The organism is Nocardioides flavescens (assembly GCF_009823805.1).
Taxonomy (GTDB): domain Bacteria; phylum Actinomycetota; class Actinomycetes; order Propionibacteriales; family Nocardioidaceae; genus Nocardioides; species Nocardioides flavescens.
Genome location: NZ_WUEK01000012.1, coordinates 57,672 through 115,342 on the forward strand (window position 1 = coordinate 57,672; position 57,671 = coordinate 115,342).

At 72.4% G+C, this 57,671-nt stretch carries 51 protein-coding genes and 3 tRNA genes (2 of these 54 cut by a window edge); 32 read left to right on the plus strand and 22 right to left on the minus strand.

Going from position 1 to position 57,671, the window contains the following annotated elements; translation table 11 throughout:
* Positions 1–124, minus strand: the beginning of a protein-coding gene (locus GRQ65_RS17575) for a CCA tRNA nucleotidyltransferase (protein WP_160879305.1). It extends 1,331 nt beyond the left edge of the window; the window shows 124 of its 1,455 coding nt (coding positions 1–124); its start codon is at positions 122–124; its stop codon lies off the left edge, out of view.
* Between the two features lie 238 nt (positions 125–362).
* On the opposite strand from GRQ65_RS17575, the gene GRQ65_RS17580 reads away from it, so the two are divergent.
* The 6 genes from GRQ65_RS17580 (at position 363) to trxB (ending at position 8,937) form a co-directional block, all read left to right on the plus strand.
* Positions 363–2,798: a DUF6049 family protein gene (locus tag GRQ65_RS17580; RefSeq protein WP_160879306.1), complete on the plus strand. Its 2,436-nt coding sequence runs from the start codon at positions 363–365 to the stop codon at positions 2,796–2,798.
* Positions 2,795–4,450, plus strand: coding sequence for a murein biosynthesis integral membrane protein MurJ (murJ, locus tag GRQ65_RS17585; RefSeq protein WP_337191833.1), 1,656 nt, complete (start codon positions 2,795–2,797; stop codon positions 4,448–4,450). The genes GRQ65_RS17580 and murJ overlap by 4 nt, the downstream gene beginning before the upstream one ends.
* Positions 4,451–4,510: 60 nt before the next feature.
* Positions 4,511–6,358: a protein kinase family protein gene (locus tag GRQ65_RS17590; protein WP_160879307.1), complete on the plus strand. Its 1,848-nt coding sequence runs from the start codon at positions 4,511–4,513 to the stop codon at positions 6,356–6,358.
* Positions 6,359–6,368: 10 nt separating this feature from the next.
* The gene (gene sigM, locus GRQ65_RS17595) at positions 6,369–7,049 is read left to right on the plus strand and encodes an RNA polymerase sigma factor SigM (RefSeq protein WP_160879308.1); all 681 of its coding nucleotides are present in this window, start codon (positions 6,369–6,371) and stop codon (positions 7,047–7,049) included.
* A 66-nt stretch (positions 7,050–7,115) separates the two neighbouring features.
* Complete coding sequence (locus tag GRQ65_RS17600) at positions 7,116–7,835, plus strand: hypothetical protein (protein WP_160879309.1); 720 nt, start codon at positions 7,116–7,118, stop codon at positions 7,833–7,835.
* A gap of 100 nt (positions 7,836–7,935) precedes the next feature.
* Complete coding sequence (gene trxB / locus GRQ65_RS17605) at positions 7,936–8,937, plus strand: thioredoxin-disulfide reductase (protein ID WP_160879310.1); 1,002 nt, start codon at positions 7,936–7,938, stop codon at positions 8,935–8,937.
* Here trxB and GRQ65_RS17610 read toward each other — a convergent pair.
* A complete protein-coding gene (locus tag GRQ65_RS17610) occupies positions 8,930–9,328 on the minus strand; it encodes a hypothetical protein (RefSeq protein ID WP_160879311.1) in 399 nt (132 codons plus the stop codon). The two genes, trxB and GRQ65_RS17610, sit on opposite strands and share 8 nt — an antisense overlap.
* A gap of 152 nt (positions 9,329–9,480) precedes the next feature.
* Here GRQ65_RS17610 and trxA point away from each other — a divergent pair, with 152 nt between their 5' ends.
* Positions 9,481–9,807, plus strand: a complete 327-nt coding sequence (gene trxA, locus GRQ65_RS17615; RefSeq protein WP_337191834.1) for a thioredoxin — start codon at positions 9,481–9,483, stop codon at positions 9,805–9,807.
* Between the two features lie 97 nt (positions 9,808–9,904).
* Here trxA and GRQ65_RS17620 read toward each other — a convergent pair whose 3' ends face one another.
* A complete protein-coding gene (locus GRQ65_RS17620) occupies positions 9,905–10,549 on the minus strand; it encodes a GNAT family N-acetyltransferase (protein WP_160879312.1) in 645 nt (214 codons plus the stop codon).
* A 59-nt stretch (positions 10,550–10,608) separates the two neighbouring features.
* Here GRQ65_RS17620 and GRQ65_RS17625 point away from each other — a divergent pair, with 59 nt between their 5' ends.
* Both GRQ65_RS17625 and GRQ65_RS17630 read left to right on the plus strand, forming a co-directional pair.
* Positions 10,609–11,925 carry an aminotransferase-like domain-containing protein gene (locus GRQ65_RS17625; protein WP_160879313.1) on the plus strand — a complete coding sequence of 439 codons (1,317 nt, stop codon included), beginning with the start codon at positions 10,609–10,611 and terminating at the stop codon, positions 11,923–11,925.
* 28 nt (positions 11,926–11,953) lie between these two features.
* Positions 11,954–12,712 (plus strand): 1-acyl-sn-glycerol-3-phosphate acyltransferase, encoded by a 759-nt coding sequence (locus GRQ65_RS17630; protein ID WP_160879314.1) that lies wholly within the window; start codon positions 11,954–11,956, stop codon positions 12,710–12,712.
* 81 nt (positions 12,713–12,793) lie between these two features.
* Here the strand turns inward: GRQ65_RS17630 and GRQ65_RS17635 are convergent, their stop codons facing one another.
* From GRQ65_RS17635 to rpmH, 8 genes are all read right to left on the minus strand, one after another.
* The gene (locus GRQ65_RS17635) at positions 12,794–13,774 is read right to left on the minus strand and encodes a ParB/RepB/Spo0J family partition protein (protein WP_160879315.1); all 981 of its coding nucleotides are present in this window, start codon (positions 13,772–13,774) and stop codon (positions 12,794–12,796) included.
* Positions 13,771–14,751, minus strand: a complete 981-nt coding sequence (locus GRQ65_RS17640) for a ParA family protein (RefSeq protein ID WP_202388296.1) — start codon at positions 14,749–14,751, stop codon at positions 13,771–13,773. The genes GRQ65_RS17635 and GRQ65_RS17640 overlap by 4 nt, the downstream gene beginning before the upstream one ends.
* A 207-nt stretch (positions 14,752–14,958) precedes the next feature.
* Complete coding sequence (gene rsmG / locus GRQ65_RS17645) at positions 14,959–15,615, minus strand: 16S rRNA (guanine(527)-N(7))-methyltransferase RsmG (protein WP_160879316.1); 657 nt, start codon at positions 15,613–15,615, stop codon at positions 14,959–14,961.
* 16 nt (positions 15,616–15,631) lie between these two features.
* Complete coding sequence (locus GRQ65_RS17650; protein ID WP_439331869.1) at positions 15,632–16,225, minus strand: Jag family protein; 594 nt, start codon at positions 16,223–16,225, stop codon at positions 15,632–15,634.
* Positions 16,222–17,277, minus strand: a complete 1,056-nt coding sequence (yidC, locus tag GRQ65_RS17655; protein ID WP_337191835.1) for a membrane protein insertase YidC — start codon at positions 17,275–17,277, stop codon at positions 16,222–16,224. Before yidC ends, GRQ65_RS17650 begins: the two co-directional genes overlap by 4 nt.
* 5 nt (positions 17,278–17,282) lie before the next feature.
* Positions 17,283–17,612 (minus strand): membrane protein insertion efficiency factor YidD, encoded by a 330-nt coding sequence (yidD, locus tag GRQ65_RS17660; protein ID WP_160879317.1) that lies wholly within the window; start codon positions 17,610–17,612, stop codon positions 17,283–17,285.
* Positions 17,609–17,962: a ribonuclease P protein component gene (rnpA, locus tag GRQ65_RS17665; RefSeq protein ID WP_160879318.1), complete on the minus strand. Its 354-nt coding sequence runs from the start codon at positions 17,960–17,962 to the stop codon at positions 17,609–17,611. Before rnpA ends, yidD begins: the two co-directional genes overlap by 4 nt.
* Positions 17,963–17,983: 21 nt before the next feature.
* Positions 17,984–18,121: a 50S ribosomal protein L34 gene (rpmH, locus tag GRQ65_RS17670; RefSeq protein WP_114780495.1), complete on the minus strand. Its 138-nt coding sequence runs from the start codon at positions 18,119–18,121 to the stop codon at positions 17,984–17,986.
* A 537-nt stretch (positions 18,122–18,658) separates the two neighbouring features.
* Between rpmH and dnaA the strand changes: the two genes are divergently transcribed.
* The 11 genes from dnaA to GRQ65_RS17720 all read left to right on the plus strand — a co-directional run bounded on the left by dnaA (position 18,659) and on the right by GRQ65_RS17720 (position 30,609).
* Entirely contained in the window at positions 18,659–20,203 is a 1,545-nt protein-coding gene (gene dnaA, locus GRQ65_RS17675; protein WP_439331870.1) for a chromosomal replication initiator protein DnaA, read from the plus strand.
* A gap of 372 nt (positions 20,204–20,575) precedes the next feature.
* Positions 20,576–21,736, plus strand: coding sequence for a DNA polymerase III subunit beta (gene dnaN / locus GRQ65_RS17680; protein ID WP_160879320.1), 1,161 nt, complete (start codon positions 20,576–20,578; stop codon positions 21,734–21,736).
* 74 nt (positions 21,737–21,810) lie between these two features.
* The gene (gnd, locus tag GRQ65_RS17685; RefSeq protein WP_160879321.1) at positions 21,811–22,740 is read left to right on the plus strand and encodes a phosphogluconate dehydrogenase (NAD(+)-dependent, decarboxylating); all 930 of its coding nucleotides are present in this window, start codon (positions 21,811–21,813) and stop codon (positions 22,738–22,740) included.
* 31 nt (positions 22,741–22,771) lie between these two features.
* On the plus strand, positions 22,772–23,947 hold the full coding sequence (recF, locus tag GRQ65_RS17690; RefSeq protein ID WP_160879322.1) for a DNA replication/repair protein RecF: 1,176 nt from the start codon (positions 22,772–22,774) through the stop codon (positions 23,945–23,947).
* On the plus strand, positions 23,940–24,491 hold the full coding sequence (locus GRQ65_RS17695) for a DciA family protein (protein WP_337191836.1): 552 nt from the start codon (positions 23,940–23,942) through the stop codon (positions 24,489–24,491). The genes recF and GRQ65_RS17695 overlap by 8 nt, the downstream gene beginning before the upstream one ends.
* A gap of 260 nt (positions 24,492–24,751) precedes the next feature.
* Positions 24,752–26,824 (plus strand): DNA gyrase subunit B, encoded by a 2,073-nt coding sequence (locus GRQ65_RS17700; protein ID WP_160879323.1) that lies wholly within the window; start codon positions 24,752–24,754, stop codon positions 26,822–26,824.
* Positions 26,825–26,889: 65 nt separating this feature from the next.
* Entirely contained in the window at positions 26,890–29,535 is a 2,646-nt protein-coding gene (gene gyrA, locus GRQ65_RS17705; protein WP_160879324.1) for a DNA gyrase subunit A, read from the plus strand.
* Positions 29,536–29,598: 63 nt separating this feature from the next.
* On the plus strand, positions 29,599–30,234 hold the full coding sequence (locus GRQ65_RS24140) for a DUF3566 domain-containing protein (RefSeq protein WP_337191837.1): 636 nt from the start codon (positions 29,599–29,601) through the stop codon (positions 30,232–30,234).
* A 74-nt stretch (positions 30,235–30,308) separates the two neighbouring features.
* Positions 30,309–30,382, plus strand: a tRNA-Ile gene (locus GRQ65_RS17715).
* 1 nt (position 30,383) lies between these two features.
* On the plus strand, positions 30,384–30,509 hold the full coding sequence (locus GRQ65_RS22955) for a DLW-39 family protein (RefSeq protein ID WP_337191838.1): 126 nt from the start codon (positions 30,384–30,386) through the stop codon (positions 30,507–30,509).
* Positions 30,510–30,533: 24 nt separating this feature from the next.
* A tRNA-Ala gene (locus GRQ65_RS17720) sits at positions 30,534–30,609 on the plus strand.
* 10 nt (positions 30,610–30,619) lie between these two features.
* On the opposite strand, the gene GRQ65_RS17725 is transcribed toward GRQ65_RS17720, so the two are convergent.
* A complete protein-coding gene (locus GRQ65_RS17725; RefSeq protein ID WP_160879325.1) occupies positions 30,620–31,618 on the minus strand; it encodes an aldo/keto reductase in 999 nt (332 codons plus the stop codon).
* A 130-nt stretch (positions 31,619–31,748) separates the two neighbouring features.
* Here GRQ65_RS17725 and GRQ65_RS17730 point away from each other — a divergent pair, with 130 nt between their 5' ends.
* From GRQ65_RS17730 to GRQ65_RS22225, 5 genes are all read left to right on the plus strand, one after another.
* A complete protein-coding gene (locus GRQ65_RS17730; protein WP_160879326.1) occupies positions 31,749–32,579 on the plus strand; it encodes a hypothetical protein in 831 nt (276 codons plus the stop codon).
* 22 nt (positions 32,580–32,601) lie between these two features.
* Entirely contained in the window at positions 32,602–33,381 is a 780-nt protein-coding gene (locus GRQ65_RS17735; RefSeq protein WP_160879327.1) for an SURF1 family cytochrome oxidase biogenesis protein, read from the plus strand.
* A complete protein-coding gene (locus GRQ65_RS17740; protein ID WP_160879328.1) occupies positions 33,378–33,719 on the plus strand; it encodes a DUF3817 domain-containing protein in 342 nt (113 codons plus the stop codon). The genes GRQ65_RS17735 and GRQ65_RS17740 overlap by 4 nt, the downstream gene beginning before the upstream one ends.
* Before the next feature lie 24 nt (positions 33,720–33,743).
* Positions 33,744–34,568: a patatin-like phospholipase family protein gene (locus tag GRQ65_RS17745; RefSeq protein ID WP_160879329.1), complete on the plus strand. Its 825-nt coding sequence runs from the start codon at positions 33,744–33,746 to the stop codon at positions 34,566–34,568.
* Positions 34,569–35,039: 471 nt separating this feature from the next.
* A complete protein-coding gene (locus GRQ65_RS22225; protein WP_202388298.1) occupies positions 35,040–35,573 on the plus strand; it encodes a lysophospholipid acyltransferase family protein in 534 nt (177 codons plus the stop codon).
* 84 nt (positions 35,574–35,657) lie between these two features.
* Here GRQ65_RS22225 and GRQ65_RS17755 read toward each other — a convergent pair whose 3' ends face one another.
* Entirely contained in the window at positions 35,658–36,521 is an 864-nt protein-coding gene (locus GRQ65_RS17755) for a YtxH domain-containing protein (protein WP_160879330.1), read from the minus strand.
* A gap of 211 nt (positions 36,522–36,732) precedes the next feature.
* On the opposite strand from GRQ65_RS17755, the gene GRQ65_RS17760 reads away from it, so the two are divergent.
* The gene (locus tag GRQ65_RS17760; protein ID WP_160879331.1) at positions 36,733–37,245 is read left to right on the plus strand and encodes a peptidylprolyl isomerase; all 513 of its coding nucleotides are present in this window, start codon (positions 36,733–36,735) and stop codon (positions 37,243–37,245) included.
* A 24-nt stretch (positions 37,246–37,269) separates the two neighbouring features.
* Positions 37,270–38,178 (plus strand): rhomboid family intramembrane serine protease, encoded by a 909-nt coding sequence (locus GRQ65_RS17765; RefSeq protein ID WP_337191839.1) that lies wholly within the window; start codon positions 37,270–37,272, stop codon positions 38,176–38,178.
* Positions 38,179–38,597: 419 nt separating this feature from the next.
* On the opposite strand, the gene GRQ65_RS17770 is transcribed toward GRQ65_RS17765, so the two are convergent.
* Entirely contained in the window at positions 38,598–39,077 is a 480-nt protein-coding gene (locus tag GRQ65_RS17770; protein WP_337191840.1) for a cell division protein CrgA, read from the minus strand.
* Positions 39,078–39,096: 19 nt separating this feature from the next.
* Between GRQ65_RS17770 and GRQ65_RS17775 the strand changes: the two genes are divergently transcribed.
* The gene (locus GRQ65_RS17775; RefSeq protein ID WP_160879333.1) at positions 39,097–39,933 is read left to right on the plus strand and encodes a DUF881 domain-containing protein; all 837 of its coding nucleotides are present in this window, start codon (positions 39,097–39,099) and stop codon (positions 39,931–39,933) included.
* Positions 39,934–39,942: 9 nt separating this feature from the next.
* Here the strand turns inward: GRQ65_RS17775 and pknB are convergent, their stop codons facing one another.
* The 7 genes from pknB to GRQ65_RS17810 are packed head-to-tail and all read right to left on the minus strand — an operon-like array spanning position 39,943 to position 48,900.
* Positions 39,943–41,775: a Stk1 family PASTA domain-containing Ser/Thr kinase gene (gene pknB, locus GRQ65_RS17780; protein ID WP_160879334.1), complete on the minus strand. Its 1,833-nt coding sequence runs from the start codon at positions 41,773–41,775 to the stop codon at positions 39,943–39,945.
* On the minus strand, positions 41,772–43,436 hold the full coding sequence (locus GRQ65_RS17785) for a serine/threonine protein kinase (RefSeq protein ID WP_160879335.1): 1,665 nt from the start codon (positions 43,434–43,436) through the stop codon (positions 41,772–41,774). Before GRQ65_RS17785 ends, pknB begins: the two co-directional genes overlap by 4 nt.
* On the minus strand, positions 43,433–44,914 hold the full coding sequence (locus GRQ65_RS17790) for a peptidoglycan D,D-transpeptidase FtsI family protein (protein WP_160879336.1): 1,482 nt from the start codon (positions 44,912–44,914) through the stop codon (positions 43,433–43,435). Before GRQ65_RS17790 ends, GRQ65_RS17785 begins: the two co-directional genes overlap by 4 nt.
* On the minus strand, positions 44,911–46,311 hold the full coding sequence (locus tag GRQ65_RS17795) for an FtsW/RodA/SpoVE family cell cycle protein (protein ID WP_237448457.1): 1,401 nt from the start codon (positions 46,309–46,311) through the stop codon (positions 44,911–44,913). The genes GRQ65_RS17790 and GRQ65_RS17795 overlap by 4 nt, the downstream gene beginning before the upstream one ends.
* Before the next feature lie 20 nt (positions 46,312–46,331).
* Positions 46,332–47,639, minus strand: a complete 1,308-nt coding sequence (locus tag GRQ65_RS17800; RefSeq protein WP_160879338.1) for a protein phosphatase 2C domain-containing protein — start codon at positions 47,637–47,639, stop codon at positions 46,332–46,334.
* Between the two features lie 7 nt (positions 47,640–47,646).
* Positions 47,647–48,132: an FHA domain-containing protein FhaB/FipA gene (locus GRQ65_RS17805; RefSeq protein WP_160879339.1), complete on the minus strand. Its 486-nt coding sequence runs from the start codon at positions 48,130–48,132 to the stop codon at positions 47,647–47,649.
* A 12-nt stretch (positions 48,133–48,144) separates the two neighbouring features.
* The gene (locus GRQ65_RS17810) at positions 48,145–48,900 is read right to left on the minus strand and encodes an FhaA domain-containing protein (RefSeq protein WP_160879340.1); all 756 of its coding nucleotides are present in this window, start codon (positions 48,898–48,900) and stop codon (positions 48,145–48,147) included.
* Positions 48,901–49,087: 187 nt separating this feature from the next.
* Here GRQ65_RS17810 and GRQ65_RS17815 point away from each other — a divergent pair.
* From GRQ65_RS17815 to GRQ65_RS24145, 4 genes are all read left to right on the plus strand, one after another.
* Positions 49,088–49,171 (plus strand) — tRNA-Leu (locus tag GRQ65_RS17815).
* A gap of 153 nt (positions 49,172–49,324) precedes the next feature.
* Positions 49,325–52,969 carry an alpha-L-arabinofuranosidase family protein gene (locus GRQ65_RS17820; RefSeq protein WP_160879341.1) on the plus strand — a complete coding sequence of 1,215 codons (3,645 nt, stop codon included), beginning with the start codon at positions 49,325–49,327 and terminating at the stop codon, positions 52,967–52,969.
* The gene (locus GRQ65_RS17825) at positions 52,966–55,533 is read left to right on the plus strand and encodes an immunoglobulin-like domain-containing protein (protein WP_160879342.1); all 2,568 of its coding nucleotides are present in this window, start codon (positions 52,966–52,968) and stop codon (positions 55,531–55,533) included. The genes GRQ65_RS17820 and GRQ65_RS17825 overlap by 4 nt, the downstream gene beginning before the upstream one ends.
* A 68-nt stretch (positions 55,534–55,601) precedes the next feature.
* On the plus strand, positions 55,602–56,510 hold the full coding sequence (locus GRQ65_RS24145) for an AEC family transporter (protein WP_337191841.1): 909 nt from the start codon (positions 55,602–55,604) through the stop codon (positions 56,508–56,510).
* 284 nt (positions 56,511–56,794) lie between these two features.
* On the opposite strand, the gene GRQ65_RS17835 is transcribed toward GRQ65_RS24145, so the two are convergent.
* On the minus strand, positions 56,795–57,671 hold the 3' portion of the coding sequence (locus GRQ65_RS17835) for an MATE family efflux transporter (protein ID WP_202388328.1). Its footprint extends 461 nt past the window's final position; 877 of the gene's 1,338 nt are visible here — the last part of the coding sequence; the start codon falls outside the window, past its right edge; the stop codon is at positions 56,795–56,797.

The window sequence follows — 57,671 nt, forward strand, 5'->3', positions numbered from 1 at the left end:
CGTGCCCGGCCGCGGCGAAGACCTCACCGAGCGCGTCGACGACCGGCGCGAGCCGGGCCAGCTCGGCCTCGACCGCCTGCTGCAGCTCGACGACGGTGCGGGCACGCGGCTCGGGGGCAGACACGACGGGTCAGTCTAGGAGAGGGCTGATCGACAGGGGTGAACGGCAGCGTCGTCCCGGTGCGTGCCCGGGTGGTGCCGACGAGGGAGCCGTGCCGGAGGCACGGCGACTGAGGAGAAGCCGCTCGGGTGCGTGCTGGGGCGGGGCTGACCCCGCCCCTGTCGATCAGCCCTCTCCTCGGAGAGGGTCGGCGGAGATCGAGAGATCAGGGGACCGGGCCTGCGGCGACTAGCCTGAGCCCATGCCCCGCCGGTCGAGACTCAGCGCCGCGCTCGCGGCCCTGGCCCTCCCGGTGCTCCTGACGACGGGGCTCGCGCCCGCCGCCCAGGCCGCTGAGGGACCCGGTCCAGCGGCTGTCGAGGGCCAGCAGCCACGGGCCCGCACGACCGGTCCGGCCGCTCGCCGGCCGCAGGTCAGCCGGCACGCCGCCCGCCAGGCCGCCGTCCGGGCCCGGGCCCGCGCCGAGCAGATGCCCCTCACCGTCACCCTCGACGACCTCTCGCCCGCGGTGATCCCCGCCCGCGGGCCGATCACGGTCACCGGCGAGATCACCAACGACGACACGGTCGCGCGCACGACGATCAACGTCTACTCCTTCATCTCCTCGACGCCGCTCACGACCGAGGCCGAGCTCGAGGAGGCGGCCGCCACCGACCCCTCACTCGACGTGGGCCAACGGATCACCGAGGAGTCGGCCAAGGACACGATCGCGGTGCTCGAGCCGGGCGAGTCGCAGCGGTTCAGCCTCACGGTCACCCGCGGCCAGCTGGGCGTGAGCGAGCCGGGCGTCTACTGGTTCGGCATCCACGCGCTGAGCGACGACCCCGAGGGCGGGCGCGACGAGCTCGCCGACGGCAAGGCCCGCACCTTCGTCCCGCTCGTCCCCTCCGGTGCGACCGGCCAGGTCGAGACCTCGGTGGTCGTGCCGCTGCGCCGACAGGTGTCCTACGCCGAGGACGGCTCGCTCGACGACGTCGCCGAGTGGACCCGCGCGCTCTCCGACGGCGGACGGCTGCACTCGCTGGTGTCCTTCGGCGCCGCCTCGGGCGACGCGCCCGTCACCTGGGTGGTCGACCCCGCCCTCGTCGACGCCGTACGCCGCCTCGCGGAGGGCAACCCGCCCCGCTCGCTCGCCGCCAACCTCGAGCCCGGTCAGGACGGGAGCGGCGGCGAGGACGCCGGCACCCCCACGGCCGAGCCCGGCGACGACACCGGCGACGGCGCCGCCGGTCGCACCGCGGCCAGCGAGTCGCCCGCGCCCTCCGACGTCGTGCCGACCGACGACAACGATTCCCCGCTGGACCTCGACGAGCTCGACCCGGTCGTGCAGGCCGCGACCCGCGCCGCCCAGGCCTGGCTCAACCAGCTCGCGGCGGCGATGACCTCCGACGACGAGGTCCTGACGCTGCCCTACGGCGACGTCGACGTCCCCGCCGCCGCGGCCCTCGACCCGGCGCTGCTGGAGCGTGCGTGGGCGCGCGCGGCGGCCGGGCTGTCCGGCTTCGACGTGCCGACGGCGCCGGTGGTGAGCTCGCCGAGCGGGTTCCTCTCGGCCGCAGGGCTGGCCGTGACACCCCCCGGGACGGTGGTGATCGTCAGCGACGCGATGTTCGAGGCCGGTCAGCGCGACCTCGAGGAGGGCGTGCAGCCGCCGCAGGACCCGGCCCCGGCCGCGGCGGTCGTCGAGGGCCACCGGCTGCTCGTCGCCTCCTCGGGCGCCGCGGACGGCGGGCCCGGCCCGGGCGACCGCACCGGCGTCACCGCCATGCGGCAGCGCCTGCTGGCCGAGGCCGCCCTGCGCTTCCTCGACACCGACCGCCCGCCGCTGACCGTCGTGCTCCCCCACGACTGGAACCCCACCTCCGCCTCGGCCTACTTCCGCGGCCTGCGCTCGGATGCGCCGTGGCTCGACCTCACCACCGCCTCCGCCGCGTCGTCGGTGGCCCAGGCGACGTCGGTCGACCCGAGCGAGCTGCGCTACCCGGCGTGGCAGGCCGAGAGCGAGCTCGACGCGCCCAGCTTCATCGCCGCGACCGACCTCATCCGTGCCGGCGCGGCCCTCCAGAGCACGCTGACGCTCAACAACGTCGTCGGCGGCACGGTCGCCGACCAGGCCCTCGGCACGACGTCGTACTCCGCGCGCACCCGGCCGCTGTCCAACCGGTCGTCGGCCGCCCGCTCGGAGGAGTGGATCGACGCCCGCCTCGCCGAGGTGCAGGTGAGCTCCCCGCAGGCCGTGACGCTGTCGAGCTCGAGCGGGCGGTTCAACGCCACCATCGCCAACTTCCTCGACCAGCCCGTCACCGTGACCCTGCAGGCGCAGAGCGACGCCGAGCTCGCGATCTCGGGGCCCCGCTCGGTGCAGGTGCCGGCGCGTGGGCGCACGACGGTGCCGCTGACCGCGACCACCGACGAGAACGGCGTGCACCGCGTGCGGCTCGCCGTCGTCGACCAGCGCGGGGTGGCCCTCGGCTCGGCCACCGTCCTGTCGGTGCGCTCGGCCCAGGTCAGCAAGATCATCTGGCTGTTCATGGCCGTGGGCAGCGTGCTGCTGTTCGGCACCATCGGCGTGCGGCTGTTCCGCCGCATCCGCGCGGCCCGTCGTACGCCGCCCGCAGGGTCCGGCGAGCCCGCCGGGTCTCCCGCGCGCGAGCCCGAGGGGGCCGGGCAGCGGTGAGCAGCACCACCGAGGACTCCCGGGAGAGCTCAGAGCAGTCCGCCCTGCTCTCCCGCAGCGCGGTCATGGCCGCGGGCACCGCGGTCAGCCGGCTGAGCGGCTTCGTGCGGGCGGCGCTGCTGTCCTTCGCGCTCGGCGCCGGCGTCCACGCCGACGTCTTCAACGTCGCCAACTCGCTGCCCAACGCGCTCTACATCCTGCTGGCCGGTGGCGTCATCAACGCCGTGCTCGTGCCGCAGCTCATCCGCGCGCAGCGCAACGACCCCGACGGCGGCGAGGCCTACACCCAGCGCATCGTCACGCTCGCCGGCACGTTCCTCGTCGTGGTCACGGTGGTCCTGGTGGCCGCGGCGCCCCTCCTGGTGAGCCTGGTCGCGCCCGACTACGACGGCGCCGTGCGCGAGTCGGCCATCGCCTTCACCCGCTACTGCCTGCCGCAGGTCCTCTTCTACGGCATGTTCGTGCTGGTCGGGCAGATCCTCAACGCCCGCGGCGTCTTCGGGCCGATGATGTGGGCGCCGATCGCCAACAACGTGCTCTCGGTCGCGGTGGTGCTCGCCTACGTCGTGGCGTTCGGCCACGCGGAGGGTGCCGAGCTGGCCGGTGGCTACAGCTCGGCCCAGGAGCTGGTGCTCGGCGTCGGGTCCACGCTCGGGATCGCGGCGCAGCTGGCGATCCTGGTGCCCTACCTCCGCCGCGCCGGCTTCGTCTACCGCCCCCGCTTCGACCTGCGCGGCACCGGGCTCGGCCACACCCTGCGCCTCGGCGTCTGGACGGTGCTGTTCGTCGTCGTCAACCAGATCGCCTACGTCGTGGTGCAGCGGCTCGCGACGAGCGGCGCCGCCGAGGGCGGCACGGGCGCGACCGTCTACGCGTTCAGCTTCCTCATCGTGATGGTGCCGCACTCGATCGTCACCGTCTCGCTGGCGACCGCGGTGCTGCCGCGGCTCTCGGCCCACGCCGCCGCCGGCGACCGGACCGCGCTCGCCGGCGCGCTCGCCGCGACCCTGCGCAGCGCGCTCGTGGTCATCGTGCCGTTCGCCGCCCTGCTGCCGGTGATCGCGCCCGACCTGGCCCGCGTCGTGTTCGCCTACGGCGCCGCCGCCGGCTCGGTCGACGCCTACGCCCCCACGCTGTCGCTCTTCGGCCTCGGCGTCGTGTTCTTCACCTTCCACTACCTCGTGCTGCGCGGCTTCTACGCCCTCGAGGAGAACCGCACCGCCTTCTGGGTGCAGTGCGCCGTCGCCGGCACCAACGTCGTGACCGCCGTGACGTACGTCGGCCTGGTGGGTCCGGAGCGCACCTCGCCCGCCCTGGTGCTCGCCTACGCCTCGGCGTACGCCGTGGGCTCCGCGATCTCCTACGCGCTCCTGCGCCGCCGGCTCGGCGGCCTGCGCACCCGGGAGCTGCTCGCCTTCGGCGGACGGCTCGCGATCGCCGCGGGTCTCGCGACCGCCCTGACGATTCCCGTCGCGCAGGTGCTCGACGGCCTCGCCGACGACCCCGGCAAGGTCGTCGCGGCGGTCCGGCTCGTGGCCGTCGGCGCCGTGGACGTGCTGCTCTACCTCGTCCTCGCCCGGCTCGTGCGCCTGCGCGAGGTCGGGCAGGTCCTCGCGACGCTGACCGGTCGGGCCGGTCGCGCCCGGGGCTGACGGCGCCCCACCGGGCGTCACTACGATGGCCCCGAGCGTCGGAGGGAGGCTCGTCACCACATGCCGCAGGCCACGCGGGCGGGCGACGTCCTCGCCGAGCGCTACCGGCTCGTCGACCTCCTGAGCGAGAGCGGCGGCGGACGGTTCTGGCGAGCGCACGACCGGGTGCTCGAGCGCCACGTCGCGCTGCACGTCATCGCGGCCGACGACCCCCGCGCCGACGGCCTGCTCGCGGCGGCGCGGCGCTCGGCCACCGTGCTCGACCAGCGGATCCTGCGGGTGCTGGACGCCGAGCGGGTCGGCGACTACTGCTTCGTGGTCAACGAGTGGGGCCAGGGCACCTCGCTCGACATCATGCTGGCCAGCAACGGCCCGCTCTCGCCGCGCCGGGGCGCCTGGCTCGTCGGGGAGGTCGCCGACTCGGTCGCCACGGCCCACGCCCACGGCATCGCCCACGGTCTGCTCTCGCCCGAGAACGTCCTGCTCGACCAGGCCGGCTCGGTGCGCATCATCGGCTTCTGCGTCGACGCCGCGCTGCACGGTCTCCCGCAGGGCGACCCCCACGCCGACGTCGTCGACCTCGCCGGCCTGCTCCACGCCACGCTGACCGGCCGGTGGGCCGGGGTCTCGCCGTCCGACGTACCCCGGGCACCGGAGAGCAGCGGCCGGGTCCTGCGACCCCGCCAGGTGCGCGCCGGGGTGCCGCGCGCCCTCGACGACCTGTGCGACGAGCTGCTCAACCCGCGCGGCCAGCGCCAGCGCGAGCCGCGCGACCCCGGCAGCGCCCGCGGCGTCGCGACGGTGCTGGCGCAGTTCGTCGGCGACCCGACCGGACTCGGCGAGGCGATCGCCGCCGGCAACCCCGAGCGCCACGAGACGGTCACCCTGCCCGCCGTCCCCGACATCCCGCTGCGCCCGCACCCCGACGACTGGCAGCCGCCGCCCGAGCCCGAGCCGACGCCGGAGCCCGCGCCGGAGCCCGTGCCCGTGCCGGAGCCGCAGCCGGAGCGCCCCACCGAGGCCGGTCTGCCGATCTTCGACGACGAGAACGACGAGGTGTCGTGGCTGCGCGCCCGCGAGCAGAAGCCACCGCCCCCGCCGCCGTTCGAGGAGCCCCCCGAGCGTCCGCTGTTCGCCTCCGAGCCGCGCCGCCCGCGCCACCCGAGCGCGGACCTCGGTCCCGTGGTCGCCCGCGGCGACGAGTACTGGCCCTTCGACCGCGAGCAGCCCCCGCACGGCCCGCTCGCCGAGGACCCGTCCGAGACCGACGACCACGTCCCGGGGCGCTCCTGGCTGCGCCTGGCCGCCCTGGTCGCCATCGCGCTGCTCCTCGTGGTCGCGGTCGCCATCGCCTTCAACCTCGGCCGTGGCCGCACCCCGCTCGGCACCGAGCCGCGCGACGGCGACAGCACCCCCAGCGCGACGCCGAGCGCGTCGGCGTCCGCACCCGCCCTCACCGCGTACACCGGGGTGACGGCGACCGACTTCGACCCCGAGGGCGACGACGGCTCCGAGCGCCCGGAGGACGTCGGCAACGTCGTCGACGGTGATCCCGACACCTCGTGGACGACGCTGACCTACTACCAGCAGTTCGGCGCGGCCGGGCTGAAGGACGGCGTCGGGGTCGTGCTCGACCTGGGCGAGAGCCGCGACGTGCGACAGGTCGACCTCAGCGTCGTGGGGCGCACGGGCGTCTCGGTCTACGTGCTGGACACCGCCCCCACCACCGTCGACGGACTGACCCCGGCGGCGACCGGCCAGGTCGGCCGGTCCGGGGGCGCGGCGGCCGGGCGCATCTCGCTCCCCGAGGCCGCGACCGGGCGCTACGTCCTGGTCTGGCTCACCAGCCTCCCCGCGGCCGACGGCGGCTTCCGGGGTGAAATGGTGGACGCCGTGGTGCGGGGATGAGCGTGCGCGGATGAGCGTGGCCGAGCGCTCCGACGCCGAGCTCCTGAGCGCCCACGTCGACGGCGACCCCGACGCCTTCGGCGTCCTCTTCCGACGCCACCGCGACCGGCTGTGGGCGGTCGCACTGCGCACGACGGGCAACCCGGAGGACGCCGCCGACGGGCTCCAGGACGGCATGATCGCGGCCTACCGCCGCGCCGGGTCCTTCCGGGGCGAGTCCGCCGTGACCACCTGGCTGCACCGGGTCGTGGTCAACGCCTGTCTCGACCGGCTCCGTGCCGCCAAGGTGCGGCGCGCCGAGCCCCTGCCCGACGACCTCGACGACTGGGGCGACCGCGGCTCCAAGGCCACGGCCTCCCCCGACACGAGCGACCCGGCCGACCTCGCCGTCTCCGACGAGCGCCGCCGCGTCGTGCTCGACGCCCTCGCGCAGCTGCCGCCCGACCAGCGTGCGGCGCTGGTGCTCGTCGACATGGAGGGCTACCCGGTCGCCGAGGTCGCGGTCATGCTCGACTGCGCGGTGGGCACCGTTAAGTCGCGGTGCTCACGGGGTCGGGCCCGGCTCGCCCCGCTGCTCGGGGTGCTCCGCGCGCCGGGTGAGCAGGACCACGCCGCGCCCCGGAACCACGACGTCCCCGCGCCCGTCCGAGACGTGGGCGGCCCGCGCGCGCCACCGCACGGCACCGACTGACGCCCAGCCCGCCCGACCACCAGCACCGACCCCCGAGACCGGCCCCTGAGAGGAGGCGCGCCTCCCGTGAGCGAGTCCCCCGACTCCCCGCTCGACGCCGAGCAGGAGTCGGCCGTACGCCGCGAGCTCGCGGCCGCGCGCCACCGCGACCCGATCCCCGACGACGTCGCCGCCCGGCTCGACGACGTCCTCGCCTCGCTGTCCCGCGAGGACCGAGACGACCTCGCCAGCCGTCGACGCCGCCGCAACGCCACCCGCCTGCTGCTGGCCGCCGCAGCCGTGGTGGTCGCGGGCGTCGGCATCGGCCAGGTCCTCCCCGGCAGCTCCGGCAGCTCCGACAGCAGCGCCTCGCTGTCCGAGCGGACCGACCCGGACCGCGCCGGCGCGGACTCCGGCGGATCTGCGGCCGACTCGTCCGGCGGAGGCTCCAGCCTCGGGGACTCCTCCCTCGCCGCGCCCGAGGCAGCGCCCGCGCTGCCGCTGCAGCTGACGTCGGCCGGCCTCGCCGAGGAGCTGCGCGCCGCCCTGCTGCCCGTCCCCGGTGCCGACTTCCCCGACCCGGGCGAGGCCGCACCGTCCGCGAGCGCCGACGAGCTGCGCTCCGAGGCCCCGGGGTTCACCTGCACCGACCCGCCGAGCACCGCCGGTCGCCTCCTGCCGGCGTACGTCGACGGCGCGCCGGCGGTCGTGTCGCTCACCGCGGGCGACGACGGCGAGCGGCTCGTCGACGTCGTGGACTGCGCCACGGGCGAGACGCTGCGGAGCGTCGACCTCGACGCCCCCTGACGCCGTCCGCCGTCCGGGTCAGCGGTCCCGGCCAGCTGGGAACATCTCTCACCTACGATCGGTTGCAGAGACACCGACCACCTGAGGAGATGTCCGGCCCATGTCAGCGCCCGAGACGCAGCCCCGCAACGTCATCGTCATCGGCTCCGGCCCGAGTGGCTACACCGCCGCGGTGTACGCCGCTCGCGCGAGCCTCCAGCCCCTCGTCTTCGAGGGCTCGGTGACCGCTGGCGGCGCGCTCATGAACACCACCGAGGTCGAGAACTTCCCCGGGTTCCGCGACGGCATCATGGGCCCGGCCCTGATGGACGAGATGCGCGCCCAGGCCGAGCGCTTCGGCGCCGAGCTGATCCCCGACGACGTCGCCGAGGTCGACCTCACCGGTGAGCTCAAGGTCGTCAAGACCGCCACCGACACCTACACCGCCCGCGCGGTGATCCTGGCGATGGGCTCGGGCTACCGCCGCCTCGGTCTGCCCGGCGAGGACGAGTTCTCCGGGCGCGGTGTCTCGTGGTGCGCGACCTGCGACGGCTTCTTCTTCCGCGACCAGCACATCGCGGTCGTCGGCGGCGGCGACTCGGCGGTCGAGGAGGCGACGTTCCTGACCCGCTTCGGCTCGAAGGTGTCGCTCATCGTGCGCCGTGACGAGCTGCGGGCCTCCAAGATCATGCAGGAGCGCGCGTTCAGCGACCCCAAGCTCGAGATCGTCTGGAACTCCACCGTCGAGTCCATCAACGGCACCGACCGCCTCGAGTCGCTGACCCTCAAGGACACCGTGACCGGCGAGACCCGACCGATGGACGCCACCGGGCTCTTCATCGCCATCGGTCACGACCCGCGCTCGGAGCTGCTGACCGGCCAGGTCGACCTCGACGACAACGGCTACGTGCTGGTCAGCCACCCCTCCACCGAGACCAACCTGCCGGGTGTGTTCGCGGCCGGCGACCTGGTCGACCACCACTACCGCCAGGCGATCACCGCGGCCGGCACCGGCTGCTCGGCCGCCCTCGACGCGGAGCGGTTCCTCTCCGAGCTCGACCTCGGCCTCGCCGACACCGCCGAGCAGGCCCGCGAGCGGGCCGACGCCGAAGCGCTCAGCTGACTCCGGCCGGTCGGGGCGGCCTCACCAGTGAGACCACCGCCCCGGCCGTGATCCCCGGCACGGCGACGAGGCCCGTGAGGAACGGCAGGCCGGTCGCCAGGTCGCTCAGCGCGATCGCGAGGTCGAACCCGTGGCCCAGCTGGACCGTGAACGACGACGCTCCCGCCACCACCACCCCGGTGAGGAGCCAGGGGACGACGACGGCCGAGGCCGTGTGGCGCCACCCGTCGACCGCTCCCCACGCTGCCGCGATCGCGACCAGAGCCGCGAGGGCCGTCAGCCCCTGACCCACGGGGTCGTCGCTGGCGGTGACCCAGCCCTGCTGGAAGGCGAGCGAGACGGCCGTGAGGGCGACCGAGCGGACCAGGACCTGGGCGGGGAGACGCAGCACCCGTCCAGCGTGACCGCCGACGCGGGCGGCGCCATGAGTCGTCGTACTCACCCACCCCGCGGAACAATCGCGGGCGCAGGCCTGTTCACTCATCAGGCTTCCAGCTCGTCGGCCCGGTCCTGGGCCGACTCCATTGGTGAAAGGTGACCCTGGTGTCCCAGATCGAGTCCGTGACCGACGCCGAGTTCGACGCGCAGGTCCTCAAGTCCGACAAGCCCGTCCTGGTCGACTTCTGGGCCGAGTGGTGCGGCCCGTGCAAGCAGGTCGCCCCGATCCTCGACGAGATCGCGTCCGCCCACGGCGACAAGATCACGTTCCTCAAGATGAACGTCGACGAGAACCCCGTCACGCCGTCGTCCTACCGCGTGACCGGCATCCCGACGATCAACGTCTACCAGGGTGGCGAGGTCGTGAAGTCCATCGTCGGTGCCAAGCCCAAGGCCGCGCTGCTCAAGGAGCTCGACGCGTTCATCGCGTGAGCGACGCCTGAGTGGTTTCGAGACGGTCGTTGCACGAGCTCCTCAACCACCGTGGTGACGGTGGTTGAGGAAGGACGAAGTCCTGTCTCGAAACCACTCAGACCGCATCGCCCCGCGTCGCCCGGGTCGGGCGCGCGGCCGCCGGGCGCACGACGCCGACGATCCGGTCCAGCGCGGCCTCGACCTCGTCGCGCAGCGACAGCGCGCTGCGCAGCTCCATCCGCATGCGCGGATTCGTCGGGTGTGCCCGCTGGGTGCGGAACCCGACCCCCGACAGGAAGTCGGCCGGCACCACGCACGCCCCGCGGCGTCCGGTGCCGCGCGTGTCGCCGAACGCTTCGACCGCGCGTACGCCGCCCCGCTTGATCAGGTCTCGCGCCGTCCCCTGGACGAGCATCCGGCCCAGCCCCCCGCCCCGCTGCTCCGGAGCGACCCACACGTGGGTCAGCAGCACCGCGTCGGGCGAGACCGGGGCCGTCGCGAACGCCTGTGAGCCCGGGAGCAGCGCCGCAGGGGCGTAGAGCGAGAAGCCGACCGGTACGTCGTCCACGAGCACCACGCGACCGCACGAGCCCCACTCGCGCAGCACCTCGGAGACCCAGGCCTCCTTCTCCGCGGGGGCGTCGTGCGGAGCCACGCGGCCGCGGGTCACGGGGTCCAGCTGCCAGAACAGGCAGGCGCGGCACGGGCCGTCGAGCGCGGCGAGGTGGTCCAGCGTGAGACGGACCACCTTGCGTGACACGTCTCGATCGTAGGTCTGACGTGCACACCGGCGCCTGGATCGTTCACACTGGTCAGATCATGGAGAGCCAGCCAGTCCGTTCGCAGCCGCGCCTCGACCCCTACGTCGACCGCTACGCCGCCCGCACCGCGGGCATGACGGCCTCCGAGATCCGAGCTCTGTTCGCCGTGGCGTCGCGACCCGAGGTGGTCTCGCTCGCCGGCGGCATGCCGAACATCTCCGGCCTCCCCCTCGACGTGGTCGCCGGCGCCATCGGCGACCTGGTGACCCAGCACGGGGCTACGGCGATGCAGTACGGCTCCGGGCAGGGCGTCCCCGAGCTTCGCGAGCAGATCACCGAGGTGATGCGCCTCGAGGGCATCGAGGCGCACCCCGACGACGTGGTGGTCACGGTCGGCTCCCAGCAGGCGGTCGACCTCGTGACCCGGGTCTTCTGCGACCCGGGCGACGTCGTCATCTGCGAGGCCCCGTCGTACGTCGGTGCGCTGGGCGTGTTCAAGGCCTACCAGTGCGACGTCGTGCACGCCGAGATGGACGCCGACGGCCTGGTGCCGGCGGCGCTGCGTCAGGCCATCGCCTCGGTGCGCGCGTCGGGTCGCACCATCAAGTTCCTCTACACGATCCCCAACTTCCACAACCCGGCCGGCGTGACCCTGAGCGCAGAGCGCCGCGCCGAGATCCTCGACATCTGCCGGGCCGAGGACATCCTCATCCTCGAGGACAACCCCTACGGTCTGCTCGGCTTCGACCGCGAGCCGCTGCGGGCGCTGCGGGCCGACGAGGCCGAGCGCGTGATCTACCTCGGCTCGTTCTCCAAGACCTTCGCCCCCGGGTTCCGGGTCGGCTGGGCTCTCGCACCGCACACGGTCCGCGAGAAGCTGGTCCTGGCGCAGGAGTCCGCGACGCTCTGCCCGCCGCAGTTCTCCCAGATGGCCATCTCGGCCTACCTCGCGGCCCACGACTGGCAGGGCCAGATCAAGCAGTTCCGTGAGATGTACCGCGAGCGCCGGGACGCGATGGTCGACGCCCTGGCCGACCTGATGCCGGCGGCGTGTCGTTGGAACGTCCCCGACGGCGGCTTCTACGTCTGGCTGACCCTTCCTCCGGGTGTCGACGCCAAGGCGATGCTCCCGCGGGCGGTCACCGCCCGGGTGGCCTACGTGCCCGGCACGGCGTTCTTCGCCGACGGCTTCGGGGCGAGCTCGATGCGACTGTCGTTCTGCTACCCGACGCCGGAGCGCATCCGTGAGGGTGTACGTCGGCTCGCCGGTGTCGTCGAGGCGGAGCTCGAGCTGCGGGCGACGTTCGACAGCTACGCTCCGGATCGCGAGCTGGGGCCGCGCGGTTACGACGCGCCCAGCAGCGACCTCAGCTGAGCCAGCCAGCCCGACACCTGGAGCCGACGTGCGCGACCTGACCTATCCCCCGATCATCGTCGCGGCCAAGCTGGGCTTCCGACTGCTGGGCCAGCGCATCCGCATCGACGGGGCACACCACGTCCCGCGCACGGGTGGCGTCCTGCTCGCGGTCAACCACATCGGCTACGTCGACTTCGTCTACGGCGGGCTCGCGGCCAACCCGTCGGGCCGCAAGGTGCGCTTCATGGCCAAGCGGGAGCTGTTCGACCATGCCTGGGTCGGGCCGCTCATGCGCTCGCTGCACCACGTCCCGGTCGACCGTGACGCTGGGGAGTCCTCGCTGCAGCACGCCGGTCGGCTGCTGCAGGCCGGTGAGGCGGTCGGGATCTTCCCCGAGGCGACGATCTCGCGCTCCTTCGAGCTGAAGGAGTTCAAGACCGGCGCGGTCCGCATCGCCGCGGAGGCGGGTGTGCCCCTGGTGCCGGTGGTCCTCTGGGGGACCCAGCGCATGATGACCAAGGACCACCCCAAGGACTTCTCGCGCGGCAAGACCATCACGCTGTCGGTCGGTGAGCCGATGCTCCCCACGGGCGAGGACCCGGTGGCCGAGACCGGCGCGCTGCGCCGCACGATGGCGTCGATGCTCGACGCAGCCGTCGCCGCCTATCCCGCCGACGAGCAGCCCCCGGGCTCGTGGTGGCTCCCGGCGCGGTTCGGCGGCGGCGCTCCGACCCCGGAGGAGGCCGAGCGTCTCGACGCCGAGGAGAAGGCCGCCCGAGCCGCTCGGCGCGCTGCCCGCGACTGAGGTCGATCTGTCGTCACGTCGACCTGTCTCTTTGTCGACAAAACGCCACCTGGCTGTTTCCGCAGGTCAGAGGGCGTGGCCTCAGATCGGCCGGTCCGTCCGGTTGCGCGGATCCATCACGTCGATGATGCGCTGGAGGTCCTCCAGGCTGGCGAACTCGACGGTTATCTTGCCCTTGCTGCGACCCAGGTCGACCTTGACCCGGGTCTCGAGCCGATCGGAGAGCCGGTCCGCGATCTCGACGAGCCCGGGCGCGGTCGGCCGGGTGCGCTGCACCCGCCGCGTCGGCTCCGCGCCCGTGTCGCCGACCGCGACGATCTCCTCCAGGCCGCGCACGCTGATCCCCTCGGCGATCACGCGTTGCGCGAGGCGGTCCTGGAGCGCGGGATCCTCGACGGCGAGCAGCGAGCGGGCGTGGCCGGCGGACAGGACCCCAGCGGCGACCCGGCGCTGGACGGCAGGGCTGAGACGCAGCAGCCGGAGGGTGTTGCTGATCTGCGGTCGGGAGCGACCGATCCGCTGCGCCAGCTCGTCGTGGGTGCAGCCGAAGTCCTCCAGCAGCTGGGCGTAGGCCGACGCCTCCTCGAGCGGGTTGAGCTGAGCGCGGTGGAGGTTCTCCAGGAGCGCGTCCCGGAGCATGTCGGTGTCGTCGGTGTCGCGGATGATCGCGGGGATCGCCTCGAGCCCGGCCTCCTGGCTGGCCCGCCAGCGCCGCTCGCCCATGATGAGCTCGTAGCGCTCCGGTCCGGACCGACGTACGACGATGGGCTGGAGCAGTCCCACCTCACGGATCGAGTGCACCAGCTCCGCGAGCGCGTCCTCGTCGAAGACCTGGCGCGGCTGCACGGCGTTGGGGACGATCTGGCCGATCGGGAGCTCGGCGAAGCTCGCACCGGCGACGGGCGCGAGCGACTCGCTCGAGGCGACGCTCGGCTCGACGACGGGCTGAGCGGCGTCGGGGACCGCGGGCGCCGGTGGCGTCTCCTGCTCGGGCGGAGCCGAGGGGATCAGGGAGCCGAGGCCGCGCCCCAGCCCGCGCTTCTGCGCTCGGGTGCCGCTCACGTGTCCGCCCCCTTCGTTCCCGGCCCCTTCGACGCGAGCTCCTTGGCCGCCTCGAGGTAGCCCATCGCGCCGGGGGAGCCAGGGTCGTAGGTCATGACCGTCTGGCTGTACGACGGCGCCTCGGAGACGCGTACCGACCGCGGGATGTTGGTGCGCAGCACCTGCGGACCGAAGTGCTCTCGCACCTCCTCGGCCACACTGGCGGCCAGCCGGGTGCGGCCGTCGTACATCGTGATGAGGAACGCCGAGATGGCGAGCTCCGGGTTGAGGTGCGCCTTGACCATGTCGACGGTGGCGAGGAGCTGGCCGAGCCCTTCGAGCGCGTAGTACTCCGCCTGGATCGGCACCATCATCTCCCGCCCCGCGACCAGCGCGTTGAGCGTGAGCAGGCCGAGCGACGGCGGGCAGTCGATGAAGACGTAGTCGAACCGCTCCTCGCCCGCGTCCGAGACCGGCTGGTCACTGATCCGCGGGTCAGCGCGCAGCGCCTTCTGGAGCCTCTGCTCACGGGCCACGACGCTGACGAGCTCGATCTCGGCACCGGCCAGGTCGATCGTGGCCGGCACGACCGACAGCAGCTCGATGTCGGGGCAAGGAGAGAGGACCGCAGAGAGCGGCTCACCCTCGACCAGCAGGTCGTAGCTCGACGGCGTGCCTCGGTGGTGCTCGATGCTGAGGGCCGTGGAGGCGTTGCCCTGCGGATCGAGGTCGATCACCAGCACGCGCTGCCCCAGCTGGGCCAGCGCCGCGGCCATGTTGACCGTCGACGTGGTCTTGCCGACGCCGCCCTTCTGGTTCGCGACGACCAGGATGCGGGTGGCCGACGGTCGCTCGATCGCGGGCCGCATCTTCGCGCCCTGACGCGCGAGGAGCATGTGCTCCGCGGCCTTCGCCAGGGGTGTGGGCTCGTCGCCGTACGGGTCGGCCAGCGACTGGGCGGCGTCGCCGTAGTCGCTCGCCTTCGGCACCGACATCATGGGTTCGCCCTCTTCGCCGTGGTGGGAGCCGCGCTCTGACGCTCGACTCGGTGTTTCACGTGAAACATGCCTGCATTCCTTGCGTTCTGCGGTCGTGCGAGGGGCGTGCGGCTGTGGACAGACCCCCAGTTCCTGTGGAGAGCCACGCTCAGAGGCCCGGTCTGGTCGGTGGACAACTCACAACACCTCCCGCGCCGACGAGTCAGCCTAACGACGCCCAGACGTGGGAGCCACTCGGACCAGGGTCGCTGTGGAGACCCCGTCGCCGGCCGTGACGGTGAGGATCTCAGGCGCCCCACAACGCCAGGCCCGCAGTGTCTTCTCCGCGGCCGCGATCTCGTCCGCCGCCGAGCTGCCCTTCATGGCGAGCAGCGCGCCCCCCGGTGCGACCAGCGGCAGACCCCACCCGAGGAGGCGGCCCAACGGCGCAAGAGCACGGGCCGTCACGACGTCGAACCTCTCGGACCCGTGCAGCTCCTCCGCGCGTCCGCGTCGGACGACGACGTTGTCCAGACCCACGTCAGCGACGACCTCGTCGAGGAAGGTGGTCCGGCGCAGCAGCGGCTCGACGACCGTCACGCTGAGGTCGGGTCGCGCGATCGCCAGCACCAGGCCGGGCAGTCCGGCACCCGAGCCGAGATCGGCGACCGTCGCCCCGGACGGCACCGCCTCGGCGACGGCCGCGCAGTTCAGGACGTGTCGCTCCCACAGGCGCGGCGCCTCACGAGGACCGATCAGCCCGCGGACCACCCCGTCCGTCGCGAGCAACTCGACGAACCGCTCGATGAGGGGCCACCGGTCAGACGGGAACGCCCCCCGCGCCGACTCCGGCGCGAGGGGCGTTTCACGTGAAACATCGCTCATGACAGCGCGAGCTCCGTCACGCAGGCACCACGACGACGTAGCGGCGGGGTTCGACACCCTCCGACTCCGAGGTGAGCCCAGCTGCAGCCACCGCGTCGTGCACCACCTTGCGCTCGAACGGCGACATCGGCTCCAGAGAGACGCGCTCGCCCGACTCCTGCACGCGAGCCACGGTCTCCTCAGCGAGCTTCTCCAGCTTGGTGCGGCGGTCGGCGCGGTGGCCGGAGATGTCGAGCATCAGCCGCGAGCGCTCACCGGTCTCGCGGTAGACGGCGAGCCGCGTCAGCTCCTGCAGGGCCTCGAGCACCTCGCCGTCGCGCCCGACGAGCTGGGAGAGGTCCGCACCGACGATCGACACGGCGGCGCGGTCGCCCTCGACGTCCATGTCCAGGTCGCCGTCGAGGTCCGCGATGTCCAGGAGCTCCTCGAGGTAGTCGGCCGCGATCTCGCCCTCGTTCTCGAGCTGCTCCACCCGCGAACCCGTGTCGGCAGCGGCGGCGCCCGCAGGCGCGTCGTTGGTCGCGCTCGACTCCGAGGCGACCACGCTGTCGATCGTCGCCTGCGTCTCGTCGACGGCGTTGTCCGGCGTCTGGTCGGTCTGCTCGCTCACCGCTTGTTCCCGTTCTTCTTCTTGGCCGGGTTGCGCTGGCCGCGCTGCCCGTTCTGGCTGGGTGACTTGCTGGGGGACTGGCTGGAGCGCTGGCTCTTCGGCTGGCGCTTCGGCTGCTGCCGCTGCTGCGGACGTCGCTCGGTCTCGACCGCGGTGTCGGTGCCCTCACCGACGGCCGGCAGCGTCGGGTCCGGCAGCCCCTTGGCCTCCGCGCGACGACGGTCGCGCTCGATCTTGGCCTTCTCGGCGTCCGTGCCCGGTGCCGGGTTGTTGCGGATGACGTAGAACTGCTGGCCCATCGTCCACAGGTTCGACGTCGTCCAGTACAGGAGCACACCGATCGGGAACGCGATGCCGCCCACGGCGAAGACCACCGGGAGGATGTAGAGCAGCATCTTCTGCTGCTGGGCGTACGGCCCGCTGAGCGCGCTCGGGGGCATGTTCTTCGACATGAGCTGGCGCTGGGTCGTGAAGGTCGTGGCCGTCATCGCGACCACGAGGAACGCCGCGAGCACCTGCACCGCGGTGCTGCCGCCGGACTGGGTGAACGACGCCGAGATCTCGAACTTGCCGAACAGCATGGCGTCACCGAAGTGGCGCGCCTTCTCCTCGCTGAGGAAACCGTGGCTGATGCCGTCCGAGGCCTCGTCGATCAACCGGAACAGCGAGAAGAAGATCGGCATCTGCAGCAGGATCGGCAGGCAGGAGGCGAACGGGTTGGTGCCTGCGTCCTTGTAGAGCTTCATCGTCTCCTGCGCGAGACGCTCCCGGTCGTGGCCGTACTTCTTCTGCAGCTCCTTGACCTTGGGCTGCATCAGCTGCATGTTGCGGCTCGCCTTGATCTGACGCACGAACAGCGGGATCAGCGCGGCCCGGATGACGAGCGTCAGACCGATGATGGACAGGGCCCAGGAGGCGCCGCCCTCGGGGTCGAGGCCGAGGTGGCTGAAGATCCAGTGCCAGGCGAGCAGCACCCCGGACACCGCGTAGTAGAGCGGGGTGAGGATGACGTTGAAGGCGTCACCGATAGGACCCAGGAACAAAGGTGTCACGGAGCTCAGGCTCTCCCTCGTTGGACGGCGTCGACGTGGCTGGACGCGACGCGGGTGTCGGTCGCGACGGGCGCGACCGGCTGCTGGGGGGTGGCCGGCTCTCGCTCGGACGCACGGGCGGGCGCGGGCGGCACGGGGTCGTAGCCACCGGCGGCCCAGGGGTGGCAGCGTGCCAGACGGCGCACGGCGAGCCAGCTGCCGCGGAGGCTGCCGTGCTCCTGCACGGCACCGAGGGCGTACGCCGAACAGCTGGGGTGGTAGCGGCACACCTCGCCGTAGAGCGGGCTGATGGCGAAGCGGTAGGCGCGCAGCAGCGCGATCAGCACGTGCTTCACCGCGTCGCCCCCCGGGTCAGAGTCCGCTCCAGACAACGGCCGAGCTCCTCGCGGAGTTCCGCGCTCGACAGCGCCGCGCTCGCCGGGAGGGCGCGGACGACGACCTCGCAGCCGGCCGGCACCGCCGACAGCTGCTCTCGCACGAGGTGTCGCAGCCGGCGCTTGACTCGGTTGCGCGTCACCGCGTCGCCGACGGCCTTGCTCACGACGAAGCCGACCCGGGCGGGGGCAGTGCCCTCACCCGGGCCAAGCAGGTGCACGACCACGGCGCGCGACCCGGCCCGACGCCCCGACCGCACGGTGCGTCGGAAGGCCGAGCTGTCACGCAGGCGGTGGTCGGCGGCGAGCACGCGACGAGTGCCGCGGCCCGCTCAGACCGCGAGGCTCTTGCGGCCCTTGCGACGACGCGCCGACAGGATGGCGCGGCCGGCGCGGGTACGCATCCGCAGGCGGAAGCCGTGCACCTTGTGGCGGCGACGGTTGTTCGGCTGGTAGGTCCGCTTGCTCACGAGAACGTCTCTTCCGGTGGATCGGTCAGGTCAGGGGAAGTCAGCTGGTCGGCGCGGGTGATGAGCACCATCCGGGCAGCACGACGGCAGCCGCTGACCGATCAACGGTACGCGGAGGCTGAGTGCAGGGTCAAACCACCACAGAGCACCCCTGTGGACAACCAGCCGCCCCGGTCCCCCACCTCGTCCCGAGCCTGTGGAGAACGTCTTGTGCGGGCCGTCTGCGAGGGGTTACGTTCGCACCTCTCCGAGGTCGTCCGCCACCCCCGACCGCACCTCGCACCAGAGCCACCCGGACCGCCGAGGTCCGCCCGCCGCCGGCGTCCCGCGCCGCGGACGGCCTCTCGCGCGCGTGCGGGGGGAACAGGTCCGGTGCGTGATGCACAGGTTGTGGACAACTCTGTGGAGAGAACCCGGGGGCCGCCACCGTCGACGCCTCTGGGACGAGCCCGGCACCCCGGGCACCGAACACTGCAGGGAGAGGCGAACCACCTCGTGGACCACACCCACCCCGACCTCGGCGAGGCCTGGCGCTCGGTGCTCGAGCACGTGCAGCCGAGCCAGCGCGCCTGGCTCGCAGCCTGCGACCCCGTCACCGTCCACGACGACATGGCGATCGTCGCCGTGCCCGACGACTTCACCCGGGGCCAGGTCGAGGGCCGGCTGCGCCCCCAGCTCGAGAGCGCGCTCAGCGAGGTCTACCAGCGCCCCATCCGGCTCGGTACGACGATCAACGCCGCGCTGGCCCACCCGTCCGCCGAGCCCGCGGGCGAGAGCGCCTCGAGCGGCCCGCTCACTGCGGTCGGCTCGGCTGCGACGGGCGACGTCGACACATCGACAGATCGATTTGTCGACACGTCGACAGATGCGGGCTCGGACAGCGAGGGCAGTGGCAGCGCCGACGACGGGCACCTCGCCACCGTCACGCCGATGCACCGACCGCCCGCGCCGAACAGCACGGAGGCGAGTGTTTCGGCGCCCTCCGGTCACGCGGGTCCGGCGCTGGGCGACCGTCAGGCCGACGCCCACCGTCCGAGTGCCCTCGAGACCCGGCTCAACCCGAAGTACACCTTCGAGACCTTCGTCATCGGCTCGTCCAACCGGTTCCCCCACGCGGCCGCCGTCGCCGTGGCCGAGGCGCCGGGCAAGGCCTACAACCCCCTCCTCGTCTACGGCGAGTCCGGTCTGGGCAAGACCCACCTGCTGCACGCCATCGGCCACTACGTCCGCTCGCTCTACACCGGCGCCAAGGTGCGCTACGTCTCGAGCGAGGAGTTCACCAACGAGTTCATCAACGCGATCCGCGACGACAAGCAGGACCGCTTCAAGCGGCGCTACCGCGACGTCGACGTGCTGCTGATCGACGACATCCAGTTCCTCGAGGGCAAGACCCAGACCCAGGAGGAGTTCTTCCACACCTTCAACACCCTCCACAACGCCAACAAGCAGATCGTGCTCACCTCGGACCGTCCGCCCAAGCGGCTCGAGGCGTTGGAGGACCGGCTGCGCAACCGGTTCGAGTGGGGCCTGATCACCGACGTCCAGCCGCCCGACCTCGAGACGCGCATCGCGATCCTGCGCAAGAAGGCCGCGATGGACCGGCTCACCGCGCCGCCGGACGTGCTGGAGTTCATCGCCTCCAAGATCCAGACCAACATCCGCGAGCTCGAGGGTGCGCTCATCCGGGTGACGGCGTTCGCCAACCTCAACCGCCAGGAGGTCGACATGACCCTGGCCGAGATCGTGCTGAAGGACCTGATCCCCGAGGGCGGCGAGCCCGAGATCACCGCGGGCCTGATCATCGCCCAGACCGCGGCCTACTTCGGCGTCTCGATCGAGGAGCTCACCGGCCCCAGCCGAGGACGCCACCTGGTGATGGCCCGCCAGATAGCGATGTACCTGTGCCGCGAGCTGACCGGCCTGTCGCTGCCCAAGATCGGCGCCCAGTTCGGCAACCGCGACCACACGACGGTGATGTACGCCGACCGCAAGATCAACCAGCTGCTCGCCGAGCGCCGCGCGGTCTTCAACCAGGTCAGCGAGCTCACGAGCCGGGTCAAGGTCCAGGCCCGACAGGCCTGAACCACACCGGTGGGATTCGCTCCACAGCCTGTGGACAGATCGCCGCGCCCGGTGCGAACTACACGGGGAGGATCTGCGGAGACCACGCGTCCGCCGGTGTGGAGGGGACGCCGAGTGCACAGCCCGGCCCGGGTCGAGGGGCCGTCGTCCACAGCCGGTGTGGAGAGCGATTGCACCGCGCGACCTGCGCCGATGGTGTTCCTCCACAGATTCCACCGTGCCTATGACTACTGACCATCTCTACGCAGTCCGATCATCGGTGGAACTCCGACACGTGCCCGTCCTGTGGAACCACACCGCCCGTGGCAGGATTCGCCGAGAGTCGGTCACCGCCGTCCGCCCTGTCGTCCCCTGCTGCGAAGGACCCACATCGTGAAGTTCCGCGTCGACCGCGACGTGCTCGCGGATGCCGTCGCCTGGGCCGCCCGCAGCCTGCCCGTGCGTCCCAGCGTCCCTGTCCTCGCCGGCCTCCTCGTCGAGGCCAGCCACGAAGGACTCGTGCTCTCGACGTTCGACTACGAGACCTCGGCCCGGGCGACCCTCCAGGCCGACGTCGCCGACGAGGGCCGGGCGCTGGTCAGCGGACGACTGCTGGCCGACATCTGCCGCAGCCTGCCGAGCAAGCCCGTCGAGATGGTGCTCGACGGCGCCCGGGTCTCGCTGACCTGCGGCTCCGCGCGCTTCAGCCTGCAGACCATGCCGGTCGAGGACTACCCGAGCCTGCCCTCGATGCCCGCGGCCACCGGGACCGTCTCGAGCGAGGCGTTCGCCCACGCCGTGGCGCAGGCCGTGACCGCGGCCGGCCGCGACGACATGCTCCCGGTGCTGACCGGCGTACGACTCGAGATCGACGGGTCGACCATCTCGCTCCTGGCCACCGACCGGTTCCGGCTGTCGCACCGCGAGCTGGGCTGGGACCCCCGCTCCCCTGACGACACCGTCGCGGCCCTGGTGCCGGCGAAGGTCCTGGGCGACACCGCGAAGTCGCTCACGAGCGGCAGCGAGGTCACCATCGCGCTCTCCACCTCGGGCAGCGGCGAGGGCATCATCGGCTTCGAGGGCGCGGCCGCCGGCGGCACGCGTCGCACGACGACCCGCCTCCTCGACGGCGAGTTCCCCAAGGTCCGCAGCCTGTTCCCGAGCGAGCACCAGACGGTGGCGACCGTCAGCAAGCAGGCCCTCATCGAGTCCGTGCGCCGCGTGTCCCTGGTCGCCGAGCGCAACACCGCCGTCCAGCTCGCCTTCGGCGACGGTCAGCTCACCCTCGACGCCGGCTCCGGCGACGAGGCCCAGGCCTCGGAGGCGATCGAGGCCGACATCACCGGCGAGCCGATCACGACCGGCTTCAACCCGACGTTCCTGCTCGACGGGCTGACCGCCATCGACGGCGACAAGGTCGAGCTCGCCTTCACCCAGGCCTCGAAGCCCGTCGTCATCAGCGCCGCTCCCGCCGAGGCGGAGGGCGAGCAGGCTCGCGAGAGCGACGACGCGGCGTTCCGCTACCTGCTGATGCCGCGCCGCCTGCTGTCCTGACGGATCCGTCCCGCGCCGGGGTACCTCTTCGCGGAACCACGACCCACACCCCCAGCTCACCTCGGAGGACTCCCATGCACATCGGACTCGTCGGCCTGGGCAAGATGGGCGGCAACATGCGCACCCGGATGCGCAACGCCGGCCTCACCGTCGTCGGCTACGACCGCAACCCGGACCTCGCCGACGTCGGCAGCCTGGCCGAGATGGTCGAGGCGCTGCCCGGCCCCGACGGCGGCCCGAAGGTCGTGTGGGTCATGGTCCCCGCGGGCGACCCGACCCGCGCGACGATCAAGGAGCTGGCCGACCTGCTGGGTGAGGGCGACCTCGTCGTCGACGGCGGCAACTCCAAGTACACCGACGACGCGATCAACGCCGAGCTGCTCGCCCAGCAGGGCGTCGGCTTCGTCGACTGCGGTGTCTCGGGCGGGGTCTGGGGACTGCAGAACGGATACGCGCTGATGTGCGGCGGCTCCGACGAGGACGTCGCCAAGGTGCAGCCGGCCTTCGACGCGCTGCGTCCCGAGGGCGACTCCGGCTTCGTCCACGCGGGCAAGAAGCCCGGCGCCGGCCACTTCGCCAAGATGGTCCACAACGGCATCGAGTACGCCATGATGCAGGCCTACGCCGAGGGCTGGGAGCTGCTCGAGGCCGTCGACCTCGTCGACAACGTCACCGAGGTGTTCGACTCCTGGCGGGCCGGCACCGTCATCCGCTCGTGGCTGCTCGACCTGCTGGTCGCCGCGCTCGAGGAGGACACCCACCTCGACAAGATCGCGGGCTACGCCGACGACTCCGGTGAGGGCCGCTGGACCGTCGAGGCCGCGATCGACAACGCCGTGCCGATGCACGTCATCGCCGCCTCCCTCTTCGCCCGGTTCACCTCGCGCCAGGACGACAGCCCGGCGATGAAGGCGATCGCCGCGATGCGCAACCAGTTCGGTGGGCACGCGACCCACACCGAGGCCCCGGCCGGCGGCGACGTCGGCCCGGACAACCCCGCCTGAGAACCAGCCTGACGACCAGCCCGGGAGCACGGTGCACGTCGCCCACCTGAGCCTGCACGACTTCCGGTCCTACGCGACCGCCGAGGTCGCGCTCGGTCCCGGGGTGACGGCGTTCGTCGGGCGCAACGGCCAGGGCAAGACCAACCTGGTCGAGGCGATCGACTACCTCTCGCGGCTGCAGTCGCACCGGGTGGCCACCGACGCGCCGCTCGTACGAGCCGGTGCGCCTCAGGCGGTGGTGCGCGCCGCGGTCGTCAAGGACGGGCGCCAGGCGGTGCTCGAGGTCGAGCTCAACCCCGGGCGCGCCAACCGGGCCCGCATCAACCGCTCGACCCTGCCCCGGACCCGCGACCTCGTCGGCCTGGTGCGCACGGTCGTCTTCTCGCCCGAGGACCTGACCCTGGTCAAGGGCGACCCGTCCGACCGCCGTCGCTTCCTCGACGACCTGCTGGTGCTGCGCACCCCGCGCCTGGCCGGCACCCGCGCCGACTACGACCGCGTCCTCAAGCAGCGCAACTCGCTGCTCAAGACCGCCGGGCTCGCCCGCGGCTCGGCCCGCGACGGGGCGCTGGCCACCCTGGCGGTCTGGGACGACCAGCTCGCCCACCACGGGGCCGAGCTGCTCGCCGCACGGCTCGAGCTCGTCGAGGCGCTGGGCCCGTACGTCGGCACGGCGTACGCGACCGTGGCGCGCGGCGCGAGCCGCGACGACGCCGCGGTGGAGTACCGCTCAAGCGTCGCGGCCCCGCCGGGCGTCGGCCCCGAGGAGCTCCGCGAGGCGCTGCTGACCGAGCTGGAGGCCCGCCGCAAGGACGAGCTGGACCGCGGCATCTCGCTCGTGGGGCCACACCGCGACGAGCTGCTGCTGTGGCTCGGTCACGGAGGAGACCCCAGCGGCGACCCGACCTCGCGGCTCCCGGTGAAGGGCTACGCGTCTCACGGGGAGTCGTGGTCGTTCGCGCTCGCGCTCAAGCTCGCGTCCTACGACCTGCTGCGCGCCGACGGCGACGACCCGATCCTCATCCTGGACGACGTCTTCGCCGAGCTCGACAGCGAGCGGCGGGCCCAGCTCGCCGAGCTCGTCGCCGGCGCCGAGCAGGTGCTGGTGACCGCCGCGGTGCCCGAGGACGTGCCGGCCGCGCTCACCGGAGCGCGGTTCACCGTGGCCGGCGGTGAGGTGACTCAGGTGGGTGACTCAGGTGGGTGAGGAGCAGGAGCCCGAGCCCCAGTCTCAGGTGGAAGCGGAGGCCGTCCACCAGGACGACGGTCTGGACCTGGCGCGCGCGGCCGCGCGGGCGGCGGCCGGCTCGATGCCCAAGGGGGTCAGGCGCCGGCGCACCGGAGGCCCGCGACGTCGCACCGACAGCCAGGTCTCGGGCAGCCACCCCGACCAGCGCGACCCCCAGCTGCTCGGCTCGCAGCTCGAGCGCCTGGTCGCCGAGCGCGGCTGGGAGCTCGAGCTGCGGGTGCGCGGCGTCTTCGCCCGCTGGCCCGAGCTGGTCGGCGAGGAGGTCGGGGCGCACTGCACGCCGGAGGCGTTCACCGACGGCAAGCTGACGGTGCGCACCGACTCGACGGCCTGGGCGACCCAGCTCAAGCTGCTCGCCCCGGCGCTGGTGCGCCGGCTCAACGAGGAGCTCGGTCACGGCACCGTGACCCTCATCGACATCGTCGGCCCGCACCTGCCGCGCGGGGTGGGCGGGCGTCGGCGGACCCGCGACAGCCGCGGACCGCGCGACACCTACGGCTGACGCACCCACCACGCACTCCAGAGCGTCTCCGGGGCCGGACGTGCATGTGGGGACACGGGTCGACCCCTGCGCGGCGCTCTCGTCACGGCCCTGAGGCCGCTGAGGGGCCTTCTCACCCGGCCGAGGACCCCCGGGCGCCGGACAGTTGCGTGCCCTGAGGCCCGTGACGGGCTATCATGACGCTCGGGCCGTCGCCGAACTCGGGCGGCCCGTCGCCATGTGAAGAGCCGCGCCTGCGTGCGTGAGATAGGGGTCGCCCCGTGTCCCAGCAGAACCAGCCGGAGCCCCCCAACGGCGTCGCCTACGACGCGAGCGCGATCCAGGTGCTCGAGGGGCTCGAGGCGGTCCGCAAGCGACCGGGCATGTACATCGGCTCCACCGGCGAGCGCGGCCTGCACCACCTGATCTGGGAGATCGTGGACAACGCGGTCGACGAGGCGCTCGCGGGCTACTGCGACCGCATCGTGGTGACGCTGACCGAGGACGGCGCGATCCGCGTCGAGGACAACGGTCGCGGCATCCCCACCGACACCGCACCGGGCCAGGAGCTGCCGGCCGCGACCATCGCGCTGACCCAGCTGCACGCCGGCGGGAAGTTCGGCGGCGGCGGCTACAAGGTCTCCGGCGGCCTGCACGGCGTCGGCGTCTCGGTGGTCAACGCGCTCTCCGACCACCTCGTCCTCGAGGTGAAGAACCGCGGCGCCCTGTGGAGGCAGACCTTCCAGCTCGGCGAGCCCGACGCCCCCCTGGCCAAGGTGCGCGACCTCGAGCCCGACGAGGGCACGGGCACGACCGTGACCTACTGGGCCTCGCCCACCATCTTCGAGACCACGACGTACTCCCTCGAGACGATCACCACCCGCTTCCGCGAGTACGCCTTCCTCAACAAGGGCCTCGAGATCGTCGTGCGCGACGAGCGCCCCGACGCCGCCGCGATCGCCGACGCCGTCCAGGACGAGACGGTCGACAACGAGGTCGACGCGGCCGACGCCACGGCGATCCACCGCGCCGAGGGCGGCGGCAGCGAGCAGGTCTTCCGCTACGACCGCGGTCTGGTCGACTACGTCGCCTACCTCAACCGGTCCCGGCAGGCGGCCAACCCGACGATCATCTCCTTCGAGGCCGAGGCGTCCAGCGACACCGGCATGGACATGAGCCTCGAGGTGGCGATGCAGTGGAACACCACCTTCACCGAGTCGGTCCACACCTTCGCCAACACGATCAACACCCACGAGGGCGGCACCCACGAGGAGGGCTTCCGCGCGGCGCTCACCTCCTTGGTCAACAACTGGGGCGAGGAGTGGGGCCTGATCAAGAAGAAGGAGGACCGGGTCAGCGGTGACGACATCCGCGAGGGCCTGACCGCCATCATCTCGGTCAAGCTCGGCGAGCCGCAGTTCGAGGGCCAGACCAAGACCAAGCTCGGCAACACCGAGGTCAAGGGGTTCACCCAGCGCGTCGTCAACGACCAGCTCGGCGCCTGGCTCGAGCAGAACCCCGCCGAGGGCAAGGACATCGTGCGCAAGTCGCAGGCCGCGGCCTCGGCGCGCATCGCCGCCCGCAAGGCGCGCGACCTCGCCCGCTCGCGCAAGGGCTTCGGCTCGGGCGGCGGGCTGCCCGGCAAGCTCTCGGACTGCCAGTCGACCAACCCGGAGGAGTGCGAGGTCTTCATCGTCGAGGGCGACTCGGCCGGCGGCTCGGCCAAGTCCGGTCGCGACCCGCGCATCCAGGCGATCCTCCCGATCCGCGGCAAGATCCTCAACGTCGAGAAGGCGCGCATCGACAAGGTCCTGGGCAACCAGGAGGTCCAGGCGATCATCTCCGCGCTGGGCACCGGCATCCACGACGAGTTCGACATCGACAAGCTGCGCTACCACAAGGTCGTGCTGATGGCCGACGCCGACGTCGACGGCCACCACATCAACACGCTCCTGCTGACGCTGCTGTTCCGGTTCATGCCGCAGCTGATCGACGGCGGCTTCGTCTACATGGCCCAGCCGCCGCTCTACCGCCTGCGCTGGAACAAGCCGGCCGAGCACGAGTTCGTCTACTCCGACGCCGAGCGTGACGCGCTCATGCGCGCCGGGCTCGAGGCGGGCAAGAAGCTGCCCAAGGAGAACCCGGTCCAGCGCTACAAGGGCCTCGGCGAGATGAACGCCGACGAGCTGTGGGAGACGACGATGGACCCCGACAACCGTCTGCTCCTCCAGGTGACCCTGGAGAACGCCGCGCTCGCCGACGAGACCTTCTCGACCCTCATGGGCGAGGACGTCGGGCTGCGCCGCTCGTTCATCCAGCGCAACGCCAAGGACGTCCGCTTCCTCGACATCTAGGTCTACCCATCTCTAGCGACCTCGCTAGACCGTCCTAGATCAAGGCAGAGCCAGAGAGAGACACCGTGACCGAGACCCCCACGCCCCCGTCGCCCGGTGGCCGCGTCGACCCCGTCGAGCTGCGCACGTCGATGGAGCGCGCCTACATCGACTACGCGATGGCCGTCATCGTGGGCCGCGCCCTGCCCGACGTGCGCGACGGGCTCAAGCCGGTGCACCGCCGCGTCCTCTACGCGATGTACGACGGCGGCTACCGCCCCGACCGCGGTCACTCCAAGTGCAGCCGTGTCGTCGGCGACGTCATGGGCCAGTACCACCCCCACGGCGACAGCGCGATCTACGACACCCTGGTCCGCCTCGCCCAGCCCTGGGTGATGCGCGCGCCGCTCATCCACGGCCAGGGCAACTTCGGCTCGCCGGGCAACGACCCGGCGGCCGCGATGCGGTACACCGAGTGCCGGATGGCCCCGCTGGCCATGGAGATGGTGCGCGGGATCGACGAGGAGACCGTCGACTTCCAGCCCAACTACGACGGCCGCTCCTCGGAGCCGACGATCCTGCCGTCGCGCTTCCCCAACCTGCTGGTCAACGGCTCCGCCGGCATCGCGGTGGGCATGGCCACCAACATCCCGCCGCACAACCTGCGCGAGGTGGCCGACGGCGCGATCTACGCCCTCGAGCACCCCGACGCCTCCCGCGAGGAGCTGCAGGACGCGCTCATCGAGCGCATCAAGGGCCCCGACTTCCCCAACGCCGCGCTGATCGTCGGCCGCCAGGGCATCGAGCAGACCTACCGCACCGGTCGCGGCTCGATCACCCAGCGCGCGGTCATCGAGATCGACGAGGACTCCAAGGGCCGCACCTGCCTGGTCATCACCGAGCTGCCCTACATGGTCAACCCGGACAACCTGGCCGAGAAGATCGCCGACCTCGCCATGAGCGGGCGGGTCCAGGGCATCGCCGACGTCCGCGACGACACCTCCTCGCGCACCGGCCAGCGTCTCGTCGTCGTGCTCAAGCGCGACGCGGTCGCTCGGGTCGTGCTCAACAACCTGCTCAAGCACACCGAGCTGCAGACCAACTTCTCCGCCAACATGCTGGCCCTGGTCGACGGCGTGCCGCGAACGCTGACCATCGACCAGTTCATCTCCTACTGGGTCGAGCACCAGGTCGAGGTCGTCCGCAGGCGCACCGAGTACCGCCTGCGCGAGGCCGAGAAGCGCGCCCACATCCTGCGCGGACTGGTCAAGGCGCTCGACGCCCTCGACGAGGTCATCGCGCTGATCCGGCGTTCGCCCGACGTCGAGGAGGCCCGCCAGGGCCTGATCGAGCTGCTCGACATCGACGAGGACCAGGCGACCGCGATCCTCGACATGCAGCTGCGCCGGCTCGCCGCGCTGCAGCGCCAGCGGATCATCGACGACCTGGCCGCGATCGAGATCGAGATCGCCGACCTGCAGGACATCCTCGCCAACGTCGCCCGCCAGCGCTCGATCGTGCGCGACGAGCTGAGCGAGATCGTCGACAAGTACGGCGACGACCGCCGCACCCAGATCATCGCGGCCGACGGCGACCTGTCGATGGAGGACCTGATCCCCGACGAGGAGCTCGTCGTCTCCATCACCCGCGGTGGCTACGCCAAGCGCACCCGCGCCGACCAGTACCGCTCGCAGAAGCGCGGCGGCAAGGGCGTGCGCGGGGCCTCGCTGCGCGGCGACGACGTGGTCGAGCACTTCATCGCCACGACCAACCACCACTGGCTGCTGTTCTTCACCACGGCCGGGCGGGTCTACCGCACCAAGGCCTACAACCTGCCCGAGGCCTCGCGCGACGCGCGCGGCGGCCACGTCGCCGGGCTGCTCTCCTTCCAGCCCGACGAGTCGATCGCCCAGGTGCTGGCGATCCGCGACTACGAGCAGGCGCCGTACCTCGTCCTGGCCACCCGCCACGGCCTGGTCAAGAAGACCCGCCTCGGCGACTACAACAGCCCGCGCCAGGCCGGCGTCATCGCGATCAACTTCCGCGAGGACGACGACGAGCTGATCGGCGCCGAGCTGGTGGACGGCGACGACGACATCCTGCTCGTCTCGCGCAAGGGCCAGGCGATCCGCTTCCGCGCCGACGACACCCAGCTGCGCCCGATGGGACGGGCGACCTCCGGGGTCACGGGCATGAAGTTCCGCGACGGCGACGCGCTGCTCTCGCTCTCGGTCATCCGGGCCGAGGCGGCGGCGGTCGAGGACGTCGACTCCGCCGACGTCGAGGTGCAGTACGTCTTCACGATCACCGACGGCGGCTTCGCCAAGCGGACCCGCATCTCGGAGTACCGCCTGCAGTCGCGCGGCGGCATCGGCATCAAGGCGATGGCCCTGGCCAACGAGGACCGCGGCGTCCTCGTCGGTGCGTTCATCGTGGTCGACGGCGACGAGGTCCTCTCGATCACCCAGAGCGGTCAGGTCGTGCGCAGCCCGATCAACGACAACTTCCGGCCGACCGGTCGTTCGACGATGGGCGTGAAGTTCGTGTCGCCGAAGTCCGGGGACGCCGTCGCGGTCGTCGCCCGCTCCGTCGAGGCCAAGGTCGTCGAGGAGCTGGAGGAGGCCGAGACGAGCGAGGGGGCAGCGGACCCGGATGCCGCGGTCGAGCCGGCTGCTGAATCGGAGAATGCCCAGGGCGATGCAACAATCGAGGACGATGACGCGTCGCAGTGAGCGTGATGCACCGCGGGCGACCTCGAGGCCGTGACCACCGATCGCACTGGGAGGGATGAGTCCGTGGCTGACCGTCCGACCAACTCCGGCCGCGAGGACACCGTGGTCCGGCCCCTCGCCGGCACCCCCGGTGCGCCCTCGCGCAACGGCTCCAGCGCAACGCAGGCGGCGCCGGTGACCCCCCCGCGGGGCACCGCCGCCGTACCCCGCGACAGCGCGCCGCCCACCGTCGCCACCCCGGTGGTCACGGCGCCGGCCGAGGAGAAGCCGTCGCGAGCCGAGCGCAAGGCCCAGCGGGCCGCCGCGGCCGCGGCCGCCGCCCCCAAGGCCGGCCGGCGCGCCCGGCTGCGGCTGACCCGGGTCGACCCGTGGTCGGTCATGAAGACGGCGTTCCTGCTCTCGATCGCGCTGGCCATCGTCTCGGTGGTCGCGGTCCTGATGGTGTGGACGGTCTTGGGCGCCGCCGATGTGTGGAGCTCGATCAACCAGACCGTGCAGGACGTCGTGGGCGGTCAGGACGCCAACAGCTTCGACATCGAGGACTACCTCGGCACCCGTCGGGTCGTTGGCTTCACCATGATCGTGGCGGCCGTCGACGTGCTGCTGCTGACGGCGATCGCCACCCTCGGCGCCTTCCTCTACAACATGTCCGCCTCGCTGCTCGGCGGCGTCGAGGTCACCCTCGCCGAGGACAACTGACCCGATTTCTCCGGGGTCGATGCGCTCCGGTAGTGTCTCCCCTCGGTCGTGCTGCGCATGCGCGCGCGACCTTCGGGCCTATAGCTCAGACGGTTAGAGCGCTTCCCTGATAAGGAAGAGGTCACAGGTTCAAGTCCTGTTAGGCCCACGTGAAGAAGCTGCTGGTCGTCGCCCTCGCCGCCGCCGGTGCCGTCTTCGCCAAGCGCAGGATCGACGAGGGCAAGGCCGAGCAGGCGCTCTGGGCCGAGGCCACCGACGCGGTCAAGCGCACCTGAGCTCCACCGCTTCTCGCCTGACTCGGGGCCTTGGCGCAATTGGTAGCGCACCTGCTTTGCAAGCAGGGGGTTAGGGGTTCGAGTCCCCTAGGCTCCACCACCCGTTCCGCTCAGCTGCGGTCGATCATCGCCTGCATCGCCTCGGGGTAGCGCTCGCCGACGACCGCGACGGCGTCCGAGGCCTCGGTGAGCTCGGCGAGGTCGTTCGGGCCGAGCTCGAGGTCGAGGGCGCCGAGGTTCTCCTCGAGGCGCTCGACCCGGCGGGTGCCGGGGATCGGGACGATCCAGGACTGCTGGGCCAGCAGCCACGCCAGCGCGACCTGGCCCACGGTGGCGTCGAGCCGGTCGGCGACGGCCCGCACGCGGTCCACGAGGTCGAGGTTGGTTTCGAGCGCCTCGCGCGAGAAGCGGGGCAGGTTGGCGCGGATGTCGCCCTCGCCGAACGTCGAGTCGCGGGTCACTGCGCCGGTGAGGATGCCGCGCCCGAGCGGGCTGAACGGCACGAAGCCGATGCCGAGCTCCTCGAGCACCGGGAGGACGGAGGTCTCGGGCTCGCGCCAGAACAGGGAGTACTCGCTCTGCAGGGCGGTCACCGGCTGCACCGCGTGAGCGCGGCGGATCGTCGTCGGACCGGCCTCGGACAGGCCGAGGTGGCGCACCTTGCCCTCGGTGATGAGCTCGCGCACCGTGCCGGCGACGTCCTCGATGGGCACGTCGGGGTCGACGCGGTGCTGGTAGAGCAGGTCGATCGTGTCCGTCCGCAGGCGGCGCAGCGATCCCTCGACCGCGGCGCGGACGTGCTCCGGGCGGCTGTTCACGCCGTTCTGGGTGCCGTCGGGCTCGATCGCGAAGCCGAACTTGGTCGCGATCACGACGTCGTCACGCACCGGTGCCAGCGCCTCGCCGACGAGCTCCTCGTTGTCGAAGGGTCCGTAGACCTCGGCGGTGTCGAAGAAGGTCACCCCGGCGTCGTACGCCGCGCGCAGGAACGCCACCGCGTCCTCGCGCTCCGGCGTCGCGCCGAAGCTCTGGCTCAGGCCCATGCAGCCCAGGCCGAGACCGGAGACCTCGAGGGTGCCGAGCGTGCGGGTGGGGCGGGTGCGGGACATGGCTCTCCTCGGGGCGCAGGGGCGACGGTCACTCCTGGGCCACCTCTCCGGTAGCCACCGGCGCGCCTGTGACACCGCGCTGCGGGGTTCCGCGTGCGCGGGGCGGGTGCGTTGCGCAGAATGGGGGATCGTGAGGCGGGGTCTGGTCGCGGTGCTGCTGTGCGCCGCCGCATTGGGCGCGGGCTGCTCGGGTGACGCCGAGCCGTTGCCGCCCGTGGTCGACCCGACGCCCACCGTCGACCCGGCGTACGACGCGAACGCGGAGCCGGCGCTCGCCGTGCTGTCGCTCGTGCCCGCCGAGGCCCGGACCCTCACCGTGACCGACCGGGACGAGGCCGCCGACGCGGGCGGTGCGTCCGTGGTGCTGGCCCCCGAGCTGCTCCGCGACGCGGCGGGCGCGCTCGCCGACTACGGCTTCGGACCCGACGCCGTGCAGTGGGAGGCGAGGTTCACCGACGGCTGGGTGGTCGCGCTGCGCGACGGCACCGACATGGCCCAGGTGCAGGCGGCTGTCGCCGCGGGCGTCGGCCCGCTGCAGGGGGCGAGCGTCGACGCCGAACGGCGGCTCGTCACGCTCGGCGCCACCGCCGACCCGCAGCAGAGCTGGGCCGTCGACCCCGACCTGCGGGCCCTGGTGGGTGAGCGCGCGGTCTCGACGTACGTCGACCGGAGCTGCTCGAGCACCGCGACCCTGCCCGGAGCCGACAGCCAGCGGCTCGAGGAGCTCGGTCCGTGGTCGATCGAGTTCGGCGCGGTCCTGGTGACCGCGCGGCTGGGGGCCGACCGGACGGACCTGTTCACCCGGCTGCGCGGCGCCGCCCAGGACCAGGCGCTGGGGGCGGCCCTCGGCGGCGGTGTCGCCGACCCGCAGACCGGGCGCCTCGGCTACCGCATCACCGACCCGGCTGCCGCGGCCGAGCTGGTGCGCACCGGTGGGCTGCCCTTCACGGCCTGCACTTAGGGAACCCGCCTACCCTGGTGGGGTGCGCGAGGCCCTGCGACCCCGGTTCTGGCCGGGTCACCTCCTGGCCGTCGTGCTGACCCTCGCCACGATCGTCCTCGGCATCTGGCAGATCGGTGCGTGGCAGGACCGCCGCGAGGCGGAGGCGCGTGACCTCACGCAGACGGCACCGGTGGCCCTCGACGACGTGATCGGACCGGACGACCCGTTCCCCGGCCGCTCGGTCGGACAGCCCGTCGACGTGGCCGGCACCTGGCTGACCGAGGGCACGCTGTTCATCTCCGGACGCGAGCACGACGGTCGCGACGGCTACTGGATGCTGACCCCGCTCGCGGTCGGCGGCGGGTCCAACCCTGCGGTGCCCGTGGTGCTGGGCTGGGTGGCCGACCCGGCCGACGCACCGGCGCCGCCGACGGGCGACGTCCAGCTCGTGGGCTGGCTCCAGCCGCCCGACGGCACCGGTCAGGTCGACGACGACCCGACCGACGACGTGCTGCCGCAGCTGCGGGTCGCCGACGTCATCCAGCGCGTCGACCGCGACCTCTACGGCGCCTACGTCGTCGCGGACGGCGGCGTGGACGGCCTGCCCCAGGCCGACCTGGCCCAGCTGCCCGAGGCGAGCCGGTTCACCGCGGTGCGCAACCTGCTCTACGGGATCGAGTGGTTCGTCTTCGGGGGCTTCGTCGTCCTGATGTGGTGGCGCTGGCTCGGCGAGCAGCTCGCCGCGGGCCGGCGTAGGGACGACGGCGGTGGTGCCGGGGAGACGGCCGACGAGGACGCCCCGGATACCGTGGACGCGTGAAGGGTCTGTTCACCGCCTACCGGGTGCTCGCGATCGTGGTCGGCGTGCTGCTGGCCGTCTGCTCGCTGGTCGCGCTGCCGCTGAAGTACCTCGCCACGGAGGGCACCTCGCTGCAGCAGTTCGGCTCCGACCTCAGCGTGCTGTGGGTCGTGCACGGCTGGATCTTCATGATCTACGTCGTCGTCGCGTTCTTCCTCTCGCGCAAGGCCGGCTGGAGCTACGGCTTCACCATCGTCGCGCTCGTGGCCGGTCTCGTGCCGCTGCTGATCTTCTGGGTCGAGCGCCAGGTCGTGCACAAGCTCAAGGTCGAGAACCCCGACCTCGAACCTGTGGCCTAGGTCGGGCCTGACCTGGATGCCGGAGTGACCACCGCCTTCGTGCTCGGGGGCGGCGGGGTCCTCGGCGCCGTCGAGGTCGGGATGCTGCGCGCGCTGCTCGAGCGCGACGTCGTGCCCGACCTGGTGCTCGGCACGAGCATCGGCGCCCTCAACGGCGCCGTGCTCGCCAGCCAGCCCGACCTCGGGGTGGTCGAGCGGCTGACCGACCTGTGGCGCTCCGCGGGCTCCGCGCGGGAGGCGGGGTACGGCGACCGGCCGCTGCGCACCGTGCGGCGCGCTGTCTCCACCGGCACCCACCTCTGGTCGGCGACGCCGCTGCGGCGTCGCCTCGCGGACGAGCTCGGCGACATCACCTTCGAGGAGCTGCCGGTGCGGTTCCAGGTGTGCGCGGCCAGCATCGAGCGGGCGGCCGAGCACTGGTTCGACTCGGGGCGGGTCGTCGACGCGGTCGTCGCGAGTGCCGCCGTACCCGGGCTCCTGCCGCCGGCCGAGGTCGACGGCGAGCACTACCTCGACGGCGGCATCGTCAACTCCGTGCCGCTCGGTCGTGCCGTCGAGCTGGGCGCGACCCGCGTCTTCGTGCTGCAGGTGGGCCGCGTCGACCGACCGCTGACCCCGCCGAAGCGACCTTGGGAGGTGGCGAGGGTGTCGTTCGAGATCGCGCGGCGCCACCGGTTCACCCGTGAGCTGGCCGAGCTCCCCGAGGGCGTCGCGTGCCACGTGCTGCCGGCGCGCGGCACCTCTGCGCGCGACGACACCCTGCTCGGCACGCGCGACTTCTCACGCGTGCAGGAGCGCATCGACGCGACGTACGCCGCGAGCCGCGACCACCTCGACCGGGTCCTGTGAGCCCGCTCGGGACGACCGTCCTGCGCCGGGTGGTCGTGGCGCCCGCGGTGCTGGGCGTCTCGGCGGTGCTGTGGCTGCTGCTGCCGCTGTGGCTGCTCGCCGCCGCGGCGCTCTCGCCGGTGCTGCCGGGGCGCTGGCGGGCGCTGCGGCTGCTGTGGATGGTCGTCGTCTACGCCAGCGTCGAGTCGCTGGTGCTGCTGGTGCTGCTCGGCCACTGGCTGGCCAGCGGCTGCGGGCGGCGGCTGCGCACGGCGTACTGGCAGGGACTGCACTACGACCTCGTGCAGGGCGTGATGTGGGTGCTGTTCCGCGAGGCGCGCCGGGTGCTGCGCCTCGAGATCGTCACCGAGGGGCCCTCGCCCGACGCCCACCCCGGCTCGCCGCTGCTGGTGCTGTGCCGCCACGCCGGTCCGGGGGACTCCTTCACCCTGGTGCACGCCCTCATGCACTCCTACGCGCGAGCCTCGGGTGGTGCTCAAGGACACCCTGCGCTGGGACCCGGCCATCGACGTGCTGCTCAGCCGGCTGCCGGCGCGGTTCATCAGCCCGAACCCCGCCGCCGGCGAGGATCTCGAGTCGCAGATCGCCGAGCTGGCGCGCGACCTCGACCGCGACGACGCGTTCGTGATCTTCCCCGAGGGCGGCAACTTCACCGCCGCCCGCCGCGACCGGGCCATCGCCCGGCTGCGCCGGCTCGGGTTGGAGGCGATGGCGCAGCGGGCGGAGGAGATGATCCACGTCCTCGCCCCGCGCCCCGGAGGGGTCGTGGCGGCGCTCGACGCGGCGCCCGGCGTCGACGTCCTGCTCGTCGCCCACACCGGCCTCGACCACCTCCACTCCGTCGCCGACCTGTGGCGCGAGCTGCCGATGGACAAGCGGATCGTCATGCGGTGGTGGCGGGTGCCGCGCGCCGAGATCCCGGAGGGTCGCGAGGAGCGCATCGGCTGGCTCTTCGACTGGTGGGAGCGCATCGACGACTGGGTCGAGGAGAACCGGGTCAGATGATCCCTTCGACGACCCCGTCAATGACAGAGCCCCCCGGTCCGTGCGGACCGGGGGGCTCGTCGGGGCTCGGGTGAGCCAGGGTCGCTACTTGTCGTCCCGGATGTCGTCGACCTTGTCCTGCACCTTGTCCTTGAGGTCGCCGGCCTTGTCGGCGACCTTGTCCTTGACGTCCTCGGCCTTGTCCTTGACGTCGCCGGCCTTGTCCTCGACCAGGTCGATGACCTCGGCCGGGTCGTCGGGGGTCGAGACCGAGTGCGGCTTCTCGGCCAGGTCGGAGAGCGCCTCGTCGGGACCGGCGGCACCGGCGTCGTCGGCCACGGCCGCGGGCGCGGGGGCCGGCTTCGGGGCCGGGGTCGGCGCCGGGGTCGGGACGTAGGAGGACTGCCAGTTGTCCTGCTGGCCGCCCGACTGCAGCTTCTTGGCGACGAACCCGACGACGCCGGCGAGCACCGCGAAGACCGCGAGCTTGCGCAGCGTGCTGCCCTTCTTCTTCTGCGGCTCACCGCGCAGCTGCGCGACGCGGGCGTCGGCGCTCTCCTTGGCCTGGGCGGCGAGGTCGCTCGCCCGGGAGGCCGCGGTGTCCTTGGCCTGCGAGGCGAGGAACGCCGCGCGCGCCTTGGCGTCGAACAGCGACGACTCGCCGGCGTCGCGGGCGTCCTTGGCCTTCGACACCGCGGTGTCGCGGGCGTCGTGCAGCGCGGAGGCGGCGTTGTCGCGGGCGTCCTGCAGCGCGGAGCTGGTGCGGTCGCGAGCCTCGGCGACGTACGGGGTCGCCTTGTCCTTGGCCTTGTCGCGCGCGTCGGCGAGGGCGGGGCGGGCGGTGCTCTCGTAGAAGTCCTCCACCGCGTCACGGGTGGTGGCCAGCGCCGACTCGACCTGGGGCCGCACCTGGTGGTCGACGTAGTCGGACGCCTTCTCCAGCAGGGTCTTCTTCTTCCGGAACATCATCGCGCTTCCTCTTCCGCAGGGTGCTCGGGCTCGGGTCCCGAGGGGTGGCGTTGCGGGCCCGTCCCAGTCGACCTGCGGGGGTACCAGGTCGACCGGGGCCAGCCCGTGCTCTCCCGCTTGTGGCCCGTGCGAGGATCGACAGGCGCACCGGCGGGCGTACAGCCCGCGCGGTACCCACTTGCCTCCAGACACCACATCGAGAAAGGCCCTCATGGCTGACCAGCAGGCCGTCCTGAAGACCAACCGCGGCGACATCACCATCAACCTGTTCCCGAACCACGCTCCGGAGACGGTCGAGAACTTCACGGGGCTCGCCACCGGCTCGAAGTCCTACGACGCGGGCAACGGCCGCAGCGGCCCGTTCTACGACGGCCTGACCTTCCACCGGGTCATCGAGGGCTTCATGATCCAGGGCGGCTGCCCGCTCGGCACCGGCACCGGCGGCCCGGGCTACACCTTCAAGGACGAGATCCACCCCGAGCTCGTCTTCGACAAGCCCTACCTGCTCGCCATGGCCAACGCCGGCCCGGGCACCAACGGCTCGCAGTTCTTCATCACCGTCGGCGCCACCCCGTGGCTCAACCGCAAGCACACCATCTTCGGCGAGGTCGCCGACCAGGCCTCGCGCGACGTCGTCGACGCCATCGCGACGACCTCCACCGGCCCGGGCGACCGCCCGACCGAGCCGGTCGTCATCGAGTCCGTGACCGTCACCGAGGGCTGAGGAACTCAGCTGAGCCAGTCCTCCGTGCCCGAGACCGGGGTGCCGACCTGCTATCGGCACCCCGGCCGCGAGGCCCACATCCGCTGCCAGCGGTGCAACCGCGTCATCTGCCCCGAGTGCATGCGCCCCGCCTCTGTGGGCTTCCAGTGCCCCGAGTGCGTCGCCGAGGGCGCGAAGCAGACCCGCCAGGCGCGCACGGCGTACGGCGGTCTGCGGCCCACCGACGCCTCGAGGACCTCGATCGTCCTCATCGCGCTCAACGTCGCGGTGTGGATCGCGGTCATGGTGACCGGTGGCTCCTCGAGCCGGCTCGTGGACTGGCTCGCCCTGCGGCCCAACGGACTGTGCATCAGCGGGCGCTACGGCGCCGACGTGACGCAGGCGGTCTGCGACCAGGCCGGCGGCACGTTCCTGCCTGGGGTCGTCGACGGCGCCTACTGGCAGCTCGTGACCTCGATGTTCATGCACGTGCAGCCGCTGCACATCGGGTTCAACATGCTCGCGCTCTGGGTGCTCGGTCCCCAGCTCGAGCTCGCGATCGGGCGGGCGCGGTTCCTCGCGCTCTACTTCATCTCGGGCCTGGCCGGCTCCGCGCTCGTCTACTGGGCCGCCAGTGAGTACGGCGCCACCCTCGGCGCGTCCGGCGCGATCTTCGGCCTCATGGGCGCACTCGCCGTCATCGCCTTCAAGGTCGGCGGCGACGTCCGCGGCATCCTGACCTGGATCGGCATCAACTTCGTCATCACCTTCGTGGTCGCCCGGATCTCCTGGCAGGGCCACCTCGGCGGCTTCCTCGGTGGCCTCGCCGTCGCCGCCATCCTCGTCTACGCCCCCCGCGGCCCCCGCCGCACGGCGTTCCAGACCGCCGGACTCTGCTTCGTCCTCGCCGTCGTCCTCTTCGCCATCGCCGCCCGGTCCGTCGTCCTCGGCTGAGGTCGCTTGCGGGGCAGTCCTGGTGCTCCGTCGCGTCGACAGTCGAACTTTTGGGACGTGCCAGTGTCCCGAAAGTTCGACTGTCAACGGCCCGACCGGTTGTGTCCTGGACTGTGCAACTTCCGGGCCGTCAGGTGACCCGGAAGTTGCACTGATGCTCGGCGCTCTGGCCGCGGGCGGGTCCCGCTGTCGACAGTCCAACTTTCGGGCCATCTAGCTGTCCGAAAAGTTCGACTGTCGATGACAGCGCCCCATGGTCGCCAAGGCGAACCGGACTGCTGTCCACATTCACCCACAGGCGAACTACACGGCTGTAGTTCTCCACACCGGTGGAAAAAGCTGTGGAGGAACGACCGAGCCCCCGACCGGAGGACCGGCGGGGGCTCGAGGGTGGAGCGGGGATCAGCGGGGGAGGGGTGTCACTCCCACTTGGTGGCGTAGGTGAACCCCACGGCCATGAAGGCGATGCCGACGACGAGGTTGTACTGGTCGAGGTCGTTCATGACCGGGATGCTCTGCAGGTGGTCGTTGGCGAACACGTAGTAGGTGCAGATCCACAGCAGGCCGACCAGGAAGCAGCCGAGCATGCCGACCACGACGCCGCGACCGCGGCCGAGCGGGGTGGAGGGGTGGGCGGCGACGACCAGGCCGAGCATGAAGAGGCCGAAGCCGATCACGTAGTTCCACCGGGCGAGGTCGCCGATGAACGCCGGGCCGCTGGGGCCCTCGGGGTTGCCCTCGGAGTCGAACGCCGTCGGGTCGGGGCGGACGCCGACGTAGTAGTAGACGATCCAGGCGATGCCGAGGGCGATCAGCACCAGCGCGAGCACGAAGCGCGGTGAGACGACCGGCCCGCGGTCGGGGTCGGCGAACTGCTGGTCTCGGGCCTTGATCCTCACGGCCGTTACCTTAGTCGGCATGGACCACGACCACCGACTCCCCACCGGGCCGCGGCCCCCGCGGTGGCGGGGGCTGCGCCGGTCGTGGAGCGGCGGGCGGCGTCCGTCGCCGTGGCGGCTCGCGACGACCGCGGTGGTCCTGGTGAGCGGTGGGCTGTTCGTGGTCAGCGCCCAGTCGAGCGGCGGCACCGACCTGCGCTCCGGGCGCTACAGCGACCTCAGCGCGCTCGCGGGCAGCGAGGCGCAGCGGGCCGAGGGGCTGCAGGAGCGGGTCGCCGGGCTGCAGACGCAGGTGCAGGAGCTCTCCGACCGCGTCGACGATGCCGACGTGCGCCGCATCCGCCGGCAGGCCGCCGCCCTCGAGTCCTCGGCCGGGCTCACCGAGCGCCGCGGACCGGGCGTCGTCGTGACGCTGTCCGACGCGCCCGACGAGATCATCGACGCCACGACCGGCGACAAGAACCTCCTCGTCGTGCACCAGCAGGACATCCAGGCCGTGGTCAACGCGATGTGGGCGGGCGGCGCGCGCGCCGTGGTGATCCAGGGTCAGCGCGTCGTCACGACCACGGGCATCAAGTGCGAGGGCAGCTCGGTGATGCTCGGCGGGGTGCCCTACCCGCAGCCCTACGTCATCGAGGCGGTCGGCGACGTCGGCGACCTGACCTCCGCGATCAGCGACGACAGCTACCTCAAGGTCTACCGCGAGCAGGCCGACGACCCGCGCATCGACGTCGGCTGGGAGCTCGACGTCGAGGACTCGCTCGCCGCGCCGGCGTACGACGGGCTGCTCGACCTCAGCTACGCGACCCCCGTCGAGGAGGGGCCGCGCAGCGACACCCAGGCCGAGCGCGACTGACGAGCAGCCTCACCGCTCCTGGCGCGCCGCGGGCGGGGTCGCCGGGTCGGTCGGGAGCGTGGGCTGAGTCGGATCGGTCGGCGCCGTCGGGGTGGGCGTCGGGGTCGGCGTCGGCGTGGGAGTCGGCTCCGGCGGCTCGTACGTCGACACGAAGAGCACGATCTGCGTGCCCTGCGGCTCGGGCGAGCCGGCGGCGGGGATCTGCTCGGTGATCGTGCCCTTCGGCTCGGTCGACTCGGGGTCGCCCTTGATCGTGTAGTCGAAGCCGGCGCTGGTGATCGCCTGGATGCCGCTCGAGCGGTCGCGCCCGACGACGTCGGGGACCTCCTTAGGCCCCTTGCTGATCGTGACCGTGACGGTCGTGCCCTGGTCGAGGGCCGTGCCGCCCTCCGGATCGGTCGAGAGGACCTGGCCCTGCGGCTCGTCGGACTCGACGCTCTGGAAGTCGGGCGTCAGCTTGGCGTCACGGATCGCGGTGCGCGCCTCGTCCTGACTCGCTCCGACGACGTAGGGCATGTCGACCTGCGGCAGTCCCGAGGAGATGACGATGTCGATCGCGGTGCCCGGGGCGACGAACTGGTCGCGGTTGGGATCCTGGCGCAGGACCGTGTCGACGGGCACCGACTCGTCGGTGTCGTAGTCGCGGTCGCCCACGGTCAGCCCCGCGTCGCCGATGGCCGACTCGGCCTCGGCGAGCGTCAGCCCGACCACGTTGGGCACGGCGACGTCGTCGGGCGGCGACTCGAACAGGCTGCTGCGCAGCGCGAGCACCGCGCCGACGATCAGCGCGAGCACCAGCAGCACGAGCAGGACGATGACGACCGGTCGCGGGCCGCGCCGTTCGTCACGCTCCTCGGGGTAGTAGTCCTCCTCGGGCGGCAGCGGCGGACGCACCTGAGTGGCCTGGGTCGGCGGTGCCGCGACCGGCGGGGGCGCGGCCTCGGGCACCGGCGCCTGCACCGGTCGGCCGGCGAGGTAGCGCTCGATGTCGCTGCGCATCGCCGCCGCCGACTGGTAGCGGTCCTCGACACGCTTGGCCAGCGACTTGAGCACGATCGCGTCGACCTGCGGCGGCAGCCCGGTGTCGTGGTCCGACGGCGGCCGGGCGGGCTCGCGGACGTGCTGGTAGGCGACGGCCACGGGGCTGTCGCCGACGAACGGCGGACGCCCGGTCAGCAGCTCGTAGAGCAGGCAGCCGGCGGAGTAGACGTCGGAGCGCGAGTCGACGGTCTCGCCGCGCGCCTGCTCGGGGGAGAGGTACTGCGCCGTGCCGACCACGGCCGCGGTCTGGGTCATCGTCGACGACGCGTCGCTGATCGCGCGGGCGATGCCGAAGTCCATCACCTTGACGTCGCCGCTGGGGGTCAGCATGACGTTGCCGGGCTTGATGTCGCGGTGGATGATCCCCGCGCGGTGGCTGTAGTCGAGCGCCGACAGCACGCCGCTCGTGATCTCGAGCGCCCGCTCGGGCAGGATCTTGCGACCCTCGCGCAGGATGTCGCGCAGGGTCCGGCCGGCGACGTACTCCATCACGATGTAGGGCTGCGAGACGCCGGAGCCGTCGGCCGCCGGCTCCTCGCCGGTGTCGTAGACCGCGACGATCGCGGGGTGGTTGAGCGAGGCCGCGCTCTGGGCCTCGCGGCGGAACCGCGCCTGGAAGGTCAGGTCGCTCGCCAGGTCGGTGCGCAGCCGCTTGATCGCGACCACGCGCCCGAGCCGGGTGTCGTGGCCCTTGCGCACCTCGGCCATGCCGCCGCGACCGAGCAGCTCGCGCAGCTCGTAGCGCCCGCCCACCAGGGAGCCCTGGGGGGTGCCGCCGGGGGGTGGGGTCTGGCCGCTCACGGGAGCACTCCACTCGTCGGGTCGCTCGTCGGGTCGCTCGTCGGGTCGGTGCGGGGCTTGGGACCGTTGCCGTTGCCCGGGCCGCCGGCGCCGGGGCCGTTGCCGTTGCCGGGTCCGCCGTCGGCCGGACCGTTGCCGTTGCCCGGACCCGCGGGGGTCGTGGTGTCCGTCGGCGTGGGGGTGGGCGTCGGAGTCGGCGTGGGCGTCGGGGTCGGCGTGGGGGTCTCGGTCTCGGGCGGGTCCTCGTAGAACTCCACGGTCACCGTGCTGCCGACCTCCACCTCTCCGGTGGGCGAGACACCCGCCACCGTGTCCGCGTCCTCGTCGCCGGGGTTGTCGACCGAATCCGTCGTCACCTTGAGTCCGAGCGCGCGCAGCGCGTCCACGGCGTCCTGGAGGTCGTCGCCGAGGTAGTCGTCCTCGTCGATCGTGACCGTCTCCGGCGCGGCCGAGCTCGACTCCTCGGTCGGCTCCTCGCTGGGGGTCTCCGACGGCGTCTCGCTCGGCGTCCGCGACGGGGTGGGGTCGGCGGCGGTGTCCGCGGTGTCGTCGCCACCGCCGCGGGTCACGATCACGGCGATCAGCGCGACCGCGGCGATGAGGGCGAGCAGCAGCAGGACGATCGGCCACGGGCTGCGCCGGTCGCGGTCGTCGTACGCCGCGGGCTCGGGCGTGGGGGCGATGTCGACGGGCAGCGGCATCGGCACCGGTCGCGGGGGCACCGCGCCCATCACCTGCGTGCTGTCGACGGGGGCGGCGACCACCTGGGTCGCGGCGAGGTCGGCGTCGGGCCGGCGCAGGGCCTCGGCGAACGCCGCGCCGTCGGGGTAGCGCTCGGCGGGGTCCTTCGACAGCGCGCGTCGTACGACGGCCGCCAGGTCCGAGGGCACGGTGGCGGGCAGGGCCGGCACCGGGTCGTTGAGGTGCGCGAGCGCGGTCGCCACCGGCGACTCGGCGTCGAAGGGACGCCGCCCGACCAGGCACTCGAAGGCCACGACGCCGAGGGAGTAGACGTCGGAGGCGGGGGTCGCGGCGTTGCCGCGCGCCTGCTCGGGGGAGAGGTACTGCGGGGTCCCCATCACCTGGCCGGTGCCGGTGAGGCCGAGGCCGTCGGAGGCGCGGGCGATGCCGAAGTCGGTGATCTTGACCTGGCGCTGCGGGGTGACCATCAGGTTGGCCGGCTTCACGTCGCGGTGCACGATGCCCGCCCGGTGGGCCGCGCCGATCGCGTCGGCGGCCTGCGCCATCAGGTCGGCGGTGACCTCGGGGTCGAGCGGACGCCCGCCGCGCAGCAGCGCGGAGAGCGGCTGTCCGTCGATCAGCTCCATGACCAGGAACGGGCGCGGGACGTCGGAGCCGTCGGCGAGCTGGCGCGACTCGCCGACGTCGTAGACCGAGGCGACGTTGGGGTGGTGCAGCGAGGCCGCGTGGCGGGCCTCGGTCTCGAAGCGCTGGCGGAACAGCGGGTCGTCGGCGTACTCGCTCTTGAGCAGCTTGATCGCGACGACGCGGTCGAGCGAGGTGTCGGTCGCCCGCCAGACCTCGCCCATGCCGCCGGTCGCGATGCGTGCGTCGAGGCGGTAGCGGTGCTGGTCGTCGGCGAAGCGCTCGGGCCGGTCGGCCGGCTGGTCGAGCCCGCCGGTGGAGTCGGAGCCGCTCATCGGATCACCGCCTCCATGACCGCCTTGGCGATGGGGCCGCCGTAGGTGCCGCCGGCGATCTCGCCGCGGTCGATGCCGGCGCTCTGGATGACGACGGCCACGGCGACCTCCGGGTCCTGGGCGGGCGCGAACGAGACGTACCACGCGTAGGGAGGCACGTCGGGGTCACCGCTCTGCGCGGTGCCGGTCTTGCCGGCGACGGTGACGCCCGCGATGGCACCCGGGCTCGCGGTGCCCTCCTCGACGGTCGAGACCAGCAGCTGGGTCAGGCCGTCGGCGACCTCGGGGGTCACGGCCTCGCCGAGCTCCTCCGGCTCTGTCTGGCGCAGCGTCTCGAGCGAGGGCGACTGGATCGAGTCGACGATGTAGGGCCGCATCAGCACCCCCTGGTTGGCGACGGCGGCGGCGACCATCGCCATCTGCAGCGGCGTCGCGCGCACCTCGAACTGACCGATGGCGGACTGGCCCGCCTGCGGCTCGTTGGCGTCGGCCGGGAAGTTCGAGACGGCCTGCGGGCCGAGGTCCTGCAGGTAGCGCTGGTCGAAGCCGAACTTCTCGGCCTGCTCGCGCAAGGCGTCGGCGCCCAGCTCGACGCCGAGGGCGGCGAAGGTCGTGTTGCACGACTCCTCCATCGCCTGGGCGAAGGGGATCTGGTCGGTGCCGCACGAGCGGCCCTCGTTGTCGATCTCCCCGGTGCTGCCGCTCGTCTGGGGCAGCTGGTACGTCGCACCGCCGGGCACCTGCCCGTCGGCGGTGTAGTTCCCGCTCGACAGCGCGGCCGCGGCGGTGACGATCTTGAACGTCGAGCCGGGCGGCAGCGTGGTCTGGATCGCGCGGTTGAGCAGCGGCTCGGTGGGGTCCTGGCTGAGCCGGTCGTAGTCCTCCTGCACGGCGCCGAAGTCGTGGGAGGCGAGCTTGTTGGGGTCGTAGGTCGGCAGCGAGGCCATCGCCAGGATCTTGCCGGTCGCGGGCGCGATCGCGACGACGGAGGCCTCGACGGTGCCGGTGTCGGGGTCCTTCGGCAGCTTCTCCAGGGCGGCGTAGGCGGCGTCCTGGGCGTCGGGGTCGAGGGTGAGCTGCACGTTGCCGCCCTTGCCCGACTTGTTGGAGAGCAGGTCGACGAGCTTGTTGACGAAGAGCAGGTCGTCGTCGCCCGACAGCACGGCGTTCTCGCTGCGCTCGATGCCGGTCTGGTCGTAGAAGCTGAAGTAACCGGTGACGTGGGCGTACTTGAACGGCTGCGGGTAGGTGCGCAGGTAGTCGTACTGGTCGTCGGACTCGACGCTCTCGGCGACCGCCTCGTCGCCGACGAGGATCGCCCCGCGCTGCTGGGAGTAGGCGTCCTCGATGACCCGGCGGTTGAGCGCGTTGTCGTCGTAGTCGCTGGCCTTCCAGTACTGCAGCCAGGTGGCGTTGAGCATCAGCGCCACGAAGAGCAGCAGGCAGAAGATCGCGATGGTGCGGATCGGCTTGTTCATGCGCGGTCCACCATCCTCACCATCTGCGTGGCCTGCTCGTCGGCCTGCTCGTCGCTCGTCTCCGTGCCCGCCATCTCGGGGACCGGCCGGCGGGCCTGGTCGGAGATGCGCAGCAGCAGTGCGGCGATGACCCAGTTGGCGATGAGCGAGGACCCTCCGTAGGACAGGAACGGCGTGGTGAGGCCGGTCAGCGGGATGAGGCGGGTGACGCCGCCGATGACGACGAAGACCTGGAGCGCGACGACCGCCGCGAGACCGGTCGCCATCAGCTTGCCGAAGCCGTCGCGGCAGATCAGCGCCGCGCGCAGCGCCCGCTCGACGATGAGGCCGTAGAGCAGGACGACGGCGATGACGCCGGTGAGCCCGAGCTCCTCGCCGATCGCGCCGATGATGAAGTCGGAGTAGGCGAAGGGCACCCGCTCGGGGCTGCCGCCACCGAAGCCGCGCCCGATCAGCCCGCCCCACGCCATGCCGAACAGCGACTCGACGATCTGGAAGCTGCCCGGCGTCCGGTCGTAGTAGGGCAGCGGGTCGAGCCAGATGTTGACGCGGTTCTGGACGTGGCCGAAGAGCTGGTAGGCCAGGCCTGCGCCGCCGGCGAACAGCAGCGTGCCGACGACCAGCCAGCCGGGCCGCTCGGTCGCGACGTAGAGCATCACCAGGAAGAGGCCGAAGAACAGCAGGCTGGAGCCGAGGTCGCGCTGGAAGACCAGGATGCCGAGGCTGATCAGCCACATGCCGAGGATCGGGCCGAGGTCGCGCCCGCGAGGCAGATCGACGCCGAGCACCCGGCGACCCGCGAGCGCGAGGGCGTCGCGGTGGAGCACGAGGTAGCCGGCGAAGGCGATGACCAGCAGGACCTTGGCGATCTCGCCGGGCTGCAGGCTGAAGGGCCCGACGCCGATCCAGATGCGGGCGCCGTTGATCGTCTTGCCGATGCCGGGGGCGAGCGGCATCAGCAGCAGCACGATCGCCGCGAGACCGCTGGTGTAGGTGAACCGCGCGAGCACCCGGTGGTCGCGCAGCACGATCAGGGTCAGCAGGAACAGCACCACGCCCAGCGTCATCCAGGTCAGCTGCTTCTGCGGCAGTCCGGTGGGGCCCGGGGCCCCGGCGTCGTAGGCGAGCTGCAGGCGGTGGATGACCGCGAGGCCGAGCCCGTTGAGGGCCGTGACGGCGGGCAGCAGCACCGGGTCTGCGTACGGCGCCACGACGCGCACCACGACGTGGGCGACGATCGCGAGACCGGCCAGCCAGCTGCCGTAGCCGATGATGTCGGCCGGCACGCGTCCCTCCACGCCGACGCCGACGGCGGCGTAGGCGCCGATGCCCACGGCCAGTGCGAGCAGGAGCAGGAACAGCTCCGCGCCGCGCCGGCGGCGGTGCACGAACCCCATGACCAACCCTGCCTGCGACATCAGGACGCACCCCCGTCGCTGGTCGAGTCGTCGGCCGACATCTTCTGGGCGAGGCTCTCGACGGTGTCGCGAGCGTCGTCGAGCGAGCCGACGCCGATGCCCTCGCGCACCTTGCCGGCGTCGAAGTCGGAGAGCCGGTCGAGCGTGACGTTGGTGCGCTCGTAGGTGTGCGAGAGCTCCAGGCCGGGCAGCGAGGCGTCGAGGCCGCGGAAGATCACGACCGTCCCGTCCTGCTCGCCGACGTAGTACTGCTGCTGGCTCCACGACCACGCCGTCGCGGCGAGGATCCACAGCGCGCCGACGGCGACGCAGAGCGCGAGCAGCCGCGAGAGCCAGGCGTAGCGGCTCGGCGGGCGGGGGGCGTAGCGGATGGCCTCGGGGTCGGGCGGGTCGCTGGGGATGGCGAAGCCGACGCCCTCGGGGATCTCGGCACGCACCGGCTCGAGCTCGCCGGTGTCGCCGGAGCGGTGCCCGCGGAACAGGCTGGGCGAGCGACCCGACGGACGGGTGCCGCGGGCGCGGCGGGGCATCTCGGCGGCGGCGCCGACGAGGAGGGGTACGGCGGTCGGGTCGGGCTCGCCCTCGACGGCGTCGGCGACCAGGCAGGTGACGTTGTCGGAGCTGCCCGCCTCGAGGCTGGCCCGGACGAGCTCGACGGCGGCGTAGTCGGGGGAGCCGCTGGACAGGATGTCGGCGAGCCGGCCGGCGTCGAGGACGCCGCTCGCGCCGTCGCTGCACAGCAGCACCCGGTCGCCGAGCTGCAGCTCGAGGACGAACAGGTCGGGGTCGAGCTCGTGGGTGCCGTCGATCGCGCGCAGGATGAGGTTGCGGTGCGGGTGCACGCGCGCCTCCTCCTCGGTGATGCGGCCCTCGTCGATGAGGGTCTGCACGAAGGTGTGGTCGTGGGTGAGCTGACGGATCTCGCCGTCGCGGAAGAGGTAGGCGCGGCTGTCGCCGACGTGGCCGAACCCGAGTCGTGCGCCCCCGTCGAACAGAGCGACCACGGCGGTCGTGCTGGTGCCGTCGAGCGAGGGCGTCTCGTCGACGAGGTCGGCGAGCTGGTCGTGGGTGCGGTGCATCGCCATGCTGACCCGGCCCAGCAGGTCGGCGTCGGGCGCCTCGGGCCCGGGCGGGTCCTCCTCGAGGCGGCGCAGCTGCGCGATCGCCGTGCTGGAGGCGATGTCGCCGCGCGCCGCGCCCCCGACGCCGTCGCAGACGGCGATGAGGTGCGGGCCGACGTACCCGGAGTCCTGGTTGTCCTTGCGGACGCGACCCACGTCGGAGATCGCGGAGTAGTCGAGCCTCACCGTGGCTCTACTTCCTCAGCTCGATGATCGTCTTGCCGACGCGGACCTGGGTGCCGAGCGTGATGGTGGTCGGCTGGGTCAGCCGGACGGTGCCGATGTAGGTGCCGTTGGTGGAGCCGAGGTCCTCGACGAACCACTGGTCGCCGGAGGCGGCGATGCGGGCGTGGCGGGTCGAGACGTAGTCGTCGTCGAGGCGGATCTGGGCGTCGTTGCCGCGGCCGATGAGGATCGGGGCCTGGTCGAGCTCGGCGCGCTCGCCGACGTTGCCGCCCTCGGTGACGATGACGTGGGTGGGGCTGCCGCGACGCTTGGAGGGCGCCTTGTCGCGTCCCCGGTCGCGCTTGCGCTCCTTGCGTGCCTCGGCGCCGCGCACCGCCTCCGGCACGCGCGCCCCGAACATGTCGGAGCGGATCACCGAGATCGCCGAGAGCACGAAGATCCACAGGATCGCCAGGTAGGCGATCCGGATGAGGAAGAGAGTCAGCTCAGACATCCGGGCTCCGGCTCAGTAGGCGATCCCGCCGAGTCCGACACCGGGGTGCCCGGGGTCGTCGTCGGAGAGGAAGCGGACCGTCATGGTGGTGTTGCCGATGCGCACCTGGCTGCCGTCGTGCAGCGCGGCGCGGCTGACCTTGTGGCCGTCGACGAGCATCCCGTTGGTCGAGCCGAGGTCGCGCACCTCGATGGTCAGCTCGGTGCCGTCGCGGCCGGTGGCCTGGACGCCGAACTCGATGTGGCGCCGGCTGACGCCGGGGTCGTTGATGCGCAGGTCGGCGTCGGTGCCGCGCCCGACGACGAGGCCGGGCGGGACGAGCGGCTGCTGGGTGCGGTTGACCTCGAGCACCGCCCGGGCGCGGCGCACCTGCGTGTGGGTGGCGTTGCTCTGCACCCGCGCGGCGGCCTTGGACAGGATGCGGAAGCGACCCGTCGTGAGGTCCTCGGTCGCCTCGAAGTCGATGCTGATCGGGCCGGGGAAGACGTAGCCCTGCAGCCGGGCGTGCTCCTCGACCTGGTGCACGAGCTCGTCGGCCAGCGCGCTGTCGAACGGCGCGAGCCGGTCGAGGTCGGTGCGGCTCAGCTCGACGTGGAAGTCGTTGGGCACCATGCGCCGCTCACGGCTGAGGATCTGCGCGTTGTTGTCGCACTCGCGCTGCAGCGCCGCGGCGATCTCGACCGGCTGCACCGCGCTGCGGAAGGCGCGCGCGAAGACGCCGGAGATCATGCTCTCCAGCCGCTGCTCGAACCGCTGCAGACCGCCCACACCCGCCTCCTCTCGTTCGTGCCATCGCCGTCGACCCGTGGCCAGCGCACCCTCCGGCGGGCGCGCCACGACTGTATCGGGGTACCCGACCCCCGTCCGGGACCCACCGTGACGCGGGGCGCAGCTCTGTGGTCCGGCCCCCATTTGGCCGCCCTCTCCGCGCTGGGCTAACCTTGCCAGGCTTCACGCGCGAGTGGCGGAATAGGCAGACGCGCACGGTTCAGGTCCGTGTGCCCGAAAGGGCGTGGGGGTTCAACTCCCCCCTCGCGCACCGTGAGTCACGAAGGCCCCGGATCACCGATCCGGGGCCTTCGTCGTCGTCGGGGGACGCTCGTCGAGAGCGGTCGGGGGTATTGCGCTCTGCCGGTGTGAGCGTTAACACTACGTGTGACCGCCGCCACAGCCTCTCGGACTCGAGGACCCCATGACCCACTCACCGCGCTCTCCCCGCGCTCGTACGGCGGCCCTCGCGGCCGCCGCGCTGCTCACCAGCGGGCTGAGCACCCTGGCCGTGACGGGGGTGGTCGGCACGACCGCCGCACCGGCCGCCGCAGCCGCCGCAGCGACCGTCACCGTCACCGACACCTTCGACGGCACCAGCCTCGACCCGCGCTGGCAGGTGGTCGGCTCGGACCCGGCGACGCTGTCGGTGCAGGGTGGCGCCCTGCGGATCACCGGTCAGCGCGGTGACACCTACCAAGGCGCCAACGACGCCAAGAACCTCGTGATGCTCGACGTGCCGGCCGGCGACTTCACCGCGACGGTGGAGCTGGACGCGGCCGTGGCGAGCACCTATCAGGGCGCGGGGCTGATCGCCTGGCAGGACTGGGACAACTACGTCCGCACCGGCCTGACCTTCGTGGGCAATCTGTCGCCCTCGGGCATCGCGGTCGAGACCGACGTCGAGACCGCGGCGCGGTTCCAGGCCGTGGGCTTCGCCGACCGTCCCGGCTCGCGGACCGAGACGCTGCGCCTGCAGCGGGTCGGCTCGACGCTGACGTCGAGCTACCTCGTGGGTTCCACGTGGACGACGGCGGCCACCACCCAGGTCGGCTTCGACACCACCCAGGTCGGGATGTACGCCTTCGGCTCGACCAGCGGCGCGCCGCTGGCCGCGGCGTTCGACGAGATCACCGTCGAGCACGCCCCCGAGCCCCCGGCCGGCACCGCGACCCTCGCGATCGACGGCGACGGCAAGGGCGTCGACATCGCCGACGACATGTTCGGCATCTTCTACGAGGACATCAACTACGCCGCAGACGGCGGGCTCTACGCCGAGCTGGTGCGCAACCGCTCCTTCGAGTTCAGCACCGCCGACAACGGCTCCTTCACCGGCAAGACGGCGTGGGAGCAGGTCGGCGGGGGTGCGAGTGCGGTCGTGGACGACGCCACGCGGCTGAACGCGATGAACCGCAACCACCTGCGCCTCACCGCGGCCGCGGCGGGTGACGGCGTGCGCAACACCGGCTACAACGCCGGCGTCGCGATCAAGGCCGGCGCGTCGTACGACGGGTCGCTGTGGGCGCGCAGCGCGACGGCCCAGACCCTGAGCGTGGGGGTGCAGAGCACCGCCGGTGCCGCGGTCACCGACGTCGCGGAGCTCAGCCTGCCCGGCACCGACACGTGGACGAAGCTGCCGTTCACCCTCACCGGTGCCACCACGACCGACGCCGGGCGCCTGGTCGTCACCGCCGGGGCGCCGTCGGTCGTCGGGCTCGACATGGTCTCGCTCATGCCGTCCGACCGCTGGGTCGGACCGGTCAACGGCAAGACCGTGCTGCGCAAGGACCTCGCCGAGAAGATCGCGGCGATGGACCCCGGGTTCGTCCGCTTCCCCGGCGGCTGCGTCACCAACGTCGGCACCTTCCGCTCCTACGAGGAGAGCGGCTACACCGACCGCAAGCGCACCTACCAGTGGAAGGAGACCCTCGGACCCGTCGAGTCGCGCCCGACCAACTACAACTTCTGGGGCTACAACCAGTCCTACGGCATCGGCTACCTGGAGTACTTCGAGTTCGCCGAGGACCTCGGCGCCCAGCCGCTGCCCGTGCTCTCGATCGGCGCCAACGGCTGCGGTGGCAGCCGCGCCGACGAGATGCAGAAGGACTCCCCGCTCTTCCAGCGCTGGGTGCAGGACACCGTGGACCTGATCGAGTTCGCCAACGGCGACGCCAGCACCACCTGGGGCGCCAGGCGCATCGCGCTCGGCCACCCGGAGCCGTTCGGGCTGACGTACCTCGGCCTCGGCAACGAGGAGAACAACGACACCTTCGAGAAGAACTTCCCGGCGTTCCGCGACGCGGTGGAGGCGAAGGCCCCCGGCATCCAGATCATCTCCAACTCCGGACCCGACTCCTCCGGCGCGCGCTTCGACACCCTGTGGAAGTTCAACCGCGAGCAGCAGGTCGACCTGGTCGACGAGCACTACTACCGCGACCCGGCCTGGTTCTACGCCAACAACCGGCGCTACGACGCCTACCCGCGCACCGGACCCAAGGTGTTCCTCGGCGAGTACGCCTCCCGCGGCAACAACCTGGCCAACGCCCTCTCCGAGGCGTCGTACATGACGGCCCTGCAGCGCAACGCCGACGTCGTCCGGCTCGCCTCCTACGCGCCGCTGCTCGCCAACGAGGACCACGTGCAGTGGAACCCCGACGCGATCTGGTTCGACAACGACCAGTCGTGGGCGCGCCCGCCGTGGCATGTGCAGACGATGTTCGGCCAGGACCCGGGCACCTCGACCGTGCCCAGCACCCTCACCGCGAGCGGCAACCCCGTCTCGCCGGTGAAGGGCGGGGTCTTCCTCTCGACCTGGAACACCGCGGCGTCGTACGACAACGTCAGGGTGACCGACAACGCCACCGGCGCGACGCTGTTCTCCGACTCCTTCGACGACGCGTCCGGCACCGCGTCGAAGTGGCGCCCGCAGGCCGGGTCGTGGGCGGTCAGCGGCGGTGCCTGGACCCAGTCCTCGACCACCCAGACCGACGCCCGCAGCATCGTCGACGGTGCCTACACGAAGGGCTGGACGGACTACACCCTCGAGCTCGACGCGAAGAAGACCGCCGGGCAGGAGGGCTTCCTGATCGGCTTCGGAGCCCAGGCGACCGACGACTACTACTGGTACAACCTCGGCGGCTTCGCCAACTCGCGCTCCCTGCTGGAGCGGGCCACCGCGGCCGGCAAGAGCGAGGTGGCGGCACCCGCCGTCGCCGGCGGCACCCAGAGCGTCGAGACCGGCCGCACCTACCAGGTGAAGATCGTCGTCTCCGGGCCCCAGGTCGTCGTCTACCTCGATGGCGTGGAGCAGCTGCGCTACGACTCCTCGGCGCTGTCGCAGACGATGTACGAGGTCGTCACCCGCGACGCCGACGCCGGCACCATCACCGCCAAGGTGGTCAACAACTCGGCGCGGCCGGTCGCGACCCGGGTCGTCACCTCCGACGTCTCGCTCGCCCCGACCGCCCGGGTGACCACCCTCGCCGGCGCCCCGGGAGCGACCAACACCAAGGCCGACCCCGACCGCATCGCGCCGGTCGAGACGACCGTCGACGGCGTCGACAACGACTTCACCTACACGTTCGCGCCCTACTCGGTGACGTTCGTGACCATGACGCAGACCGGGCTCCTGCCCGGCCAGCCCACGACGCCCACCCCGTCCCAGCCCACGGCCCCGGCCACCCCGGCCACCCCGACCCAGCCCACCACCGGCCAGGCGCCCGCCGCCGCACCCACCAGCGTCGTCGTGGCGGCGCCGCGGAAGGCGAAGGTCGGCACCCGCCCGACCGTCTCCGTCACCCTCGCGCCGGCTCCGTCGGGCAGCGCGGTCGCCACGGTCACCGTGGTCCGCACGGTGGTCCGCTGGGTCGACGGCAAGAAGAGGAAGAAGGAGAAGACCGTGCTCGTCCGCCAGGTCCCCGTCGTCGGAGGCGTCGCGACGCTGCGGCTGCCCAAGCTGAAGGCAGGCACCCACACCGTCACCGCGTCGTACGCCGGCCCGAGCGGCCAGCTCACCGACGTCACGAAGGTGAAGGTCCGTCCCTCGAAGCAGAAGGGTGGTCGCTCGTGAGCACCCGACGCTCGGGCCACCGCCCGCTGCGCACCAGCGCCACGGTGGGCGTCGTCGCCCTCGCCGTCGCGGCCGGCACCGCCGCCGTGACGGCCGGAGGCGCCGCCACCGGCGCGGTCGACCCCACCGCGGGCCTGCTGGCGTCGTACGAGCTCGACCAGACGTCGGGCACGGTCGTCGAGGACTCCTCCGGCCACGACCGCGACGCCGCGGTCGTCGGCTCGCAGGGCTGGTCGGCCACCGGCGAGGACGGGTTCACCTTCACCGGCGGCGGCAACAGCTCCGGCAACGGGATCCGGCTCCCCGACGATCTGCTCAAGGGTCAGGACCAGGTCACGGTCGACATGGACGTCTGGGTCGACCCCACGCTGTCGGGCAACTGGTTCCTGTTCAACCTGGGCAACTACACCAGCTACCCCAACGGCTCGGGCTACCTCTTCGTGACCGGCGAGGACGCCCAGGGGCAGTACCGCGGCACGATCGCCGAGAGCGGCTACGCCAGCGAGCAGCGCATCAGCCGCGCCGGCGCGCTCGCGAAGGGCACCTGGAAGCGCGTCACCTTCACCGTCGACGGCGGCACCGTCGCCGACCCCGGCGAGGCCAAGCTCTACGAGGACGGCCGGCTGGTCGCCAGCAGCGCCGTCACCACCTCGCCGGCCCGCCTCGGTGAGCCCGACGGCTCGACCGTGGCGAACTGGCTCGGCCGCTCGGCGTACCGCAACGACCTGTCGTTCGAGGGCAGGATGCGCGACGTCTCGATCTGGTCCACCGCGCTCACCGAGCAGCAGGTCGCCCAGGGCTCGTGCTTCGGCGCGGCCGACGCGGCGTCCGCGGTCGTCGTGCCGAACGCGGACGACGTCCGCGGCAACATCACCCTGCCGGCCGAGGGCCCGTTCGGATCCACGCTGACCTGGGCCTCCAGCGACCCGGCCGTCGTCACCACGACCGGTGAGGTGACCCGACCCGCCACCGGGTCGGCCGCGAAGAAGGTCGACCTCACCGTCACCGCGACCCTGGGCGGTCGCAGCGCCACCCGCACCATCCCGCTGACGATCCGCCCGGCACCCGCCGCGCTCGACCCCGAGGGCTACGCGTTCGCCTACTTCACCGGCGAGGGCGCCGGCGGCGAGCGGATCTTCATGGCCGGCAGCCAGGGCGACCAGCCGCTGGCCTACGACGTCCTCAACAAGGGCGAGCCGATCCTCACCTCGACCCTCGGCGAGCGCGGCGTGCGCGACCCGTTCCTGCTGCGCTCCCACGAGGGCGACCGCTTCTTCCTGCTCGCCACCGACCTGAAGATCGACGGTCGCGGCGGCAACGGGTTCGCCACGGCGCAGGAGAACGGCAGCAAGAGCCTCATGGTGTGGGAGTCCACCGATCTCGTCACCTGGTCGGCCCAGCGCGAGGTGAAGGTCTCCAGCGACTTCGCCGGCAACACCTGGGCCCCGGAGGCCTACTACGACGAGGCCGCCGGCGAGTACGTCGTCTACTGGGCCTCGGCGCTCTACCCGACGCCCGCCACCGGCGAGCACGCCATCGGGAACTCCTACCAGCGGATGGTCTACGTCACGACCCGCGACTTCACGACCTTCTCCGAGCCGAGGATCTGGATCGACGTCAGCCGTGGCAGCGGTCGCGGCATGATCGACGCGACCGTCGTCCGAGACGGCGGGACGTTCTACCGCGTGGTCAAGGACGAGGCGTCGATGACCGTCCGCCAGGAGGTCTCGCCGTCGCTGCGGGCCACCGTCACCGGCTCCCTGCCGACGACCACGTCGCCCGAGAGCGGCTGGCGCCTGGTCAAGGAGCAGATCGGGGTCGGCCAGCCCAACCCGTGGGGCGGCACCTTCACCAACGGTGAGGGACCGACCGTGTTCCGCGACAACGACGTGGCGAACCGGTGGTACCTGCTCGTCGACCAGCCCAGCTACCACGGCGGTCAGGGCTACCTCGCCTTCACGACCGACAGCCTGGCCACCGCCGACTGGAGGTCCGTCCCCGAGGCGAAGCTGCCCGCCAGCCCCCGCCACGGCACGGTGGTCCCGGTCTCCGCCGCCGAGCTCGCGGCGATGAGGACGGCCTACCAGGGTGGCCCGGCGAAGCAGGCGAGCGCGCCCGCGGTCTCCTGGCCGACCAGCGGCACCGGGTGCGGCACCGAGCCGACGACGGACCCGACCACGGACCCGACGACCAGCCCGACGACCAGCCCGACGCAGTCGACCTCGCCGACCCAGCTGCCGGCGAGCCCGCAGGTCAGCCCCACCCAGGCTGCAGCGCCGACAGTCTCGCTCACCGCACCCCGCCGGCTCACCACCAGCAAGCGGGCGAAGGTCACGCTGACGCTGAGCGCGAGCGCCGCCGGCAACCGCACCGTCACGCTCACCCTGAAGAAGGGCAAGCGCACGGTGGTCACGCGTCAGGTCGTGGTCAGCGGCTCGACCGCGACGCTGAAGCTGCCACGGCTGACGAGAGCCGGGCGCTACACCCTCACCGCGACGTACGCCGACGCCGCCGGCTCCGGCAGCGACGCGGTGACGCTCAGGGTGAAGGGGAAGCGCCGCTGAGCCCGACCGCCTGACCGCCGACCCGGCGGACACACCTACGCTCCTGGAGTGATCCGAGAGTGACAGGGGTGTTCGCCGGGTTCGCGACGATCGCGGTCGTCATCGGCGCGGGGATGCTCCTGGCCCACCTGCGCATCGTCGACACCGCAGGCCAGCGCACGCTGAGCGCGGTGGCGTTCTACCTCGCCAGCCCGGCCCTGCTCTTCACGGTGCTGCTCGACAGCGACCTGGGCCGGGTCTTCTCCGGCAACGTCGTCGCGATCGTCGGCGGCGTCGTGGTCACGGCGCTCGTGACGCTCCTCGTCGCCGTCCTGCGCCGCGAGGAGCTCGGCCGCACGGTCATCGCGACCATGTGCTCGTCGTACTGCAACGCCGGCAACCTCGGGCTGCCGATCGCGGCCTACGTGCTCGGCGATCCGGCGCTGATCGCGCCGGTGCTGCTGCTGCAGCTGCTCGTGCTGCAGCCGCTCGCGCTCGCCGTGCTCGACGTCGCGGTCAGCCCGGTGCGGCTGTCGGTCGCGAAGGTGCTGAGCCGGCCGCTGCGCAACCCGATCACCGTCGGCAGCCTGCTCGGACTGCTCGTCGCGCTCAGCGGCGTCGAGGTCCCGCGTGCCGTGGTCGACCCGCTCGAGCTCATCGGCGGGATGGCGGTGCCCGCGATGCTGCTGGCGTACGGCGTGGCGCTGCGGCTGGGTCCGCTGCCCGGTCGCGGGGTGGCCCCGGGCGACCTCGGCCTCGCGGTGGGGCTCAAGCTCGTGCTCCAGCCGGTCGCGGCGTACGTCGTGGGGCGGCTCATCGGCCTCGACGACGCCTCGCTGCTCGCGGTCACCGTCATCTCCGCGCTGCCGACGGCGCAGAACGTCTTCGTGATCGCGACGCGCTACGACCGCGGCACGCTGCTGGCCCGCGACGCGATCTTCGTCAGCACGCTCGGCTGCGTGCCGGTCGTCACCGGCGCCGTCGCGCTGCTGGCCTGACGCCGGGCCGGGCCGGACGCACGAGCGCCCCGGACCGAGGGGATCCGGGGCGCTCGTGGGCTCAGGACTGGCGAGCGACCCACCGCACGTGCGGCGGGTTGAAGGCCTCGAGGGTGTAGGAGTCGAAGCGGCGCCAGAGCTGCTTGATGGTCTGCATGGGGTGCCTCCGGTGATGGGGAAGGTGGAGCGTCGGTCAGGGGCACGTCGTCGTGCACTTCCAGGGTGAGGGCTCGATTGGATCGATCCAAGGCCTGGGCGCGGTGGGCCTGGTCACGAGACGGCCGTCACGCTCCGGTGACCATCCAGGCATCGGTGCGCTGACGGCGCAGCAGCACGACGAGCCGTGCGCCCATGAAGACGCCGGCGAACGCCGCCCAGACCGCGACCAGCCCGCCGACCGTCGTGGCGAGCAGCAGCACGACGGGGGCGTAGACGAGGAGCACCACCAGCCCGGCGCGCGCGAGGTAGCGCCCGTCGCCGGCGCCGATGAGCACCCCGTCGAGCACGAACACCACCCCCGCGACCGGCTGGCCCAGCGCGGCGACGAGCAGCACCGGCACGAGCAGGTCGCGCACCGCCCCGTCGCCGGTGAACAGCACCCCGAGGACCGGGCTCGCGGCCGCCAGCAGCACCCCCGTCACCACCCCGCTGACCACCCCCCACTGCACCATCCGCCGGGTGACCGCCCGGGTGCCGGCGACGTCGCCGGCGCCGAGGTAGCGGCCGGTGATCGCCTGGGCGGCGATCGCGATCGCGTCGAGCACGAACGACAGGAACGTCCACAGCGTCAGGGCGAGCTGGTGGGTCGCGAGGTCGACGTCGCGGGCCGCGTCGCCGCCGGCGCCGACCGGGCCCAGCGTGACGGCGTACGTCGTGACGAGGAACGCCGCCCGCAGCGTGAGGGTCCGCACGACCAGGGGCACGCCGGCGCGGGCGGCCGCGCGGATGCCGGCGGTGTCGGGGCGCAGGGGCGCGCCGTGGCGCCGCGCCCCGCGCACCACCACGACGAGGAACGCCGCGGCGCAGGCGAGCTGCGCGACGACGGTGCCGACCGCCGAGCCGGCCAGACCCAGGCCGGCGGGGTAGACGAGGACGACGTTGAACACGATGTTGAGCAGCGCCCCGGCGACCGCGACCACCAGCGGGGTGCGGGTGTCCTGC

Coding starts and splice junctions, on each gene's coding strand:
- GRQ65_RS17805 (WP_160879339.1), bottom strand. CDS start 48,132: ATGTCTGAGCTGACTCTCTTCCTCATCCGGATCGCCTACCTGGCGATC.
- GRQ65_RS17755 (WP_160879330.1), bottom strand. CDS start 36,521: ATGATGTTCCGGAAGAAGAAGACCCTGCTGGAGAAGGCGTCCGACTAC.
- GRQ65_RS17725 (WP_160879325.1), bottom strand. CDS start 31,618: ATGTCCCGCACCCGCCCCACCCGCACGCTCGGCACCCTCGAGGTCTCC.
- gnd (WP_160879321.1), top strand. CDS start 21,811: ATGCACATCGGACTCGTCGGCCTGGGCAAGATGGGCGGCAACATGCGC.
- GRQ65_RS17790 (WP_160879336.1), bottom strand. CDS start 44,914: ATGAACAAGCCGATCCGCACCATCGCGATCTTCTGCCTGCTGCTCTTC.
- GRQ65_RS17580 (WP_160879306.1), top strand. CDS start 363: ATGCCCCGCCGGTCGAGACTCAGCGCCGCGCTCGCGGCCCTGGCCCTC.
- GRQ65_RS17775 (WP_160879333.1), top strand. CDS start 39,097: ATGGACCACGACCACCGACTCCCCACCGGGCCGCGGCCCCCGCGGTGG.
- GRQ65_RS17785 (WP_160879335.1), bottom strand. CDS start 43,436: ATGAGCGGCTCCGACTCCACCGGCGGGCTCGACCAGCCGGCCGACCGG.
- GRQ65_RS17795 (WP_237448457.1), bottom strand. CDS start 46,311: ATGGGGTTCGTGCACCGCCGCCGGCGCGGCGCGGAGCTGTTCCTGCTC.
- sigM (WP_160879308.1), top strand. CDS start 6,369: ATGAGCGTGGCCGAGCGCTCCGACGCCGAGCTCCTGAGCGCCCACGTC.
- GRQ65_RS17820 (WP_160879341.1), top strand. CDS start 49,325: ATGACCCACTCACCGCGCTCTCCCCGCGCTCGTACGGCGGCCCTCGCG.
- rsmG (WP_160879316.1), bottom strand. CDS start 15,615: ATGAGCGATGTTTCACGTGAAACGCCCCTCGCGCCGGAGTCGGCGCGG.
- GRQ65_RS17760 (WP_160879331.1), top strand. CDS start 36,733: ATGGCTGACCAGCAGGCCGTCCTGAAGACCAACCGCGGCGACATCACC.
- GRQ65_RS17590 (WP_160879307.1), top strand. CDS start 4,511: ATGCCGCAGGCCACGCGGGCGGGCGACGTCCTCGCCGAGCGCTACCGG.
- trxB (WP_160879310.1), top strand. CDS start 7,936: ATGTCAGCGCCCGAGACGCAGCCCCGCAACGTCATCGTCATCGGCTCC.
- GRQ65_RS17625 (WP_160879313.1), top strand. CDS start 10,609: ATGGAGAGCCAGCCAGTCCGTTCGCAGCCGCGCCTCGACCCCTACGTC.
- GRQ65_RS17640 (WP_202388296.1), bottom strand. CDS start 14,751: ATGATGTCGGTGCCGAAGGCGAGCGACTACGGCGACGCCGCCCAGTCG.